Genomic DNA, 57,671 nt, shown 5'->3' on the forward strand with positions numbered 1-57,671 from the left:
CTCCATAAAAAGAAATTTGATTAGCTCAAATTGTTTTGCTGGCATCATGTTTGATGTCCAAAATTTTGTTTCGTTCACTAACTCAAGGTTAGCTAGTAAAAACTTTATTGATTACGTTTTGCTTGTTCAGTTTTCAAGGTTCATTAGTTCGTCACATTTAAGTGACTTACTATACTTTAACATAGTGTTGACTCTATGTCAATCATTTATGCTAGTAGTTTTTTTTAGTTGTTGTTGTTTCGTAACAACGTTTATAAATATATCACCTTAATATTAAGTTTGCAAGTGATTTTTTAAAGTAAAACTATTCCAAATAAATCAATTATACCTTAGCATAATTGCGTCCGACATAGATCGGAGGCTTTAGGCAAACATGATGTTGGTCGGTCTCTCAGTCTTTACAATAGGACGTGACAACGACTGACTTCCTCTACAACTGAATGGAGTTAAAGGGAGTTTCTTCTATAATATAGAATTCAACTACACATGAATGTTATACATTCTATATTTACATTTTAAACAGTAGATAGTTTTATAGTTTTCAATTCTTCAATAAGAAAAGCACCTACAATTGTTAGTCAACAATTGAGGTGCTGTTTATCTTTATATTTAGCGTACCCATATAAAGTATGCAAGGAAAACAAAGAACAATCCGTACATCATAGGATGAATTTCTTTTTTACGACCCGCTAAAAGCATTGTTATTGGATAAAAGACAAAGCCTATTGCAATACCGGTAGCGATTGAGTAACCAAGAGGCATCATGATTACTGTAAAGAAAGCAGGTACGGCAATTTCGAATTTATCCCAATCAATTAAACGTAATGAAGATACCATCAGAACACCTACAATAACTAGAGCTGGCGCTGTTACTGCTGGAGTTACTACAGCTAGTAATGGTGAGAAGAATAATGCTACTAGGAATAGTATTGCAGTTACTACAGCAGAGAAACCTGAACGAGCACCTGCTGCTACACCAGAAGTTGATTCTACATACGCAGTAGTTGTTGATGTACCAAATAAAGAACCAATTGTTGTTGCAAGAGCATCAGCCATCAATGCACGGCTTGCACGTGGTAATTTATTATCTTTTACTAATCCTGCCTGTGTCGCAACTGCCATTAAAGTACCTGCTGTATCAAAGAAATCTACAAACAAGAATGTTAAGACAACTACTAAAAATTTAACGTTTACTAATGAATCAAAGTCATTGAAAATTGGTTTTAAAGCTACCATAAACGTAGAATCTACACTTGGAATTGCTGAAACAACTGCTGTAGGAGGTACAATGACACCTGTAATCATACCAACAATTGCTGTTATAACCATCCCTAAGAAGATACCAATACTTCGTAGTTTAATAATAAGAATAATCGAAAGGACAATCCCGAATACAGCTAGTAAAGTTGCACCAGAGAATGTTCCTAAAGTAACCAATGTAGCCGGGCTATCTGTTATAATGCCCGCTCCTTGTAAGCCAACAAATGTTATAAATAAACCAATACCTGCTGAAACTGCATATTTAAGTTGTACTGGAATTGCATTAATGACTGTTTCACGAATACCTGTTAACGAAAGAATGATAAAGATAACACCTGAGAAGAAAACACCCGTTAAGCCAGTTTGCCATGGAATACCGTACGCTCCAACTACAGTGAAAGCAAAGAATGCGTTTAGGCCCATACCAGGAGCAAGTGAAATTGGGAATTTAGCGAAAATACCCATAATCAGAGAACCGACTGCAGCTGCTAATGCTGTAGCTACGAATACAGCCCCTTTATCCATTCCTGCATTTTCTAACATACCAGGGTTAACAGCTAAAATGTAAGCCATAGCAAGGAATGTTGTAATACCACCTATTATTTCGCGGCGATAATTAGTTCCTAATTGATCGAACATGAAATACTTTTTCATTTTAAAGAAATCCTCCGTATGGTCGTCTTCAATATCGAAAACAAAAAAGACACGCTGACTACTCTACTAGTCGCATGTCTACGATACATTTCACCATTACTAGCGTGAAATCAATTAGTGTCTATACATTGGTATATATAACTAAAATCGTAGTCAAGTTATTTACGGTAACTTGGTAGAAACTCACGGGCCTTATCCCCGACATTATACGACGACATATTTAATTTACAATCAATATATCATTTCACTTTTCAGATTTCAACCCTATTTCCGAACATTTATTATAAAATACACACGAAAGTTCGTGTAAAATCCTTATTTAATGTTCACGTTTTAAGAAATCGTTGCATAACTAGGTCAAGACTGAACGTTTTATCGAAAGTTATAAAATAAAAAAATCCCCTTTGAACTCATTCGAATTCTTGAGGATTTTAATGATAGAGCCCATGAGCAACATATGTTTAGTTCATCACTTTACTTTGCAAGAGCTGAATTCTTTTTTCTAATTTTTGTTTCCAATCTTCTGCTAATGCATCAACTACTTGTATACGTTTCATCGCAAGTGCGTCTTTGTTTTTAAAATACACTTCGTTGCAATGTAAAACTGAAATACCTTCAGGGTGCTTTTCCACTAATTCAATTTTTGAATCTGCACAGATTGTCCCTTCTTCCAGTACACGAGCAAGGAAGCCCGTATAACCTGTTTCAATTAAACGTTTAAGTAAAATGTTCGCCTCAGCATATTTATCAATCGTACTACAAGGTACACGTCCTTGGGTAACTTGAATGACAGCATTACCTATTTTATAAATATCACCAATACAAATATCCGCTTCCAACATATTCGTTACTGTTAAGTTTTCACCGAATGCTGCTGTCGGCAATGCTTTACCAAGTTCCTGTTCCCATTGTATGTAATGCTCCGCAGGATATAAACAAACGGCACGGTCGGGACCACCATGATGTTTTTTATCTGCTACATCGTCCCCCTCAAATCCACGAGCAGACAAATATACTTCTTGTACTTTTCGTTTTTCAATCCCTGTAATCATTGAGCGCCCATTACTATAATGCAATTCTTTCGGCATACCAATAGCAAGTGTGTGAATCATCGCTATATTTTTTTCCATTTCCGTCCCTCCTAAATTAAACAACGACATAGAATCCTTTTTATATTTATTAGTTTACTATACCTAATGTTTCGAAAGTATTATCCTTAAAATAAAGAATTTCAAAATTTGCGGCTTAACATCCTCTACTTTCTCAACTCCTTATTCCTTAAAAATATACAATCAGTTTAACTTCTTCATCTGCAGAATATGTATTTATCTTTACCAGCTATAGTGGCAGACTTCTGTATAGAAAAATGGATGGTGTAAAAACTGTAGCTTTAAATTTACTGAATCAACGTTGTAACAAAACCTATTTATTTTGCAACAAAACGAAAAATCGTCGTAAGTTCCGAGAAGTGTTGCTACGATTAAAACAGAAAGGAGATCCACATGAAATTCAACTACATATGGAAAAACAATCAATCATCTTCTGAAATTGAGATTATCAGTAATCCATCGAATAAAGAATTGCTATCGACAATTGAACAGCAATTTTTTCAATCTATAACTTTAAGCGCAACAGATCTCAAAACAAATCGCCAGGTTATGATTGAACTCAATAACATCGAGGCAATTGAAGCATCTGGTCATTTCACCAAAATCTTTTTAATAAATGGTACAGAACTATTGCTGAATAAGATTTTAAAAGAATTATCTTACTTGGAATCATTCGGATTGGTTAGAATCAATAATTCAATGATTTTGAATTTGCATCAAATACACTCATTTGCTTCGGGAAGTCACGCTAGATTGGAAGTTATTACAAAACAACAAAATAAGTATATTGTCAGTAGACATTATGCAAAATCTATTAAGGAGAAATTAATATGATAAAAGACTTAAAAAACAGCTTTTTATACGTTTCATTTTTGGGGTTGATTTGGATTGTTTTCTTAATTACTATTTTTAATCTTCACGAAGAAACAGTCAACTTTCTTTACATTTGGAATTTAATTGGTATTAGTGTTCTGATGGGGATTGTTTTTGGTATAACTTATCCATATTTATGGAACTACTCAACATTAAAAGTAACATCTAAAATTACTATTAGTACCTTTTCGAATTTTTTCTGTGGCATAGGAAGTGTATATCTTTTTTCACTGAAAGCATTTGCAATTATTAAACCTTATTTATTGCTAATTTTAGTGATAACGTTGATTGGTCATATCATCGGATTTTATTTTTTCTCAAAATATGAAAATAAAAAAATAGCGGATAGTTTGAATAGATCGCTTGAAAATTAAGGAGACTGAAATGAACCTCAATACTAGCTTACAAGTACTATTAAACGATATTGCTCAGAAACAAAAGAAGGGGCTTCCTTTTATAATGGCCTCAATATTTATTTGGGGAGTTATCACAGTAATTGCGTTGCTGCCTTTAGATTTAATGATAAAAAATATTGGTATTTTATCTTGTGGTGCATTGCTGTTTCCTGTGTCAATTCTTTGTGCCAAACTATTAAATGTTGATTTATTTTATAAAGAAAATCCATTAATTAATGGACTATTGATTGCAACAAACAATCAAATTTTATATTTAATTATTTGTATTCTTTTATTACTTAAAGCACCTATGTGGGTCTTACCTGTTTATGCAATTATTTACGGTGCACATTTGTTACCATATTCATTCTTTTATCAATCAAAAAATTATCGATATAGTTCAATATTTATTTGTATAGCTATTTTGATAAGCGTGATTTTCTTCCATTTAAATGTTATTTTTATCTCGTTAATCGTAGAAATTGGTGTACTTTTCTTATTTTTAATGCTGAAAAAAGAAATAAAAAGCTAGTCTGAAAAATCAGACTAGCTTTTTATTCAAAATCAAACGAGGGGATTATTCCCACTCAATCGTTGCAGGTGGCTTAGATGTAATATCATACAGCACGCGGTTAACGTGTTTTACTTCATTTACTAGGCGGACAGAGATTTTCTCTAGAACATCCCAAGGAATGCGTGCCCAGTCAGAAGTCATACCGTCGATAGATGTTACCGCACGGATACCGATTGCGTAGTCATACGTACGTGCATCGCCCATTACGCCAACTGAACGGATGTCAGGTAATACCGTGAAGTATTGCCAGATGTCGCGATCAAGACCAGCTTTTGCGATTTCCTCACGTAGGATGAAATCAGATTCGCGTACGATTTCTAGTTTTTCTTCTGTTACTTCACCAAGTACACGGATTCCTAGACCTGGACCTGGGAATGGTTGACGCCAAACAATTTTTTCGTCAAGGCCAAGCTCTAATCCTAGTGCGCGCACTTCGTCTTTAAATAATGTGTTAAGTGGCTCAATTAATTGGAATTGCATGTCTTCCGGAAGACCACCAACGTTATGGTGAGATTTAATAGTTTGTGCAGTTGATGTTCCAGATTCAATGATATCTGTGTAAAGCGTACCTTGTGCTAGGAAGTCCATTCCTTCAAGTTTAGCTGCTTCTTCATCGAATACGTAAATAAATTCGTTACCGATAATTTTACGTTTTTGTTCTGGATCAGAAACGCCCGCAAGTTTATCCATGAAACGTTGACGCGCATCAATTTTAATAACATTCATGTCGAAGTCTTCTGTGAATGTTTTCATAACTTGCTCAACTTCACCTTTACGGTTTAAGTTGTGGTCAACGAACATACAAGTTAGTTGGTCGCCAATTGCTTTATGAATTAGAACAGCAACAACTGAAGAGTCTACACCACCAGAAAGTGCACATAATACTTTTTTGTCGCCTACTATTTCGCGGATTTTTGCGATTTCAAGCTCAATGAAGTTTGCCATTGACCAATCGCCTTTTGCTCCACAAATGTCGAATACGAACTGACGTAATAAGTCGTTACCGTATACAGAGTGACGTACTTCTGGGTGGAATTGTACTGCATATAGTTTACGTTCTACATTTGCCATTGCAGAGATTGGGCAAGCAGCACTTGTTGCGATTACTTCAAAACCAGCAGGTACTTCTGTTACATGGTCACCATGGCTCATCCAAACGATTTGCTCAGTTGGTAAGTTACCGAATAACTTGTTTGAAGCTGTTACTTTAATTTCTGCTTTACCATATTCACGTGTTTCAGCACCTTCAACTTTACCACCTTGCGTATGTGCCATTAATTGCATACCATAGCAAATACCTAAGATTGGTAAGCCTAATTCGAAAATAGCTGGGTCTACATGGAAGGCATTTTCGTCATAAACTGAGTTTGGACCACCTGAAAAAATAATACCTGTTGCGTTCATACCTTTAATTTCTTCAGCTGTAATCGTATGAGGATGTAACTCACTGAAAACGCCAAATTCACGGATACGACGTGTAATCAATTGGTTAAATTGGCTACCGAAATCAAGAACGACGATTTTTTCTTGCTCTAATAAAGGGCTTGCTGACAATATATCCACCTCTTCTACTATTTTTAAAGGACTTTTCATATGTTCAAAGAAAAACGCGTATGGAAGTAAAAACTTCCTACGCGTTCATAAGCTCTAAATTTATAAAGGCGAATGCGTAGCAAAGAAAAGTGATTTACTAATTACTAACCTTCTCACCTAACCAAAACATTCACCTTCATAGAGAAATCATTTACGGTGATTTCGTAGAAACATCCGAACCTTATTATCGAACTTATATGAAAGCAATCCTCATCATATATAATTTTTTTCATTTTACTCTTTGTACCCATCAAAATCAACTGATAGTGCGATTGATTAAATTTTCCCAACTTTCTTTCAGTTCCATGAAATCAACCTCTTGTTTATCTTTACCATAAATATGCTGTTCATATACAGCAGTTAGTTTTTGCATCTCTTCTGTCTCAAGCGACTCATCTACTCTTATAGCAAATGCACGTAATGTTTCGCCATCTTTCCGGCGTAACCCAATACGAGATAATTGCTTCATTAAAACATGATAGGAAGCATCAAAATTTGTCCAGTCCGCTTCTTTTTTACGAAATGCTCGTACTTGCATTTTAGGTATCCACGTTTTACGTTGCATAAACAAAGCAATGCTAGCGATGACCATCAAAATGCCTAGAGCAATCCATACATAAGTAAGCTTTTTCATCCATGTCCAAACAGAATCAAAACTAAACGACGTTGAGCTAGATGTTTCTTTCTTCGGCTCTTGCTCTTGCTTCTTTGGTTGTTCTTGCTTTTTTTCTGGCTGCAGTACTTGCTCCTCCTGAGGAGTGTCTTGCTCCATATCATAATTGATATTCATATTTCTAGAAAATCCAATTGTCGGTTCAAACTCCATCCAGCCTGTTCCAGGTACATATGCTTCGACCCATGAGTGTGCATTATCATTTGTAACTTGATACTCCTGTAAACCATCTGTTATTCGACCAGGCTTACCCGGTGCGAAGCCTTTTACCCAACGTGCGGGTATCCCTGCCGAACGTAAGAGGACCACCATTGATGTTGAGAAATTATCACAGTAGCCAACTTTAGTATCAAATAAAAACTGATCAACATAATCTTGTCCCTCAGCCGGAATTGCTACTTCTTTTTTATCGTATCTAAAGCCGTGAGATGAAAAATAACTTTCAACTGCTTTTATTTGATCATATACGGAAGCCTTATCGTGTGTGATTTCTTTCGCTAAATTCACTACACGTGGCGGAAGTGTATTTGGCAATTGTAAAAAACGATTAAAGGAAGGATCTAATGTTGCTAACGTAGCTGTTTTAGACATTTGAAGCTGCTTCATGCTATATTCTGGCTCACTATAAGAAATCGTATAGTTAGACAATAATTTCGATTCACCATTCTGTTGTTCTATTGCTATTTTTTCAGTGTGTTCATCCTGAATAAACAGCGGTGAATCTTGGGCAGAAACAGATATCATACCATACGTTTGCAATAAAAATGGCATTGGAGTAGCAATGTCTATTTGAATTTGACGTTCTTTTTCTAGAGATCCAACTTGTAACGAAGTTTGGATAGGGGTATTTGTTTGGTAAACATTTTTGCCAAAGTTCCCCTTCGAAAGAATCCAGCCCTTCGAAGTATAAGTGTCCTTTGTATCTATACGCCAATAATGGCGATCACGAGAAGTTGCCGTAAAAATTAGTGTATTATCACCTTGAAACGGTCCTCCTAATCGGCTATCATCCTCGCTGTAACCAACTGTTTTTGCACTTGTTCCACCGTTCCCTTGCCCTGCAACACCTTTAATAAAAGGCACAGGATCAGCCCAGGTCGGTCCTGTCTTAGGTAAAAAGAATGCCACTGAACTAATGAGCATTACCGAAACGATCATCGGAATAACCAGTTTCCACTTTCCTATTACATTGCTCGGTGCATCTGTTTGAAGCCATAAGCTTTTAACAAACAGTAAACCAGTCATTATTAATCCAAGCACAAGTACTTTAACAATCGCTACCTTTCCATCATAGTCACTAAACGTATCTAGTGTGGCAATAAAGAATACAGTTAACGCGAAGAAATAGAATATATTTTTCCGCACAGTTATCCAATGATGAATTAGGTATATTAACATCCAAATAAGCGCAAGGAATAGCACCGTTCTAAATGAATCCGAAACTTGTCCAAAATCGCCCGAAAGAATGGTCGTCATATTCCATTTCCACTCATGTATTAAAAATGGTATTGTCTGTCCTGAAAAAAAGGGACTTTCACTATAAACAAACACTATAAACCAAGTAATATAACCTAATTTCACTAAGCCCGACAATATCGGATGTACTTGAAATAAGCTGAGTATCAATGCTAGACCGATAAACACTAAAAACAAATGAACCAAGCCTGTATTCGTCAGCTGCATGACAGGAATAAGCCATTCACGTAAAATTAGAAAAATTATTACGTATGCTATTGCTAATTCTATAAAATTTCCTAGTGATTTTTTCACGGCTTCATCACCTCCGTGAACAGATTGTAATAATCTGTTGGATTTACGTGTACAACATGAATTTGTCTATAACGCTTCGCCAATTCTGTTTGCATAGGTGGTTGCTCCGCTACTACAAAACAAATACAGCTTTTCACCATATTGGCTAGAGAATGAAGTAATTCATCCGATACTTCACTCGTAACATACAGTAATGTTGCAATATGCTTAAACACTTGCTGATCTCGTAATTGAAATTTGACCGTTTCAGCAGGTTTTATAGCAGCTAAATGATGCATTACTTGATCTAGCTGCTTATTACCTTGGATAATCGGAAATACCTTCGTGTTCGAACCAGCTGAAACAAATGATATATCTCCACGTTCTCCGACAATTGTTTGTAGCATCGAAGCTACAAGCTCAATTTTTTCTTCAAATAACGGAGATTTTCCAGCATGGAGTATTAACATTAACTCCTGCGATTGACGATCTTCAAATTCCTTAGATTGCAATGTTTGTGTTTTCGCAAATGATTTCCAGTGAATCCACGAAAAACGGTCACCTGGAACATACTCACGTAAGCCAACAGCCATGGATGTATCTTTAACAATTGAATAAGGTGACATCATTGTACCAACATCAAATTTTGTTTGAAGCGCGGCATATCTCATCTCGCGTACTCTCGGGTAAACTAAAATGACTTGTTCCTTTTCTGCCGTAACTCGCTTTTTTGCCCAGCCAAAAAAATCACAGAATACAATCGTAACACCTAAGTAACGATGCTCGCCACGGGACATATTTTCCAACACGTAATCCCAGCTAAATTTTTTCCTGAAGCCAACGAACTTAATGCTATTCGTTCCTTGCACCCTTGATTGAACAAGGGCTTCACTGTTCACAAGTTCCTCCATCATCATATAAGCAAACGGAAAGCGTGTTTTTCGTTCCACCGTAATTGTAACCTTAGCAGATTGTCCACTCTCTACATGGGAGGGCTCAATTTTGCGTTCCACTAGTAAAATATCTTCTTTCACCAGTAAGAAAATAAATGCATATAACAAAAACGGACTAACTGTAAAAAACACAAACCAGCTGACAAATCCACCTTGGAACATGGCATAACAAAACGTTATGATCATTAACAAAGATACTAATAAGAAATGTTTACTTTTCTCAATTAAAGCTTTCCATTTCTTCATTGCTCTGCAAACCTCTTTGTCGGCACAGGTGTTTTCGCAATAATTCGCTCAATAATTTCCTCTGCCGTAACGTTATCGTAACGAGCATCTGGTTTTAATACTAGACGATGGCTAAAAACAAATGGTACTAAATATTGAACATCATCAGGCGTAACATAGCTACGCCCTTTAATAAATGCATAAGCTTGTGAAGCTTTCATTAAAGCAATCGTTGCGCGAGGACTTACGCCTAAATATACATAGCTATTTTCCCTTGTTTGAGTCGCTAGCTCGACCATATAGTTTTTGACCGAATCTTCAACATACACACCCTGTACAAGCTCCTGCAATTCGTTTAATTGCGCAACTGTTAGCACTGCTTCAATTTTTTCAATTGGTTTACCATGTTCAGCACGACGGAGAATTTCCACTTCTTGTCCTCTTGAAGGATAGCCCATTTTTATTTTTAGTAAGAAACGATCTAGCTGTGCTTCTGGTAACGGATATGTTCCTTCATGCTCAATTGGATTTTGAGTGGCCATAACGAAAAATGGTTGATTGATTGTTAAGGTTTTACCATCAATCGTGACAGAGGCTTCCTCCATCCCCTCAAGTAAAGCAGATTGTGTTTTAGGAGACGTACGGTTAATTTCATCAGCTAAAATGACATCTCCCATAATCGGACCAGGTCGAAACTCAAATTCCAACGTTTTTGGATTATAAATAGAAACCCCTACAACATCAGACGGTAATAAATCAGGTGTAAATTGAATCCTTTTAAACTGTGCGTCAAAGGATTTTGCCAGCGCTCGCACCATCATCGTTTTACCAACACCTGGTACGTCCTCAAGCAAGACATGCCCTCTTGCCAGCAAAGCTACGATGCTGAGCTCTGCAACCTCTCTTTTGCCTATCATTACTTTTTCTATATTTTCTAATACATCTTGTATTTGTGAATTCATAAATCAAAAACCTCCTATATCATTTTCAGCAATTATTCGAATTGCATGACAACTCCTTTAAGAATAACGAAATATGTTTAGTAACACAATTAGTATGAAACACTCATCTATTACTTCATCCCTATAGCTCGAGCATGTAGCGAAAAAAAGAATATTACTTTAGCATGAAAAAGAAGGCTTGTCTGAATACAATTCAAACAAACCTATCTTTTAGTATAACGTTATTACCTATCAAAATGTTACAGATTTAATTTTTTTAACCATAAATTCTCTAACGAAGATGAATTTTCTTGTAAAAATATTTCCTTTAATTCGCCAGAAATAAGTATATTTCCTTCATGTAAAACTAACACATCGTCCGCTATTTCCTCCGCAAAAGCAAGCAAATGCGTAGAAAAAATTACAGTACAGCCCTTTGCTTTTTCCTCGAGCATCATTTTTTTCAGCTCCGCAATCCAAAAAGGATCAAGACCATTCGTAGGCTCATCTAAAATAAGCAAAGAACCGTCACCAAGTAAACTTTGAGCGAGATTAAGCCGTTGACGCATCCCCTTTGAGAAATGCTTCACTTTTTGCTTTCGAACATCCCATAAAGCTACGCGTCTCAGTACATCTTCCTGTTCCTTTTTGCCAATTTTCTTTAAAGAGGCAAGTAGTTGCAAAATTTCTGCAGCTGTTAACATAGACGGAAAGTCCACATCGTCAGGCATATATCGAATAGCCTGTGGTTTATGCCATATTATTTCTCCTGATTTTTGTTTTTCTTGCCCAGTTAGCAGGCGAATTAAAGTACTCTTTCCAGCACCATTTCCTCCTACAAGCGCTAAAATACGCCCCGCCTGTAAAGAAAAGGAGGCTTCATGAAGACCTCTATTATTATCATAAATATTCGATAACTTCTTTGTTTCTAAAAGCATCATCTTCTCTCCCCTTTCTATCAATTATGCCTCGACATAATTGCGTTTTGAAACGGCTTTGTGATTACGCCTGCAAAATGTTTTTTTGCGCGAAAGCAGCAACTAGTTTTGTCTGTGCCCAAAGCGAAGCCGACAGCAACAGCATGATGCAGGCCAGTTAGCAGTTATCGCATGGATACGGTGATTTTAGGCTAACATCCTTTAAGATACCTTTCCCGATTCTGTGTCATCCGCCGGAGACTTTACCTTCTTTCACTGAAAGAAGATAAAAGTAAGCTAGTGTATACTAATGGACATACTATCCAAAGCAATGTCACAGCTACGTATACTACGTAACCTAGTGGTGACGAATAAAACTGCGTTACTTGATAAAATGCCGGTCCAAGCACACTAGCCTGATCTGTAAATATAAAGTAACCAAAGCGCAGCCACTCCACAGGATTAATATGTATCGCTATAATCGTCAGTTTTTGCAGAATATGGCCCGCCACGATCGTTCCAATAGCCATTAAAGCGTAAGAAATTAGCAATAAAAAAACGGACCAAAATACAAGTGATAACGACAGTGCAAATAATCTTGTTTTTGCAAATGCCCCCACAACAATAGCCAATGACACAAAAATAAAGATACATAGCAAAGTTAGAATAATGAAAATAAATGGCAAACGCACTCCACCAAGAAATCCACCAAGCGCTAAAATTACGCCAAACGCCACGACAATGACTAATAAAAAGGCAAGCACAGAGGCAATATACTTTCCGGCAATATATTGCAGACGTGTCATCGGATATGTCTTTAATAACGAAAACCAGCCTGATTCCACATCACCAGCGATGCTCATACTACCGATCGTTAAAATAAACAGAGGCAATAAAAACAACAATACATTTAAAAACGAAGCAGTCTGTCTTGTAAAACCCTCTACATCCGGCAATGCCATTTGCTGTATGACAATGATAGCTGTAAAAACGAATGTGAAAAGTATGCCTACAAGTTGCATCCAACGACTTCTGAGCATTTGCTTTAATTCTAGTTTAATAAGCCTACTGTACATCACTTATGGATCCCCCATTTAAAATCGTGTAAATCCTTATAAGCAAGCAGCTGACCTTCTCCCTCTTTAGTCATCCACACCTGTGCTGCTTCCTTTGAATCGAGCGCAACTACCCCATAATTCATCGGAGTCCAATAATCCTTGTTGTATACATAAACAGCGTTAAAAACGTCAATCCATTCATTTTTTGCTGCATCTTTAATAAAGGCCGCTCCAATCTCACCTTCCCCATTCGCTTCTATATATTCCATTAGACAGCCAATGTCATCAAAAATTTCATAATCACCATTTTTCAATGCAATCTGACCAGCATATGCATTGTGAACGATACTCATATTGCAAATTTTACAAACATCGGTTTCACTAACTATTTCACGAGGCTCATATGTTTTTTCACTACAGCCCATCAAAACACCACAACATAGCATTACAATCATCATCCATTTTTTCATTCTGTTATTCCTCTTTTCCATAGCCATAAACTACTTAATGTCAAGAATAATCCTACTAACATTTGCACCATATTTATCTTAGTCTTCTCGTTCACATGCTTCGTCGCCAATTTGGGCGTATTATCCACAAGCATATTCTTTTCAGTTTTATTAATTTGCTGATCCAGCGATGTCAATAAAATGACGCTCGGAGATGCCACGAAATATTGGTAAACAGGCTGGCGTACCATCCATTGACCAAAGCTCGACACAGCCACATATGGAATATCACCGATACCATTGTCTTTTAAATCAATCCCTGAGTAATCATCATAATAATTACTTACTAGTTGAAAGCCTTGCTTATCAGAGCGAGCCGTTAAAATGTTACCTGTAAAGTTATTACTACTAGCCATTGTGTCGTCACTTACCTTTGTACCTTCAATGGCTGTTTGGTTCATCCGAAAATCATTTGTTTCAATTTGAATAGTTGAACTTTTCTGCATTGCTACACCAGTTCGGTTATTTTTAATCGTGTTATGTTTAATTTCAGCCTGTTGCACATCATACAGCAGCATACCGTAGCCATTAAAATCAAAATGATTAGCTACTATATTATTTTCCAGGAATATGTCTGTCGTCATCATAATCATAAGGCCAGTCACATTCTGAGCATATGTATTGAAAAGTGCTTCAGCATCAGTTGTATACATAAAGTGTGTACCGTAACGACTACTCGTTACCTTATTATGTTGAACAACAATATGCTTGACCTCTTCTACATATATTCCATCCTGCACTTGCTCAACAGTAGTGCCTTCGATAGTGATGTCCTCACTCTTAAAAACAGCCACCCCATTACCTTTTTTGGAATAATGACCTTCACTACCAGTCACATTGATATTTTGTATACGTATATTTTTGGAGCGTTGTATATGGATACCTGTATGAACATCTTTAATTTGTAACTTTCGTAGCTCCAGTCCATCTACAGCATTAGCTACGATCGCTTTATTTTTCCCTGATAACTTTATATTTTCCACAGTGACATTAGTAGTGTTTTCAATTCGGAGTGAGGGATTGTCTCTTTCACCGATAAGTTCCGTTCCCTCTTCACCTTGTAGCGTTATCGGTTTTGTCACAATAAAATTACCTTGGTAACGACCAGCAGGAATATGAACGACTTCCCCAGGCTTTGCTATATTAATGGCCTCCTGTACATTAAAGTCGGCGTGCACTGTCTGACTCATAAATAGAAAAAATAATAAGGCAAACCCTATTTTTTTCACCAATCCGTACCTCCCAGTTCAGCACGAAAAGACTAGAGGATTTCCCCCTAGTCCATTCGATTAATGACTTTGACCATCGTGATTCTTTTCTTCCATATGCATAGAATCAGATTCACCTTTTGCTTCTTTTTCAGCTTTTTCTTTCATTTTCTTGTTACGACGCTCTAACGCATCATCTTTAATTTTTTGTAATTCCTCTACATGTGCAGTTGGATTGTCAGCGATAAATTTGTCTGCATCCGCTTTATCTTTGAAATAAATATATCCCCAATTCATCGGAGATTTTAGGTCCGTTTTGACGATCGTTGCATCATCAACCTTTACCCAATCTTTCGTGATATAATCACGTACAAATTTTTCGTTCTTTTCATTATTTGCAACCTCGGCATTTACTAAACAGCCTATGTCATCATAAAAGGCGATTGTTCCATCCTCTTTTATTGCTTGAGTAGAGAATTCCCCCATATCTTCGTCCTTCAAATACACTTTCATATTACACATTTCACACATTGTACCTTCTTTTGGTTCTTGTAAACGTGGATCCACTAAAGAGGCGACTTGTGTAGTTTTATCCTTTGCTTCTGCTTGACTTGTTGTAGCGTCTTCTTGCTTAGACTCTTCTTTCTTAACTTGATCTTTTTCTGTACCACATGCAGTAAGTAAAAGTAATGTTGCAAGTGCAGGTAACCATATTTTTTTCACAATTGCTTCCCCCAATATTTCTTTTTTTCTGTTTCTATTACATACTTTACAGGTAAGTTGTGAAATAAGTTAAAAATTGCTGTGAAGTATTGGAAAAATTACCTTGAATATTCATTGAACATCTTGACTTCAAATAGTTTGAATAAAAAATATATACTTCCTATTTTTTTATAACACTTGTCGGCAAAGCAAGGGGTTGATTTCCGTTGACACCATTTGGGTTTTCAATATAAAAAACTCCCTACATCCTGAATGATGTAGAGAGTTTGAGTTTATGATGTTATATAGAAGAGCGGTAACTATTGAGAAGCTTCTTTTGCTTGCTGACAAGACTTAGCTTAACGGCAGTTTCATTTAATTCATTGCGTATTTGTAAATCGTAAGCATTGTCCACAAAACTAGCCGCTATTTTATTGGGACGTTGCTGCTGGATTTGTCTAGTGTTACTTAAATGCTTTTTATCTTTATTCTTTAGCAAACTGTTTTTAAACTGTTTCTTCGGATTTTGTCCGAAATTATGACTTAAATCCCCAGCATGTAAATACTGTTGTTCGTTACGAAATATACTACTAGTCGTCGAACTTACTCTAGAAGTCCTCATATATAATTACCCTCCTTTACTTTTTATCAACTTTGTAGGTATTTATATCGACATTATATGCTTGAACTTAATAATACAGAACCAAATTGCTTAAAAAAAGTGAAAAGAGCTATAAGAAAAAGTGTTAACACTTTTTCTTATAACTCTTTTCCCAAATAGTTATCGGCTCATCCAGGAAAGCCGCCCAGTCAGAAATGAAAAATCAACCCCACGCTATGTTGATAGCTATAAATTACTTCCAAAAATCATCAAATATAGTAATTGGCATATGGCGTTTGTGTTGTGAACGTAAATAATGCCCTTCCAATGTTTTACGAGCATCCTCAGAGATTTCCTTCCCCTCCAAATAATCATCAATTTGGTCATACGTTAAACCAAGAGCTACTTCATCTGGTAATGAAGGACGATCTTCCTCTAAATCCGCAGTTGGTACCTTTAAATATAAGTGCTGTGGGCAATCAAGCGCCGCTAGTAACTGCTTACCCTGACGCTTGTTGAGACGGAAGATTGGCATTAAATCCGCACCACCATCCCCAAATTTTGTGTAAAATCCTGTAATTGCCTCCGCAGCATGATCGGTACCTAATACAACAGCATTATTCATAGCAGCAATAGAATACTGCACCTTCATTCGCTCACGTGCCTTTTCGTTCCCTTTAGCGAAATCGCTTAGTTCAATACCCGCATTCGTTAATGTTCTAACACTTGCATCGACTGCATCTTTAATGTTGACCGTATAAGTCTTCGTAGGTTTAATATAGTCAAGCGCATCCTGACAATCCTTTTCATCCGCTTGCACACCATATGGTAAACGAACAGCCCAAAATGAGTACTTCGCTTCTCCCACCTCGGCATTTAATTCATCGACTGCAAGCTGCGTTAATTTTCCAGTTAACGTGGAATCTTGACCACCTGATATCCCAAGAACAAATCCCTTTACAAAGCTATAGCGACGCGCATAGTCCTTTAAAAAATTAATGGATTTGCGAATCTCTTCCTGCGCATCAATAGTAGGTAACACACGTAATTCCTTAATGATTTCTTGCTGTAATGTCATTTTGTCCTTCACTCCTTACACTTTACAATCGATTGACCATTTCACTTACTTCTTCAATATTACGCATTTTATTATTCCAGCATTTTTGGCTTAAATCGACTGGGTATTCCTCAGGATTCATGGCGCGTTTATATTCATCCCATAACAACTCTAAATTATTAGCTGCATAATCGCGCATCTCTTCCAAAGTAGGATTTTGATAATGTATTACACCATTTTTAATTACATGATGATGTAAATTCTTAGCTTCAAAGTTCGTTACAAATTTTGATACGAAAGTATGAACAGGGTGGAACATTTTAATTCTTTCCTCTGATTGAGGATTTTCATCTTGCATAGTGATGTAATCTCCCTCTGCCTTGCCATTCTTTCGATCAATAATGCGATATACGTGTTTAAGACCTGGCGTCGTTACCTTTTCAGCATTCGCAGAAATTTTAATCGTATCTTCTAATTGCCCATCGTTATTTTCAATAGCAACCATTTTATACACAGCCCCTAAAGCTGGTTGGTCATAGGCAGTAATGAGCTTTGTACCAATTCCCCACACATCAACTTTTGCACCTTGAGCCTTTAAGTTTAAGATCGTGTATTCATCTAAGTCATTTGATACGATAATTTTAGCATTTTGGAATCCTGCCTCATCTAACATACGACGTGCTTCTTTTGACAAGAATGCTATATCCCCACTGTCTAATCGAATGCCAATAAAATTAATTTTGTCTCCAAGTTCTTTAGCCACTTGGATCGCTGTTGGCACACCCGATTTTAACGTATTGTAAGTATCTACAAGGAATACGCAATCACGATGACGTTTTGCATAGGAATGAAATGCATCATAATCATTTTTATAGGCTTGTACAAGTGCATGTGCATGTGTACCCGATACTGGAATATTAAAGAGTTTACCTGCTCGCACATTACTAGTTGAAGCAAAACCACCAATAAACGCCGCACGCGTTCCCCAAATCGCTGCGTCCATCTCCTGAGCGCGTCGTGTACCGAACTCCATCGCTACTTCATTTTTTATAATTTGTTTAATACGGCTAGCCTTTGTTGCAATTAAGGTTTGGTAATTCACAATGTTAAGTAATGCAGTTTCAATTAGTTGCGCTTCCACTAAAGGTGCTTCAATGCGTATAATTGGTTCATTAGCGAAAACAGTTTCTCCTTCCACCATAGAATACATATCCCCTGTAAAGCGAATATTTTTTAAATACTCGATAAAATCCTCTTTATAACCAACCTCTTCACGCAAATACGTTATGTCCGAATCCGTGAAACGAAAATCACGTAAATATTCAAGAATTCTCTCTAATCCCGCAAAAATTGCATAACCATTGCCAAAAGGTAATTTTCTAAAATATAGTTCGAAAACCGCTTTTCTATTATGTATACCATCAGCCCAATACGATTCGGCCATATTGATTTGGTACAAGTCAGTGTGTAGCGCTAAGCTATCATCTGCATAGTTTGATCTCACAAGAAACCCCTTCTTCCGCTTTGATAATTAGTCCTAGTATACACTATATACCCAAATTCTTGCGTATTACATCCTCCAACTTTAATGTTAGGTTTCCTCACATTATTAATCAGAAAATTTAGAAATATTCACATTTTAGACACATTTTTTAATACCGCTTTCATTCCCCTTTTAAAAACATTCTCAGCAAACTATTACGAAAACCGAAATATCACATGTAACAAGATATAACATGAATATTCAAATAATTCTTGCGCCATTTTTCATAGCGTCTTAACATGTAAATTAACTTTACTCAAGGAGCTGATATTGATGAAAAAAATTGAAGCAATTATCCGTCCCGAAGTTTTCGGCGCGGTCAGGGACGAACTTGCACAGGAAGGAATTGCAGGGCTCAGTGTTTCAGAAATTGCTGGCTGCGGTCGTCAATTAGGGCGTACAGGATTATTTCGTGGAAATACTTACGAAATTGAGTTTTTGCCAAAGTTGAAATTAGAAATGATTGTTGATGATGAAAAAGTAGATCCCATTGTTGACGTTTTATTACGAAAGGCAGCAACCGGTAAGGTCGGGGATGGTAAAATCTTCATTTATCCAATAGAACAAGCAATTCGTATCCGTACAAAAGAAGTCGGATCAATTGCAGTAGAATAAGGGGGCGATATATATGGATGAAATAACATTATCTATAAATTTAGTTTGGATGATGCTCGGTACAATTTTAGTATTCTTTATGCATGCAGGATTTGCAATGGTTGAAGCGGGCTTTACACGCTCAAAAAACGCAGTCAATATTATTATGAAAAACTTCCTAACGATATCACTTGGTGGCATTGTCTATTTTCTCTGTGGTTACGCTATTATGTTTGGTGATTCAGTGGGTGGTATCTTCGGTACAAGTGGCTTTGCTTTAAATGGTGTAGATAATCTTTCCTTCTTTATTTTCCAAACGATGTTTGCGGCAACTGGAGCAACGATTTTATCTGGAGCAGTAGCAGAACGTACTAATATTTTTGCTTATATTGGTGTCATTATTCTCATGTCGTCACTTGTTTATCCTGTTGTTGGTCACTGGGTTTGGAGTGGTCATGGATGGTTAACAAATCTCGGTTTTATCGACTTCGCTGGATCTACCGTTGTCCATTTAACAGGTGCAGTGGCGGCATTTGTAGCTGCGGTAATGGTCGGTCCACGTCTCGGTAAATATGAAAATGGTCGTGTTAACATTATTACAGGACATAGTATCCCATTAGGAGCTTTAGGCGTATTTTTACTTTGGTTTGGTTGGTTTGGCTTCAATGGTGCCTCCACATTAGCTGCTGATCCTAAACTTGTTCCGAGCGTAATAGCAACTACATTTTTCGCTGCTGCTGCGGGGGTTGTGGTTACGGCCCTTTATACGAAATTTCGATATGGTCATATCGATGGCTCACTCACATTAAACGGTGCTTTAGCAGGACTTGTGAGTATTACCGCTGGTGCAGCTAATGTTAGTATTTTTGGTTCACTCATTATCGGATTAATTGCGGCTCCATTATTAGTCGAGAGCGTCCGCTTCATTGAATGGAAGTTAAAAGTCGATGATCCTGTTGGTGCCATCGCTGTCCATGGTATCTGTGGTATATGGGGTACTCTGGCAGTTGGCTTGTTTGATATTAGTGGTCAAGGATTATTTTATGGAGGAGGTTTCGGCCAATTAGGAGTGCAAGCCATTGGGATTTTTGCTACTCTCGCTTGGGTTAGCGTTTCAGTAGCAGCTGGTTTACTTATTATAAAAGCGTTTGTGCCATTACGAGTTTCTGCCGAAGAAGAAGTCACTGGCCTAGATGTCATTGAACACGGTGCTCCTGCTTATGAGTTTCAGGATATTTTCAAAGGCTCTGCAGTGCGGGGAGAAACATTTGCTCATCGTTTAACTCATTTCGGTAAAGCAAAAAACAATGTCCAAGAAGAACATGTATAGTATTTAATGAACTTCATCTTCTTAAATACAAAAAACAAGAATCTGCGATCTCTTCGGCCAACTGAAGATTATGCAGATTCTTGTTTTAGGCTCTCTCTAGCTCCAATAAAAATTCTTTCATAGCTAGTCCACTACGAAAACCTGTTAGCTTGCCATCTTTTCCAATGACACGATGACAAGGAATAATGGCTAATATCGGGTTGGCACCAATTGCACTGCCTACAGCTCTTACTGCTTTCGGATTTCCGATACGGTGTGCAATATCTGAGTACGTTGTCGTTGTACCATATGGTAGCTCCTTCAAAGCGTCCCAAACCGCTAGTTGAAATGGTGTCCCCTTGACATGTACTGGCACATCAAATTCAATGAGCTCTTTATTAAAATAAGCCGTTAATTGCTTAGCATATGGCTGTAACTTTTCTTTATTCTCTTCAAAGTGATAGCCTTTAAATGGTTTTTTTGCCCAAACTTCTACCTCTTCAAATGGTGCATTCGGAGTTCCTATATAGACAAGCCCTTCATCTGAAGCAACGATATACATATTACCTTGTGCATATGTTAATGTATCTACATACAATACATCCATTCTCTAACCCCCTTAACTTAATTAGTATCCACTACCTGTAAATAACTTTAGAATCCCTTTGTTTCATGCTACAGTTATTTTACCTATTAGTATAAAGGAGTTTTAACTTTATGAATACTTCATATGAGCCTGCCATTCACTTTCAACAGGTCACCTTTTCATCGAATGACAAGATGATAATAAAATCGATTACTGGTTCATTCCCAAAAGGAAAAATCACTACGTTAGTCGGCCCTTCAGGTGCTGGCAAAACAACTCTACTTAAATTGTGCAATGGACTATCATCTCCTACAGATGGTCAAATATTAATTGATAATCAAGCCATTTCTACTTACGAGCCAACTGCTTTAAGAAGGTATGTGAGTATGGCTCTTCAAGCAGCCCCAATGATAGAAGGAACTGTATTCGATAATCTTGCACTCCCTCGTTCGTTACAAGGAGAAAAGCTTACAGAGCAAGAAGCTATCCAATATTTACGAGACGTTGGACTCGATCAAAGCTTTTTACAACGCCCAACAAATAAATTATCAGGTGGACAACGACAAAAAGTCTCTATTGCAAGAACACTTATTAATCAGTCCTCCATTTTATTGCTAGATGAAATCACATCTGCACTAGACCGTCAATCCGTGCAAGAAATTGAGACACTTATTGCTACAATCCATAAAAAGTTTAATGTCACAATCATTTGGATCACTCATAATTTACAGCAAGCGTTGACAATCGGACACTATACTTGGGTCATGATGGATGGAGAACTAATTGAAACAGGAGAAAGTTCCTTACTTAACGCACCTAAAAATCCACGGGTCGCTGAATTTGTACAGGGGGTGAATGTATGACGTATACTTCGCTTTCCTTAACGTTAATTTTTGTTTTAATTCCTCTTCTACTGTCAAAAACCTTAAAGCTAGGACTTGAAAAAGATACACTTATCGCTACTATTCGTTCTATTGTTCAACTACTTGCCGTAGGTTACATTTTAAAATTTGTCTTTGATGCTCAAAGCTATATTTATATTTTCCTTATGGTTACTTTAATGGTTATAGTAGCAACACTAAATGCTCGTAAAAAAGGGAAAGGTATTACAGGTATTACATGGAAAATAGCACTAACTCTTATTGTAGTAGAATTTGTTACGCAAGGAGTATTGCTAGGTTTTGATATTGTACCTGCAACAGCGCAGTATATTATTCCAATTAGCGGCATGATGATTGGTAATTCAATGGTATTATCGGTTCTATTTTTAAATCGTTTTACATCGGAAATTGCTAGTCATCAGAACGAAATTGAGTTAATTTTGTCGTTAGGCGGCACACCAAAACAGGCAATTCATCGACAGCTAATGAATGCGATAAAGGCCAGTATGATTCCTACAATTGAAAGCCAAAAAACAATTGGTCTAGTTCAATTACCAGGTATGATGAGTGGCCAAATAATTGGCGGAGCAGACCCTATTCAAGCGGTGCAATTCCAACTATTAATCATTTTCGCCCTACTAACAGCAGCGACATTATCAAGCATAATGATAGGTTTTTTAAGCTATCCTGCACTTTTTAATGAGCGCATGCAACTACTTGAAGTAAAATAATTGTTATAGTAAAAACAATATTTATTTTCTAAATTGTGCTATAATATAGAAAAAAAAGAAATGCAGTGAGGAGAATGACCATGTTATTACGCGATTTTTTCATCCATTTATCTGAAAACCAACTATTAAATAGTGCTGCAAAAAAATACGGACTAAAATTAGGAGCACAAAGTGTAGTAGCTGGTACAAATATTGAAGAAACGATTGCGAGCATCAAAGAGCTTAACGCACATAAAATCTCTTGCACAGTAGATAATTTAGGGGAATTTGTTTCAACTGAAGAAGAAGCAACAAAAGCTAAAGAACAAATCCTTGCTGTAATTGAGGCTATTCATGAAAATGGCGTTGATGCACATATTTCGTTAAAGCCATCTCAATTAGGTTTAGATATTGATGTTGATTTTTGCTACGATAATTTATATGAAATTGTAGAAAAAGCAGCAGCATATGATATATTCGTTAACTTTGACATGGAAGACTACGGTCGTTTACAAACATCCTTTGATATGGTCGAAGAGCTATCCAAAACGTTTAATAATGTAGGTACTGTTATCCAATCTTACTTTTACCGCGCTAAGGACGATATCGAAAAATTCAATGACTATCGCCTTCGTATCGTAAAAGGTGCTTATAAAGAGCCTGCAGAAGTTGCTTTCCAAGATAAATTAGATATTGATTTAAATTTCATCGAGTTAATCGAATATCATTTACTACACGGTAAATTTACGTCTATCGCAACACATGACCATAATGTTATTGCACACGTAAAACGTTTTGTAGCTGACAATAATATCCCACTTGATAAATTCGAATTCCAAATGCTTTACGGCTTCCGTACAGATATGCAAAAAGAGCTTGCTAAAGAAGGCTATAACTTCTGTGTATATGTACCATTCGGCGAAGATTGGTACGGCTACTTTATGCGCCGTTTAGCGGAGCGTCCTCAAAATCTTAATCTTGTTACTAAACAAGTATTTACGAAAAAAACGAATACAGTGCTTGCTGTAGCAGCAGGTGCATTCGTTCTTGGACGTTTAACAAAACGTAAAAAATAAGGTCCCACATAAAGAAGCCAGAAGCATAATTGAATAAGCTTCTGGCTTTAGTCTTTCAAGAACGTACTTCCCACAGACCAACACTAAACCGCTTTTCCCTCACTCAATTTTAAAAACGTGTAATAAAAATAATCAGTGAGGGTGAAAAAGCCCCACTGATTAAAGTTTTATATTATTCAACATGTAAAGCAATGGTTGAAACAATGGCTTCTGCTGCATACTCCCATTTACCATCAATAAAACTACCTAATTTTTGCCCAAGCTCTTGGATCATTTCTAGTGTAATCGGGATATCATTTTTTTGCGCTAATGTAGCAATAAATGGAGCAGATAAACTTGTCCATCCGCCTCGATCAATTTTGATCTCCACTTGTTTTACTTCTCCATTTTCTTTTTCAATGCGGTAGTATAACTGATCATCTGGACGCCAGCTTAAATGATGAGAGATTTGCCCATTTACAACTGTTAAATGATCCTTTTTCGAAATAGAAACAGGTTTTATATTAAATTCATGACCTAGTACATCTAGTTTTTTGATTTCAGGTCCAACTAATGCTGCCTGAACCGCTTTATCCATACTACTTTCTAATGGAATAGATGACTCTGTCTCAACTATATCGTTGCTTGCAGCAAAAACGGCTGAAGGGTTTGCGCTTGTCACGACAAATGTTGTTGCTAAAAAAGCTATTGAAGTAATTTTTGTAATTTTTTTCATAATCATTTCCATCCTTCCCATTAAAACGTTTTACATTTACTAAATATTATCATTAGTAGTCAAAATATACAATACCGATTATTCTTTTATAATGACAAAAGGCACTGAATTTAAATTTATTCAATGCCTTTTGTCTATTTTTTTAATTTTATCTTAGGTCTAAGTGTATTCTTACTTATTCCACCCTTTTTCCTTAAAACGGGCAATAGCTTCTATACGATTCCCAACATTTAATTTTTCTAAAATAGTGGAAATGTAGTTACGGACAGTCCCTGCCGATAAAAATAATTCTGCAGCAATTTCTTTTGTCGTCTTTCCCTCTGCAACAAGTGTCAGTACTTGGCTCTCTCGGTCAGTTAAAGGATTTTCACTATCATCCTCATAGACAAAATCAACGAGTTCTGGCGCATATATTCTTTTGCCGTCTATAATTGTACGAATGGCACTGACCAATTCTTCTATCGGGCTATCCTTTAGTAAATAGCCACGAACGCTGGATTTTCTTGCACGTTCAAAATAACCTGGCCTTGCAAATGTCGTTAATATAATCACTTTACAATCAGAACCTGTGCTATGCAGTTCCTCTGCAGCATCCAATCCCGTTTTCACGGGCATTTCAATATCCATAATACAAATATCAGGCCGATGCTCTTCAACAAGCGCCAGTGCTTCTTCACCATTTTTTGCTAATCCAACGACCTCCATATCATCCTCCATACTAAGTAATGAACGCAGTGCGCCTAATAGCATACCCTGATCTTCAGCAATTACAATTCGTATCATGTCGCAATCCTCTTTTCTATATGTTCTTCAGATTTTCTTTGACCTTCTGATGCGTAATCGCCACTGGAATCGACACGGTTAATGTAGTGCCTTCTTCACTTTCGATTTTAAAAGAACCGTTTATAAACTCTAACCGTTCTCGCATTCCCTTTAAACCGTTACCCGTTTTCCAAGCTTGCTTTTTAGTGATTCCTTGCCCGTTATCACGAACAACTAAATATACTTCCTTAAAATTTTGATGGAAGGCAATTTCACATTTTGTAGCACCACTATGCTTAACGACATTATTCACTGCCTCTTTTAAGCACATGGATAATACATTTTCTACAAGTGGTTGAACTTGTAAATTATCTTTATCACCTTCAAATACAAATTCCATTTCAGCAGCCTTTAATATTTGAGAAATACGCATAAGCTCATCCTCAAACCTTGCTGTTCGCATATCCGATACTAATTCACGTACCTCTTTTAATGCGATACTTGCCGTTTGACGAATATCCTTAATCTCTATTAAAGCTTGCTGTGGATCACGTTCAATTAATCTTGAAGCTAAGTCACTTTTTAAGCCTATCATCGATAACTTTTGGCCGAGCGTATCATGTAAATCCCGTGCAATACGTTGGCGTTCCTCAAAAACAATTAACTCAGCTATTCGTTCATTAGCAGTCTCAAGCTGCCCCTCTAAATTTTCGCGTTTATTTTTTGCATAAATCGTTAGTGGAAGTAGCACAACCGCTAGAATCGTTAAAACAACAAATGGTAGTTGTGATAAAAATAAGTGCAGCTCAACGAAAAAGCCAACACCTGTAGAGATAACCGTAAAGCCAATATGTAGTCCATACATAATATAGAAGCCAACAGGTTTACGAATATTCCCAATAAAAAATGCTGTGAAAATCGATAAATACACATAGCCATATAATATAGTCATAACGATATTAATGACCATTTCAAAGCTAATCCACATATAAACAAGACCGTTTTTCGAATTCATGGAAAATCGATAGAAAATAAAATATAGCATTAAAAATGTAATACCTACTGATATTTCTATATAAGATGATTTCCTAAAAATGAAGAAAAACGGTAGGAAACAGAAAATAATCCATAAATATACACTGAGCATTGGACTATTCGGAATAATACTGGGCCATTTCCTCATTATAATCTCACGCTCTTTCCTACTTTTCCCTTATTATAACAAGAAAATTAATTTTATGCCTGTACATGGTTATTAATGCATTATCCATATAATAACATTCCCCTAGTAATGGGCTATTTTCATAACGTAGTGTTGATTTCCGTTCCGTCTAGGCGCTTTATAGCTGATGCTTCAGGCGTCCGATGATCCGCTTGGGGCAACACGATGTTTTTGTGCGAAAGTGTAGTGTAACGTAGCGGTCACGAAGGCATTATCACAAGATCTGAAGGTTTAGCCTTCGTTCATCTATATCGCAGATCCCCAAGGAGTCGCCCAGTCGAAACGAAGATTAACTTATATACAAGCTATGTCTTAAAAATGTCATCCTCAACTTTTGGTGATGAGGACAGTAATTGCTTTATCTGCACTATGCAACCCGTTTACGTAAAACAGCCATCCCTTAGAAGAGATGGCTGAAAAAATTCTACTAAGCAGCAATACTGCCCCTTGCTTTTCGTTTAATTATTTCATTAACTTCTTTAAAGCTTATAAACTTACCTTGGTCTTCATCGTATAGTTTATAGCGTAATGATTCTAAACTTGTACGTAATGTTATTGTTGTCGCCGTGTGTAATGGCGGTGTTTCATTATGCGCTTTTTCAAGATTATAGTTTGGAACACGAGGGGCTAAATGATGTACATGGTGGAAGCCAATATTGCCTGTAACCCATTGTAACAGCTTTGGTAATTTATAATACGAGCTACCTTCGACAGCAGCCTTTACATAATCCCATTCTTTATCATGCTCAAAATAAGAATCCTCGTACGTATGTTGGATATAGAATAACCAAATACCAAGAGAACCAGCTACAAATAGTGTTATCCCTTGTACTAATAAAAATGCTTGCCAGCCCATAAAGTAAATTAATGCTATACAAATTCCAGCAATAACGACATTTGTTAAATGTGTGTTAAAGCGTTCCTTCTGTTTAGCGTCTTTACGATTAAAGCGATTTAATATTAACACCATAAATAGTGGACCTAAGCCGAACATAACGAATGGATTACGGTAAAAACGATACCATAAACGTTGTCCTTTAGATGCTTGTAAAAACTCTTCCACTGTCATCATATCTATATCACCGATACCACGTTTGTCTAAGTTCGAGCTAGTTGCGTGGTGAATTGTATGTTCACGCTTCCATTTTTCATATGGGAATGAAGTTAACACTCCAGTTACAAAACCAACCCAGTCGTTTGCTTTTTTACTTTTGAAAAATGAACCGTGTGTACAATCATGGAAAATAATAAATGTTCGTACGACAAAGCCAGCAGAAATTACACTTAATCCAACTGTTAGCCATGGTGAAATATCCATTAACATATAACCAGCTACCCATAGAGCGATTAAAGGTACAATTGTATTTACCATTTGAAAAATACTTTTAGCTGTATCAGACTTCGCAAATGGTGCTACATCCTGACGCAGTTTTTTTGTTTTTTCTCGATCTGTTGCCATCGTTTTTACTCCCTCATTTCCTTTTTTCCTTATGACCTCATCATAAAACAAGAGTATAATCATACAACAGAAGCAAACATCATAAAAAGGGTATGACATTTGTCATACCCTTTTTCATGTGTACAATAGAATAAAAATAAATTAATATGGCTTCTCACCATAAAGTGGAGTTGATTTCCGTTCCAGCTGGGTGCATTGTAGCTGACGCTTCGCTTTCGCACAGAAAACATTTGTTGCTGACGCTTCGCTGCATGGTCTCGGGCCACACGAGGTTGGTCACGAAGGCGTTATCAGAGGATTTGATGGTTTTAGCCTTCGTTCCTCTATCGCTGATCCCCAAGGAGTCGCCCAGCCGCAAAGATCAACCTATTATACAAATGCATATTTCATCTCCAACTTTTGGTGATAAGCTTTTAAATATAGCATTAGTATGAGTAGGCAAGCTGAACAAAAAAGTATAGCTAGGATTCACATATTATAAAGAAAGAATATGAATGTCATACCCTTTCTATCCTTTTGGTCCAGTTAACTGTAGCTGATAAAATACAAGATCTAGCCACTGTCCAAATTTATAGCCTGCATTTTTAATTGTACCTGCATATTCAAAACCTAGTTTTTCATGTACTTTAATACTTCCGATGTTTTCACCATCAATGCCCGCTACAAGTGTCTTTACACCTTGCTCTTTAGCAGTTCGAATTAGCTCTTGCATTAATTGTGACGCTATTCCTTTTTGGTAATGATCCTTATGCACATATACAGAGTGCTCCATTGTGTGCTTGTAACCAGGATATGGACGGAACTGACTATATGTTGCAAAGCCGGCTACTGTGCCATTCTCGTCAAAAACTAGCAATGGATTATCGAGCGTTTGCTGCTCCTTGAACCATTGCTTTTTTTCTTCTAACGATTGTGTTTCATATCGATAAACAGCTTTGCTCGTTAAAATAATGTCATTGTAAATATCTAAAATCTCGGGTAAATCTTTCTTTTCCATGAATCGAATCATCATGCTCACGTCCTAACCATCAATTATGCCTGGCATAATTACTTCTATTACATAAGATTTCACTACTTTTTCTAGCATCACACATTAAAATATCGAGCATCTGGATGTGCAAAGACCATTGCTGAAACAGACGCTTCTGGCTCCATCATAAAGCCTTCCGTTAAATGTACACCAATGTCCTCCGGTTTTAATAAGCCAAACAATTTCTCTTGATCCTCTAGGTTCGGACATGCTGGATAACCGAATGAGAAGCGCTGTCCTTGATATTTTGCTGCGAAACGATCACGCATTGTAAAATCTGTCGCATCTGGGAAGCCCCACTGATCGCGAATTTCTTGGTGCATACGTTCCGCGAAACCTTCCGCAAGCTCAAGGGCAGTAGATTGTAATGCATGACTTTCGAGGAATTTCCCTTCCTCTTTTAGTTGACGAGCCTGCGCCATAACTCCTCGTCCTGCTGTTACCACCATTAAGGCAATATAGTCCATTTCACCGCTTTCTACCGTTTTAAGGAAGTCTGCAAGACATAAAAACGGTTCAACTTGCTGACGAGGGAAGGTAAATCGTTCAATTTCTGTTTGGCTATCTGTTGGATCATAAACGACTACATCATCCCCATCGGCTTGAGCAGGGAAAAACTGATACACACCCGACGGCTTCAATAGGTCACTTTGTAAATAGTCGTCGACTAAATCTTTTAACGCTGTTGCTCTTTCATCACCCGCATCAAGCAACTGCTGTACTTGACCTTTTAAACCTAGGTGATGTCCAAGTAAAGTCCGCATATTAACATATGGATACAAATGCGAAACAGCGTATTCTCTCTTTACATGGCGTCGTAAATCAGCTGGAAGAAAGACAGACGCTTCCTTTACTGTACGTACAGGCTTTATCATTATTTCTTTAGCAGGGCGAGCCGCTCTTTTTTCGTCTGCCTCTAAGCGTTTTTCACGAGATTCCTTAATTTCAGCTAAGAAATCGGCACGTGTATCTGTCCCCATTAATCGATTTGCCTGCTCTAAGCCTTGCATCGCATCCTTGGAATAAATGACAGGTCCATTATATTCGCCGGCAATTTTTGTTTCAGTAAAGCGACGAGATAATGCCGCTCCTCCTACTAAAATAGGTACGTCAATACCCGCTTCTTTGAAATCCTGAGCAGTAATAACCATTTGCTGTGCTGATTTTACAAGTAAGCCTGAAAGCCCGATGAAATCCGGCTTCTCCTTGCGAATCGCTTCTATTAACTGAGTAGGTGTTACTTTAATACCCAAATCAATGACCTTATAGCCATTATTACTTAAAATAATATCGACAAGATTTTTCCCAATATCATGCACATCGCCCTTTACAGTAGCAAGTACCATTTTCCCCTTACCAGCATTCTCTTCATTTTTCTCCATAAATTGCTCTAAATGCGCTACTGCGGCCTTCATAACCCCTGCTGATTGTAATACTTCTGCTACGATCAGCTGATTATCGTTAAATAAACGGCCAACCTCTGCCATTCCATCCATTAAAGGCCCATTAATAATCTCAAGCGGTGTTTCGAAAATTTCACGAGCCGCATCTAAATCTTCAATAAGCCCTTCCTTTGTACCCTCTAATATATAGTAGGCTAAGCGACCTTCTACTGTTTTCGGAATATCCGCCTCTGTTTTTTCTTTCTTTTTATCACGATAGAAATCTGTAAAGACAGCTAAAGTTTCATCATTTGTATTAAAGAGTAAATCATTTGCTAGCTTAATTTCCTCCTCAGGAATGGATGCATAACGTTCTAGCTTCTCCGTATTCACAATTGCATAATCTAAACCAGCCTGTGTACAGTGATATAAATATACGGCATTCAGTACTTCACGACCTACTGGTGGCAATCCGAACGAAATATTACTTACACCAAGCACCGTTAATGTCCGTGGCATTTTCTCCTTAATAAGGCGAATACCTTCTACCGTTTCAAGTGCCGAGCCAATATATTGCTCATCTCCTGTACCTACTGGGAACATTAATGGGTCAAAAATAATATCTTCAGGAGCAATACCCCATTTTTCTGTTAACAATTTATATGAACGTTCAGCAATTTCTAGCTTGCGATGTCGATCAACCGCCATGCCTTGCTCATCAATTGTACCTACAACTAAAGAAGCTCCATATTTTTTCACAAGCGGTAAAACAGCGTCAAAACGCTCCTCGCCATCCTCTAAGTTAATAGAATTAATGATAGCTTTCCCTTGAGAAAACTTAAGTGCTTCCTCAATTACTTTTTCATCTGTCGAGTCAATCACAAGAGGTACTTTTACTTTTTTTACAACCTCCTGCATAAAGCCACGCATATCCGCTAGTTCATCGCGGTCAGGATTTGCTAAACAAATATCGATCACATGTGCTCCATTTTTCACCTGAGCACGGGCGATTTCTGCTGCTTCCTCAAACTTCCCATCAATAATTAAATTTTTAAACTTACGAGAACCAATGACATTTGTCCGTTCTCCAATAAATAATGGACGCATAGAGTCGTCATACACCAATGGCTCTATCCCTGATACTACATGACCATGCGTCACATCTTGTAATTGACGAGGCTTTTCGTCCTTTAGCACCTCTCTGATAGCCGCAATATGTGCTGGCGTTGTACCGCAGCAACCTCCGACAATATTTAGCCAGCCCTTTTCCGCAAAGCCTTTTAGCTTTTGTGACAATGATTCAGGTGACTCATGATAGCAGCCTTCCTCATCCGGTAAGCCCGCATTCGGGTAACAGCTAATATAGCCTGTTGAAAGCTCTGCTAGTGAACGAATATGATCAGTCATAAACTCTGGTCCAGTCGCACAGTTTAAGCCAACTGACAATGGCTTAATATGCTCGATGGAAATGTAAAAAGCATCAATTGTTTGGCCGGCAAGTGTCGTTCCCATCGGTTCAATTGTTCCAGATATCATCACAGGTAGCTCTTTTTCAGTAGCCTTAAAAGCACGAGATATCCCCAATGTTCCCGCCTTAACATTCAACATATCCTGACTAGTTTCTAACAACAAAACGTCCGCCCCGGCATCGATTAATGACTTTGCTTGAACATAAAAGTTTTCCTCTAGCTCATCAAATGTAATTCCACCTGTAACAGATAGGGTTTTTGTAGTTGGTCCCATCGCTCCCGCTACAAAACGTGGCCAATCGGATGTTGAAAACTGATCTACTACTTTGCGTGCAATTTCAACAGCACGTTTGTTAATTTCTTCTGCCTTCGCACCTAGATCATATTCATTTAATACAAGTGGTGTACCCCCAAATGTATTTGTACAAATAATATCTGCTCCAGCCTCTAAATATTTTCTATGAACCTTTTCAAGCACATCTGGTCTAGTTAGCACAAGATTTTCATTACAGCCATCATATTCCTCGCCGCCAAAATCCTCTGCCGATAAATTTTCATTTTGTAGCATTGTTCCCATTGCGCCATCAAGAATTAATATTCGTTTCTCTAGTTGCTCTTCAATCATGTGCTTAGCCATTTATACTTACCCCTTTTTTCTGTTCATCCAATTGCTCAATAACTTTCATTAATTCTAGCGTCATATCATAGCGTAAAAATGGTGTGATGAGGTAAATACCATTGAAATATTCCGCTGCTACTTCTACTAATTCTTTAGCAATTGCAATGCCTTCTATTGTTGCGCGTTCCTTATCATCACCACAAGCCTTCATACGTGCTAACGCATCATCAGATAGCTTGATGCCTGGTACTTCATGATGTAAGAACTCCGCACTTTTATAGCTCGTTACTGGCATAATACCTATATAAATTGGCGTTTCTAAATGCTTTGTCGCCTCGTGAATTTCCACGATTTTTTCCTTTGTATAAACAGGCTGTGAAATAAAATAATCTGCCCCATGTTCAATTTTCTTTTCTAATCGAGAGACAGCGCGATCTAGTACACGGACATTAGGATTAAATGCAGCCGCTACAGAGAAATTTGCCTTTTTACGAAGCGGTTTCCCTGAGAACGAAACACCTTCATTTAACTGTTTTATTAATTGGATTAGCTCCATTGATGATACGTCATAAACGCTAGTTGCTCCCGGGAAATCGCCTACCTTTGTCGGATCTCCAGTAACCGCTAAAACATCATGAATTCCTAGTGCATTTAATCCCATTAAATGTGATTGAAGACCAATTAAATTTCGATCTCGGCATGTTATATGGGTTAACGGGCGTACCCCGTGCGTTTCTTTCAGTAAGGCACCCATTGCGACATTACTAATCCTTGGAGAAGCAAGTGAATTATCTGCCATCATGACTACATCCGCGCCCGCCTCATATATTTTCTTTGCCCCTTTAATAAAGCCTTCTATTTCTAAATGTCTTGGTGTATCTAACTCCACAATAACCGAGCGTTCACGTTTTACTTTTTCATGTAATGGCTCATAATTTGCTGGCTCTGCCTCACGAACAATCTCTATTTTTTCTGGCTTTGTATACTTTTCTTCAACCGGGGATAACTCCTCTAAGTACTTTTTCGCTGCAGCAATATGCTTTGGTGTCGTACCACAACAGCCACCAATTAAACGCACCCCTTGATCACGAAGCTCTACAGCTGCTCGACCAAAATAATCAGCCTCCGACTCATAAACGACACGCCCATCCTCTAAATCAAGAAGAGAGGCGTTCGGATACGCTGACATAAATGCCTGCTCAGGAAGCTCTACCCCTTCAAATGCTTGGATAGTATGGTGAGGACCTAAACGACAGTTAACACCTACGATATCAGCACCTAACGCTTCAAGTTCATGTAAGGCGTGATTTAAGCTCATTCCATTTTGTAATACTCCGGGTTCGTGCATAGAAACTTGAGCGATAATCGGTAATGTGGTTTTAGCTCGTAGCATTGATAAAGTCGCTGTTAGCTCTTCAAAATCATAATAGGTTTCAAGTAAAAGGCCATCTGGATTTCCTGCAAGTAAAACCGTTGCCTGCTCATCTATAGTTGCTAAGATTTCCTCTAACGTTGCATCACTTTTTCGAATACCACGGATTCCCCCAATAGTACCCAACACAAATTGCCCACCATCCGCTGCTGCACGTTTTGCAATCGTTATAGCAGCTTCATTATATTGCTGTACACGAGATTCTAATCCATAGCGGGCTAATTTTATGGCATTAGCTCCGTAAGTGTTCGTCTGAATAATATCGGCACCAGCAGCTATATATTCTCTATGAATCTTTTCAATTAATTCCGGTCTCTGTACATTCATTTCCTCATGACAGTACTCCAAGCCATAGCCGTATAAAACTGTACCAATTGCACCATCTGCTGTAAGAACATGCGTTTTTAACCTTTCAAGCAATCCCATAAAACTAACCTCTCTTTCTTTTTCTATCAATTATGCCTCGGCATAATTCGTTCTGAATCGGCTTTGTGCTTAGGCCTGCACGCTGCAGGTTAGTTAGCGTACTATCCGCTAAGAACTCCTTGCCGATTCCGTGACATCCGCCGAAGGCTTTAGGTCAACACGAAGTTGGTCACTCAGTCGTTGCCACAGGACGTGGCGTTCTTAGACTGAGTTCCTCTATTTCGACTGATGTTTGGACATCAGCCGAAAAAAAGTTAAAATAAAAAAGCCTTCTTTCACAAAAAAAGAAGGCTTTTACGTTTCGTAATTGTTTTCCTTCTCATCTTCGACACACGGTCTTCTGGATTTAGCACCTGACAATAAGTTGGTTGCTGAAGCTTCATAGGGCCAGTCCCTCTGCTTCTCTTGATAAGAATTTAGTATGAATTTTTTAAATAATTAAAAGAATCATATCGTTTACGAACGATTGAGTCAAGACTATTTCACTGAACAAAGGATAATTTTTACGAAATTCATAAAATTTTGATTTATATTAAACAATTACGATAGTTTTTCTACAAGTTCCTCACCAATTTTTTTACCATTTTGAATACACGCACCTATGCCTACTCCAAAATAAGAGCATCCTGCTATTGATAAATTTGGATAGTTTTTCTCGAGCTCTTGTAAGAGACCTTGCAACGCTTCACGATGTGCCAAGTCGTACTTCGGCATCTGGTCGATCCATTTCGTCACGTTAATAACAGTTGGTTTTTCTTCAATTCCTAAGCTTTTTCTTACGTCCTCTAGAGCTACAACCGCTAATTCTTCATCTGACATCATACGCAATTTCTCATACTCGGGGTTAATGCTCTTATAAAAAAGTCGTACAAGTAATTTTCCTTCTGCTGAAGTGTGTTTCCACTTGCGGCTTGTCCACGTTGCTGCATTACAGATAACATCCGAATTATGTGACACAATATAGCCTGTTCCATCTGCAGGTAATCTATTATCGGGAACATCAAATCCTAAATAAATCGTAATGGCGGATGCAGTATTAAATTGTTCAAAATAGCCGTTCAAAGAGTCATCCTGTAATAAGCTTTGTACCGCTTCATTAGGCAGTGCCAATACAACATGATTTGCTTCAATCATTTTACCGTTTGCTAACGTAACTGCGTATAGATTCTCCTGCTTTTTAACACTAGTAGTAGCAATCCCTTTTATAATTTCTACATCCGTTAATGTTTCTTCAAGTCGATCAATTAGTGACGATAAACCATTTTTAAATGAAATAAATTTTTTATTGGCGGCTTTCACAAATTGTTCCCTGTTTGCATCGAAACCTTTAATAATACTACCGTAATCGTTTTTGTAATCGATTAAATACGGTAAAGTAGAAGCAATTGAAAGTTGATTTAAATCTCCAGAATATACACCTGCAAGTACCGGTGCTATTTGGTTTTGAACAAGCTCTTCACCTAAATAATACGTTAAAAATTCCCCAATCGAGCTTTCCTTTGTAAACCTTTCATTCGGCATTGTTAAATCCTTTAACGCTTCTTTTTTACCTTCCTCTGATACAAGCGTGCTTTCCTCGAGAGATTGTAAGCTCATAGGGATACCGAATGTTGAGTCTGTTGGAATGGCATGTAGCTCATTATTTGTGTAAATATACGAAATACCTGTTTCGTTATAGACTAGATTTTGTGCAAAATTCAGTTCCTCTACTAACTCCATGACACCTTTATGACGCGCTACAATAGAATCTGCTCCAGTTTCCATGATGAATCCTTGTTCATATGAAGAGTGCAGCTTGCCACCAAGGTATGTATTTTTTTCAACAAGCACAAGTTTTACATCTAAGTTTTTCTCCTGAACTTGGCGTTGTAAATAATGCATCGTACACAATCCCGTAATTCCGCCACCTAATACAACAACTGTTTTCATATTAACCGCCCCTATTTTTTGTTCTTTATTTAGTATAAACTTTTTTTATCGAAAATTACGTTAAACCCTTTACAAATTTAGCAAAAATGGAGCTATCCAGCACATTGGACAGCTCCATTTTTTCATCATATATTCGCTAGAGGCTTTTACCTTCATTACGGAAATTATCTATTAACCGTTAATATAGTGTTATTTGTGCCCTAATGTATGTATCAACAATTTTCTCTTCATTCATTTAAATTTTGTGCAAAGCTAGCTAATTTTCCAGCTGAATTTTCCACTTCGTTAAAGGCAATACCTAATTCACTTAGTACTTCTGCTATTGCCTGTACTTCTTTTTCCATCCGACCATTTTGGTCTTTCGCCTCGGTCATAGCTTCTAATATGTTAGTAAATTGGCCTTCCGTTTGAACCATATTTTCCTCACCAGAGGCTACCTCTTCTTGAATATTACTAAGCGAATGAACAAGTTTATCTGTCCGTTCATTCGTTTTATGTAGTAACGTTGCTACCGATGTGACAGATTCCTTTGTTTGAATCGATAGTTTTCTCACTTCATCTGCAACAACACTAAAGCCTTTACCCGCTTCTCCAGCACGAGCAGCTTCTATTGCGGCATTTAAAGCTAACAAGTTCGTTTGATTAGCAATATTTGTCACAACATTCATAATCGATTCCATTTCCTTTGACATATCTGTCAACTGTGCAATATTTTCCGCTATATCATCAAGTGAGCAAATAATAGTATTCATATTTTGCGATTGACTCTTTAAACGTTCACGCCCTTCTAATGCCTGACTCTCAGCCATAGTCGACACTTGAAGTGATTTTTTCGCTAGTTGTTTAATTTCCTCTGATTGTCCACTTAAGCGATGAAATGAATTGTTCGTTTCTTGAGATATTGTGGCAAGACATTCCGAAGACTTTACGATTTCTTGCTCTATCGCTTCTTTTCTACGTTCTATTTTTTCATGAAGTTGCTCAATTGTGTGCTCAAACGCCTCTAAAACCAATTGTTGCTCAAAATTGGAAATTTTCGAGATAGCTCGAATTGTATTAAGCTGATCTATTGGATGAACAACATGTTCTTCAACCAAGTCAATAAATGACGCAGTTAAATCTTGAAACGCACAAATATACCATTGTGTTTTAAGGCCAATATGGACATGCACTTTAGCAATTTTTATGCGTCTTTGATAAAATTCATTATCAATCTTACCATTAAACATTTCAATAATATGACGTCGTAATGTAATTTTCAGCTTCTCCACAGAACTATGTCTATTAATAATATCTACTAAACTATGTTCAGTTCCAATCATTTCATAAAATCGATGAACAATATTATCAATATTGGCTTCTACAAAAGGTTGAAAGGCTTTTAAATATTGTAAATCCTTCTTTGTCAATTTAAGCAAATCAATTTGCCTTTTTATTGATTGGCAATTCACTATATCCATTTTCACCGTGTAGTGCTTTAAATCTAACGCCGTTGTCTTTCTCTCTTTTTGAAAAATCACACATTTACCCTCTTTCATGCCGTGTACTTTTGAAAAGCTGAGAAAAATCTAATTTCGTCTACCAAAAATATAAAAGATCAGGAAGATTCATCCCCAACTTTTGGTGATAAGCCATCACATTACTTATGACGCTGATTTCTGCTACGGGCTACCATCAGCTAAAAATAGCAATCTTATGACTAGCTATTACTACTAACTACTCTTTCAGAATCACTCATATACATTATACATTTTATAAATAGCTGTCAATTTTCGGATATACATTTTTTCCCTTAAATTATATAAAAAGTCCCTGTTATCTAAAGCAATAAAAAAGCTACCACAATACTTTTGGGTAGCCAATTTACATCATCTCTATTTTTTTATCCTTATTTTTTCCTCGTTTTAGTTTGAAGTAATTACCTCTTTGTTATATTAATATTTTTACAATCATTCGTTCATAGTGATATAAACCTATAAAATACCCATAAATAAGAACTTAAGACCTATACAGAAAACGTTCATAATAAATTCTAAATACCTATTATTTTTTAATGAAAAATACTTATTTTCCTTTCAACTCTTGCAGTAAAATTGCAGCCTCCTCACTTCCTGCTTCTGCTGCAAGTCCATACCACTTAATAGCCTCTTTAATATTTCTAGCTATTCCTTCACCTTTATTGTAAATGTGCCCTAATTGTAATTTAGCTTCCAGATCTCCTTGAAGAGCGGCCTGTTTAAACCAATGAATACCCTTTTCAATATTACGTATACCTGTTAACCCTTGGCTCCAAATAAAGCCCAAATCATAAAAGGCATCGACGTGATATTGCTCTGCAGCTTTTTCATACCAAAATAATCCACGGTTCACATCTTTAGGTTGCCCTAACCGTCCCTCTAAATAGATTCCTCCAAGCCTGTATTGCGCTTCGACATAGCCTGCTTCAGCAGATCTTCTATAGTAGCTACATGCTTGCTCCTCATTTTTGTCGATTCCTAATCCCTGCTCGTAAATAATTCCGAGGGTAAACATAGCCTCTGCCACACCTTGTTGTGCAGCGAAGTCGAACCACTTCTTCGCAAGTACCAAGTTTTCTGGTACTCCCTCACCGTTAAAATACATATCTGCTAAATTATTCGCAGCATCTGGATGCCCTTGCTTTGCTGCAGCCTCATACAATATAAACGCTCTATTATAGTTCTCTTGAACACCTAGACCTTCAAAATAAAAATTACCAAGTGCATATTGTGCATCGGCATTTCCTTGTGACGCTGCTAACTCAAACCACTTTATTGATTTTTCTGGTCGGAAATATTCGCCGTCAATTGCGCTATAATATTCGCCAAGCTGAAATTGTGCATCTGTATCCTGTTCCTCAATGGCATCTTTGTATAAGTCAATAATTTCCTCATGATCTAGATCTTCTTCATCAAACGCCTCAACCTGTTCATTTTGGTGAATAAAATACCATTCCAATATATCAAGTACATCATCAACAACTTCATTGCAATTGGATAACCTCTCCAGAGAAGAAATTTGCCAAATAAATATATAGATAGGGAGTGGAATTGCATCACGCAGTAAATCATCATATTCAGCTAAAAGCGTTAGCACATTCTCCTGTACTGACTTTGTCTGTTCTGGATGTATAATTTGTAAGTGTCGTTGTTGATTCTTTTTCAACAGTCCTTGCACAACTTGATTTAGTATTTTGTGCAAGGTTGCTAATTGTACTTGTTCGACTGTTATTAAATTAATGTTTTGCGCAAACCATGTATCTTCTGTTTGCGTGAGCTTTTGCAGAGAAACAATTCGCTCTTTATTTTTTTTTGCTAAAAATTGCCCATACATTCATTTCCCCCCTTGCACTCTATCTTGCCACTATTATATGGAAAACAGTTCTAAATTGGTTACACATATGCTCTCAAGATTAATCCAATAAACAATGTAATAAACAAAAAGACAGTGACATTCATCCATTTATACATTTCTAATAATCCGATAAATTCACGAGTAAATGCATTAGGTACATAGTAAAAGGCAGTCTTCGAACCAACTCCTTGTGCATCAAGCTTCGCCTTTTTTGCATAAATACTTGCACGAAAAACATGAAAATTATTCGTTACGAATATGGATCGATATTTCTTTCCTTGAGCATGCTTATCCATAATTTTTTTAGAGAATGCCATATTTTGTTCTGTATTTGTCGATTGATCTTCCATTAATACTTTTTGAGCTGGTATTTGATGTTCGTCAACTATATATTTTTTCATGGCATATGCTTCTGATACTTTTTCATCATGCCCCTGTCCACCTGAGACGATAATGTAAGGTCGCTCACCATATTTTTTAAATTGCTTTACTGCCTCATCTAAACGGCTAGCTAAAAGTGGTGGCACCTTATCTCCAATTAGTCCTGATCCTAATGCAATAATATAGTTTGGCTCATACAGGATCGGCGTAAAATGATAGAGAGTCGCATAGGTCATTATGCTTGCGTATAAAAACATTGTATAGCCAAAAACCAAAAACGCATAGAAGAAAAGAATGTGCCAAATTTCATGTTCGATATTCATAAAAATTACATATACATACCAAATCATCATAATAAAAAAGCACAAGCCAAAAATAGCTAACAATAGATTACGGACTTTACGGCCTTCTTTTTCAAGTAAAACTTTACTATTAAAAAACGTAGCTATCGATAAAATAAACATCATACTCGGGAAACTTCCTAGTATAATGACTATACCCATCTTCGACACAATCCCCTGCTCATTTGGCAGAATTACAGGATGACTAATTATTATTGTGCTTAAAATAAATAACCCTAAAAGGCCAAGAACTACTGCATTGAGAAGACGTCTTTTTTCCGTTATATATAACAGTAAAAAGATTGAAATTAATAGTAATAATGTTGAAATCATCGTCTCACTCCTTTCTTTTTATTTACAATTTTTAAGGTTCTCTCCTTCTAAAGCTGGATTGTATTCCGTTCCGACTGAGCGTTGCGTCCAACCTCAACTGTCTACATTATAAGTAGTGCATGGGTGATAATACAGACACTTCTTGGTCAAATTTGATGCTATCTCTAAATTGATCGAAGCGTTTATTTTATTTTCCGAGAAGATTCATGTAAAATTACTATTAAGAACTAGTTTAGACAAAACTAAAAATTATATTGGAGGAATACAAGAAATGAAAAAAATCCTTGCTGCTATTTTTGCAGCGACACTTATGTTTGCGTCTGTTGGAGCAACATTATTCATCTCGGATACACCAACTGCAGAAGCTAAATCGTATAAGTCAGGTAAAAAAGGTTTCTCAAACAACAATAATAACAACAACTCAAATTTCCAAAAATCTCAGGATAAAACTAAAGACCAAAATAATGCAACAACAAATAAAAATAATACAACTTCTACAAACAAAACGGATTCAACAGCTAAGAAAGGTGGATTCTTCTCAGGCGGCCTTATGAAAGGCCTAATGCTTGGTGGCTTAGCTGGTTTATTATTCGGCAGTCTTTTCAGTGGTATGGGTATGCTTGGTAATATTTTAGGCTTATTAATTAACGTTGCAGCCATCATGATTATCGTAACGCTAGTTATAAAAATTGTTAATATGTTTAAAGATAAAAAGCGTAAAGAGGAAGCACAATGGCACAAATAATTAATGAGCAAGATATTATAAATGCAATTTGTTTATCACAGTCCTACTATAAAAACATTCGTCCTGAGGATGTACTTGTAGAACTAACATACGACGATGACACAGGGTTTGGTGCAGAAATTGAAGTTAATGGTCAAATTGAAATGTTCAATACAGCTGCAATGATCGGCGCGCTACGTGTATGGATTAAAGATGTCCTACATGGTGATCCTTTTTCAACAGGCATCGAACTCGTTCTAGACGATGAAGAAGGTATTATTGCTAAACTATCATAAATAAGTAAAAAATAGCAGTTCAATAAATCTTAAAGATTTATTGAACTGCTTTGTTATTTTTCAAGATGTTTTTTTGCTTGTTCTTCAACTTATCTACAAACAATTGTCACCCCGCTAGATATTTATCACAATAAAAATAACAAAAGGTAAAGGTTTCTTTTCACAACCTTTACCTTAAATTATTTTACTTTTTTAATAGACTGTTAAAATTCACAAATATTTTCGCAGCATGGCTACGTTTTGTAGGAGCTTCAGGTAAAAATTCCCCTTCGTTCCCTCTAACCATATCAAGCTCATACAACATCGTTATTGCTTGTTTTGTTTCTTCATTATAGAAAGCAATATCAGTGAATGGTGCTTTTCCTTTTACAGCATAATGTTGCTTTTGTTTAGATTCATAGGCTCTATTTATCATTAATGCTAATTGAGCGCGAGTAACCGGCTGTCCTGGGTTAAACTTCCCATTCGTTCCCTTAATTAACCCATACGCATAAGCTGCTGCAATTTCTGACTGAGTACCAACGTCATAGTTTGCGATGTCTTTAAATGGTGCTTGTTCCTTCGTCGTTAAACCTAGGCTTCTAACAAGCATCGTAGCAGCCTGTGCTCGAGTAACATTTTGCTCAGGTCTAAACGTACCATCTGCGTAACCTTTCATAATACCTTCTTTAGCGGCCTTTAGAATATACTCCTTTGCCCAATGTTTTTCTATATCGGTAAAGGTTAAATTTCTCCCTGTAGTAAAAGTAACTGATGGACTTTGAACACTTTCATTACCAGCTGCATCAACTGCTTTAACAGCTATCGTGTATGCTGTATTCTCTGTTAAATTATCTAAAGTTATCGTCGTTGTCTCGGCATTTTGCGTAAATGTTAGCTTACTATTTACATATACGTTGTAACTAGTGACCCCTACATTATCTTTCGCTTCCTGCCAGCTTATTTTGACAGTTGTACTATCTTTCATACTTGCTTGAATAAATTTTGATACATCCCATAAAGAACTTGCTTTAATCGCTGGTAGAAATGCCTCGTTCGCTACTGCTTTATAGCCTGCTTCACTTAAATGAATATTTTCAGGATTTGGTAAATAGCTCGGAATATCTTTTGCTACAATATCGTATGTCGGTACAAAAACGGCACCCGATTTTTCAGCAGTTGTTTTTATCGTCGCATTCATAACCTTTAATAGCATTTTAAATTGTGTCTGTAAATCCTCGCTATAGTACGGAAAAGAATTATAATAGCCCATGACATAAACTTGAGCATTCGGATTAAGCTTCTTCACTTCTTCTAAAATAGCAGCAATATTTTTTATGGCCTCTTGGGAAGCTTTTAACATCATTGCTGCATTAATGCCCGTTATCTGGGACTCTTTTAAAATGGGTATTATATCATTGGCGCCAGCGGTTAGCGTAATAATCTCCGCTTCTTTAATAGATGTACGAAGCTTTACCTTCTCACTTTGATAACCGAATCCTACCACTGGCTTTTCCACATTATTTTGTATATCTTCTAATATGTTTTTCGTTGTGTAGCCCGAATAGGCAAATCCTTTATTATAAGAAGTAATGAAACCATCTTGCTGTAAAGCTTGTGCAACAAAATCTGTGTAACCTAACCCGATGATATCACCGTCATTCATACCGTGTGCTAAAGAATCGCCCAGTGCTACATAATCAGCTTGAACTACCCAACTTGGCGCTATGTTGTCTCTTTGTTCCTTTGCATTCACACCTATTGGTAGTACTACTAATTGACATACCAAAACACCGGCCGCTAAAAAACGAAATTTCTTTGATAATTGCATACACCCACTCCTCCAATTTTTACTAATTACTATTTTAATATAAATAGGGTAAAAATGGGTTAAACAAGAGGGGATATTTCACGATAACGTGTGGTTGATTTCCGTTCCGACTGATCGCTTTCCTCGTAGCGTCCAGTCTTTAACTTATATAAACTACATACGTTGTAACAAATGTCATCTACGAGCTAAAAATCATTTTTTACTCCAATTGAACCTTTCCATAAATACCGCCACCACCAACCTCAATGGCCAATTGCCCTGTTCTTGCTAAATCAATCATCTTGGCAATTTTGTACGGCACGATTTGTTCGAGTTGTTCTAGCGTAACCCGATGCAAGATGTTCATCTCTGTACCAAATGCTTGTACTAATCGTTCCATCATTTTTGGCCCCACTCCTGGAATAAAGTCTAGTGGTACTTGGTGAATATATGGCGGTCGTGCACGTTTATGTGTAACTTGCTCTGAAAGCTCCTTAATCCGTGTTGCAACACCTTTTATAATGTGCGTGCTTTCACAGTTTGTACAGATTGTTGCACAATTGCTAAGCTGCTCACCACATTTCGCACAGACAGTCTCATGGTATTTACCAAGCAAAGGATTTAAGCCATAATTGGCTGTTACTGCCCGACCTTGATGTTCATGAAGCGCCATCTTTAATTCTGTAAAATTTGCATTAGATAGTCTTAATTTTTGATACTCACGTGCAATTTTTCCAAGTGAATGAGCATCAGAGTTGCTGACAAATGTATATGCTTGCAGTTCTTTAATGTTACTCACCATTTCGGTATCGGAGCTCAAACCAAGCTCTATTGCATCTATAAGTTGAGGGTCGAATACTTCTGTTAAACTACGATGTACGCCTTTACCGAACAAACTTTTAAATGGTGTAAAAACATGAGCAGGAATAAAAAGCCCGCCTAATTCATGAACTTTTTGTTGTAATGTTCGACCATCACAATAAATGCGCTGAGAGCTTAAATGAATATTTTTCATATGATTAGACATCCATTTTGAAAATTCCCTCATATGCAGAAGTGTAGGAAAATAGGCAAGTACATGGATTGGTCCAAGGCAATGATGATCATAAATCTCTATTTCAGTACCTGGAATAAGAGTTGTTTCTTGAAAACGAAGCCCTCCTTGTTCTAGCTCCTTCAGTTCTCCTCGTTCGATCATCGCTGACATTTCATCCATTACTTCTGGTGAATGGCAATCAATAATCCCAATAATATCTAGTCCCTTTCTTGCACTTGAAGACTCTAAAATTCTTGCTAACGTTAACGTTTTACTGCCAGTAATTTTAACTGCACGACCACTTGAAGTACGCCCAATATGAATATGTAAATCTGCATAAAAATCTTGCATCATTGTCTCCCTCCTCCTACTTTTAGATGACATAAAAAAGCCTCACATTGCTGCAAGGCATGTTAATCTTAATTATGATGGATGATTGCTGTTAGTACTATTGTTTGATTCGAAAGCACCCGAGCCCTGCGATGATATTGACGAAGAATCATAGGCCACCAATGTCACTCCAATGTTCTTTTCTAGCTCATTAATTTTTTCAAGCTGTTGTTGATCTAATTGTGCAATCTTAATCTCTTCCATTTTCATCAAATCCTTTCATGAATAAAGTTCCCCAAATAAAAAACATATATACTAAAAAAATAATGACTGATTGTCAGTCATTATTCTTTGACTTTATTTCAGCTATTTTGTAACATAGTAAATAAGCAGGACAAAAGCGAGGGATTTCATGTCAAAAGAAGAGAAAATTATTCAAGCCGCAATTGAAGTTTTCCGTGAAAAAGGAATTGAAAAAACAAAGGTTTCAGATATCGTAAAAGCTGCAGGTATCGCGCAAGGGACATTTTATCTTTATTTCCCATCACGTCTTTCAGTTATGCCAGCCATTGCAAATGTTATGGTGGAAAAAATTATTGCTGCTATTAACGATGGGATTTCAAAACAGGAGCCATTCGCAAAGCAGCTAGAAAAAGTAGTAGATATTGTTTTTTCTCTAACAGAGGAATATCGAGATGTATTTGCACTTATCTATGCCGGTATTACACAAACTGAGCATATGAAAGAATGGGAAAATATATATGCCCCCTATTACGAATGGATGAATCATTTCTTGACTGAAGCTCAACAACAAGGAACGATACGCGCTTCTCTAAATACTACTCGTTCTTCTAAACTTATAATCGGTCTAGTAGAGTCTGCCGCTGAACAAATTTATTTGTATGATGATAGTGAAGAAGAAACAATTAGACTTCAAAAGCTTGAGCTCCTCGACTTTTTACATCATGCACTCGATTTACGTCACGCATAAGTGACGTTCTCTTTTATACTAAAAATGACTGAATGTCAGTCATAATAATAGGAAGGAATTTAACTATGCAAAAAGATTGGATTTATGTTGGATTAACTAGTTTATTTGAATTGTTTTGGATATTTGGTTTTAATGTTGCCGATTCTTGGTGGCATTGGGCTATTATTGTGGCCCTAATTGCATTGGATTTTCACTTCTTATCGAAGGCTTGTGAAAACCTACCTACTGGAACAGTTTACGCGACTTTTGCTGGGGTCGGTACAATTGGTACTACATTAATGGACATTTTTATTTTTGAAGGTGAGTTTAATGCTATTAAAGGAATTTTCATGTTTATTTTAGTACTGGGTGTTATTGGTCTTAATTTAGCTGATAACCCTTCAAAAGATCATGTTAAAGAGAAAGGAGCTAATGCATAATGGGTTGGATACTTGTTTTATTAGCGGCAATTTCGGAAATTGTCGGTGTTGTAGGTTTACGCTTTTATAGTCAGGAAAAAAATATACGAAATTTATTAATCTATCTAGGCGGCTTTGGGATGTCCTTTATGCTATTATATGCATCCTTTAACTATTTACAGTTAAGCATTGCCTATGTAGTTTGGGTTGGCATTGGTACAGTTGGTGCTGTTCTTGTGAATATTATATTCTTCGGAGAATCTAAAAACCTGACTCGAATTATTAGTATCATCGCTATCATCATTGGTGTGGCAGGATTAAAAGCAGTATCTTAATTTATGCTATTTTAATTCAAAGTATTGTGAGTGAGTGCTAAAGCCTAGTATGGCCTTTTGGCAAAGTGAAAGGTTGATCCCCGTTCCGACTAGACAGCAGTTCGTTTTTAATTATGATTTCCATCATATACTTTAAACGTTAGTCTATAACTAACAATTAAGCAAAATAAACATTTTGTGTTAACTATTTAATTTTATTAAGTTGACACAAAGTGTTTATTTTTTTACACTACTACTATTAGCATTACTTTTAGGGGTGAAATAATGACAACAGTTGCGGAACATACACATCACAAATTAAGAACTGTCGATCTTGCATACATTGGACTATTTTCAACATTAATGATGATAGGAGCTAATATCACGTCTATTGTACCTTTCATGATGATTGGTGGCGTACCTATCACAATGCAAACGTTTTTTGCTATTTTAGCAGGACTTATTCTTGGTAGTAGAAAAGGGGCACTCGCTTGTACCGTTTATATGTGCATAGGGTTAGCGGGTGCACCTGTATTTGCTCGTTTCAACGGAGGGTTTGGTCAAATTATTAGCCCTACTTTTGGTTTCATTGTTTCTTTCATATTAGCTGCATTTGTCGCGGGGCTTATTGTAGAACGTAGTGGAACGAAAAAAAGCTATGTGGTTGCTGCATTAGTGGCAACAGCCATTAATTACTTACTAGGAACAAATTGGATGTACTTTGCCTACAAGCTATGGGCTAGTGCTCCTGATGCTTTCACTTATAAAGTGGCATGGCTTTGGATGATGCCTCCTTTGCCAAAGGATATTATTTTAGCTATATTTGCAGGCATTTTTGCATACCGCCTTCAAAAAGTATTAAAAATAATTCCGATTAGATAAAGGCTTATCACCATAATGAGGGGTTGATTTCCGTTCCGGCTGGGCGCTTTGTAGCTGTCGCTTCGCTTTCGCTACAGAAAACATTTGTTGCTGCCGCTTCGCTTTCGCACAGAAAAAACATTTGTAGCTGCCGCTTCGCTTTCGCTACAGAAAATATTTGTTGCTGCCGCTTCGCTTTCGCACAGAAAAAACATTTGTTGCTGACGCTTCGCTTTCCCACAGAGCAAAGCTTCCTCGATGACTCCGATAAGTCGCTTGGCTCTTCTATCCGCCGCTCTATTTTAAATCCAACAAACAAAAAAATGTCCCATAAGTTTATCGCATACTTATGGGACATTTTTTTATTTTTAAACGTATTTTTTCATCCAGTTTAAGAAGTTATCAATAACTACATCTAGGAATTTAATTGTACCTTCATCTGTTAAATTGCCTTCTGTATCAAATTTAGTGTGTACTGCTCCAATATAAACGTCATTACCACTAAGTAATGGTGAATTTACTCCAGGTGAAAATAAAATATCTCGTAAATGTAATTGTGCTTTAACAGTACCTAAGTTACCCATTGATGCCCCCATCATGAATGATGGCTTGCCAATCATTACTTTATCAACGCGAGATAACCAATCGATGGCGTTAACCATAACACCTGGCACTGTACCATTATATTCTGGTGTCAACCAAAGAACTGCATCTGCAGATTTTACTTGTGCTTTAAAATCAAGTACAGGCTGTGGTGCCTCATTTTCGATATCTTGATTATACATTGGTAAATCGTTCAAACTTAATATTTCAAGATCAAATTTCTCTGTATAACGCTTTTGGATAAATTTTGCTAATTGCATATTATAAGATTCTTTACGGATACTACCTACGATTGCTACTACTTTCACAATATTCCTCCTAAATGTGCATTAATTTTATTATTTGTAGACAGTTTTATTTTATACCGCCCTAATAATAGGTTGCAAATTCCTCAACCGGTTTACGGTAACCACGCAAACGGCGACTACTTTCTTTTTCTTTACCTATAGTAATCATTAGTGCAATCTCATGTGTTTCTGGAATATTAAAAAGAGCTCTCATTTGTTGCTGATCAAAGCCGATCATTGGACATGTATCCCATCCACGATTTTTGGCCGCCAGCATAAATAACATAGCTGAAAGTGAAGCGTTACGAATTGCTTCCTCCTTCATAAATTCCTGGCCTCGTTCTTCATAAAATTTAGCGTTTTCATTGACGATATTTTCTAATTCACAAGCATTAATAATGCCTAAGTCTACCATCCCTTGATTAAGGTTAGCCGTATTTTTATAGGCTTCTTTATCTCCTAATACAAGGATAACCGCTGAGGCTGAATGTACTTTATATTGCCCGTATGCTGCTTCTCGTACTTTTTCTTTTTTTTCTTCATCTAATACAACGATATAGTTAGTATGTTGTAAATTAAAGGCGGAAGGAGCAAGCTTAACATCTTCCAAAATGGGACGTATATCTTCTTCGCTCATCTTGATATCCTCTATAAAGTTATTCGCAGAGCGACGCTTATCTATTAGCTTTGAAAATTCCATCTAACTGACCTCCACTCATATGTAATTTTCATTCAGCAGAGGCTTGAGTTACTCTGCTGAATGGGATAAAAAGTTTTACTCATATTCTTTATCGAACGTAATCGTACTTCTTACAGTGTCAATTGGACGGACAAGTTCTTCAATTTGTGCACGCTTTGGCTCTAAAAATGGTGGCAACGACAATTTTTCACCTAAAGTTTCATAAGGCTCATCACTCATAAACCCTGGGCCATCAGTAGCTAACTCAAATAAAATTTGGGGTGCTACCCGTGCATAAAGTGATTCAAAGAAGTGACGATTTACGTAACCTGAAGTATGGAAGCCAAAGCTTTCAAATCGTTCAGTCCATTCATTTAGTACAGTTCGATCCTCTACGCGGAATGCAGCATGATGTACTGTACCAAAGCCTTGACGAGCTACCGGTAGAACTGTGTTAAGCTCTACAACAATTTGTGCACCGTTTCCACCTTCACCAACCTCAAACAGATGGAAATCCCCTTCTTCATCGATTTCTGTAAAGAGCATCACTTTTTCTAGCATCTCTTTAAAATATTTAAAATTAGCAACTCTTACAAAAACCGGACCTAAGCCTGTAATTGCATATTCAAGAGGAATCGGTCCATCTTGCCATGGAGTGCCTGATGAAACACCTGTATTGTTTTCATCAGAAATAAGTTGATATTGCTGATCGTCAAAATCGACGAATGATAAAGTTTTCTTGCCAAATTGCTCTTTAATACCTGCATGTTTAACATTTAATCGATCGAAACGTTTTACCCAATAGTCCAATGCCGCATCTGTTGGCACGCGGAATGAAGTTTTAGAAATTTCATTTGTTCCATGCACACCTTTTGGAATGTTTGGAAAATCAAAAAATGTCATATCCGTGCCTGCGCTACCTTTATCATCTGCAAAAAATAAATGATATGTTTGGATATCATCCTGATTAACCGTTTTTTTCACTAATCGCATCCCTAATACATAAGTAAAAAATTTATAATTCTCTTCCGCACTACTTGTAATAGCGGTAACGTGGTGAATTCCTTTTAAATGATTCATTTTATGTCCCTCCTATTTATCTCGATTTCGAGATATTACATAAAGTTTTTTATTTATTAACTGCGTTCAAACCAACCTTTTTCAAAGACAGGGTCATTGTGTCCATCTCCTGTTGATCTAATACATCAAAAATCTCGTTAATTTTTTGTTCATGCTTCGGAAATATTTCTTCCATCAACGCTTGTCCTTCGCATGTTAATAAAACATATGTGACACGACGATCCCTTGGACAAGCACGTCGATAGACAAAATCTTTTTGTTCGAGCTTATCAATAACATACGTAATACTACTACTTGCAATTAAAATTTTCTTGCCAATTACTTGGATTGGTTGCTCACCGTGATGATATAAAAACTCAAGTACCGAAAATTCAGTTTGATTTAAATCGTATTGAAGTAAATCTCTCTTAGTTGCATCTTGAATCGTTTGATATGCTCGGAACAAGACCGTAAAAGCTTTTAAATTACGATTGTCTTCCTTCATACGACTCCCTCTTTCTATTTACTTCGAATTCAATTATCTTTAATTCGAGATAATAATAACATATAAGATGCTAATCAGCAATCCTTTTTACTGTAATCACAAAAAAGCATCCCCCTAAAATTAGGGGATGCCCTTTCATGTATAAATTATCGATTATTAATAGAAATGACGACCGCTGCCGTTTTGTTCAAAGGCAGCCTTTGCTAGACGAACTGTAGATACCGCCAAATCTGCATACGTCACTTTCTCAGTAGCATTGAATTTATTTTGCTGTCCATCAATTAGTCCCATTGCACTCGCTAAAGCAACATAACCTGCGTACGCTGGGTCAATTGAGCTTGCATCCGTAAAGTTTAATTTGTAAATGTCACTATGCTTAGCAGCACTCTCTAAATTTAGTACACGAACTAACCATTCGGCAAGCTCTTGACGAGTCAATGCTGTATCTACTGCAAATTGATCCGCCGGTTGTAAAATGCCCATTCTTACAGCTTGTTCAACGATTCCGTATAATGGGTGCTTTTTGTCAATGTTTTTGAAGGATTGCTTAACGTTGTCTTCTACATACGGATTGAAATCATATCCGTATGATAATGATTTAACTAAAATTTTCAAAGCTTCTCCTCTTGTTACGGCTGTATCAGCATTAAAGTTTGCTGGGTCTTTAACCTCTAACACATTTTGGTGTAATAAATAAGTTAATTCTCCTCCAGCTGTTGGATGCGAAATGGCAGGTTTTTCTTTCGTATCACCAACTTTTTGAAGCCATTCACCCGTTGTTGCATCAATACTATTGAACAAAATTCCATTATAAACCGGAGCGTATACTAAATCATAGTGGTGATTATCCTCGCCATCCTGTTTTGCATACTGTAGCTCCAATTTCAGCCCCTCATTAAATGTTGCTTTTGCTTTATCAGCAGGAATAGCTTTGTTTACAGACGGCCAATTATCAATCTTGCGATAATTAACATTTAAAGAACTTAATTTCCCATCAGCACTGATACCTACGGAAATTTCATCCCCTGCTACGGCAATGCCATTGACAATACGTGGGAAAGAGAAGTAATACTGTTTGTTGTCTTTATCATATATTGCATCTTCTAGTGGTTTTGAATAATTATGAATATATGACGGAGACCACTCTTTTAAGTAGTCTATCGCTTTTGCTAACGCAGCCTCTTTTGAAATTGGTTCTACTTTATCATCTGTCTGCATGAATTCTCTACTTGTATTCCAGTAGTTTATAATTTCACCTGTTGCTTTGTTCACTTCAAGTGAACTACCTGTGCCGTAATTACCGAGATCATACATATAATTCACATAATAGATTGTTTCGCCATTTTCATTTTCTCTTTCATTAACCGAATGAATTTGTAGCTTGGCTTTGTCTGTATCAACTTTTAAAATAGACTTAGCTAACTCTTCAACTTCTGCTAATGTAATACCATTTTTCTTAGGTGCAAGTGGTTGCGCTGCAAGTTTTTCTACACCTTTTGTCTTCGGTACTTGAGAAGTGAAACCATTCATTGTTTGCCACTGCCCATTTATTGCATGTACACCATTAAAGCTTGTTGGTGGCATATACACAAGCTTAGCAATCGCTTCGCCTGTTTGATAGTTATAGTCAACTATATAACGTAAGTCAACTGACAGTTTTTCACGAACCTGTGCAAGGATTTCTGACTCATTCTTTTTCTGATCTAAGTTATCAAAAGTAGCCTTGCTAGTTGGCCCAGCATTACGATACATACTTGTAACTTCACCATTTGCTAAAACTGTAATATGGATAAACTCATTACTAAGTAATACACCATTGTGTGTAGGCGAGTACATAAATGAATACGAAATTGGTTCAGATAGAGGTCTACTAAAACCAAAATCATCATATCTATGGTCTTCACGAAGCTTGTAATTCGCAGTGCTCGGCAATTTCTTTAGGAAGTCTTGGGCAACTTTCTTTGCTTCACCCTCTGAATATTTCACCGGGTACAATGCTTCCGCTATATTGACAGGCTGATAGGAGAAATTTTCCAATTCCAAATCTTCGCCTTTAAAAGTAAAATCACCATAAACGTCTTTGCCATTGATTGTTTTATTAAAGTTCAATTCATAGCGTATCGTTTTGTCATCATTAAAGTAATGCGCTTCCCCCATTGAAAAATCTTTCTCTGTTACAAAATTGAATTTGTCTGGGAATATTGTATTCAATTGCTTAATAAGCATACTTTTTGTTACTTTTGTTTCTGTTGAAGAAACTTGAATTGCAACTCTCTCTTGTGGTTCTTTTACATTTGCTGAAGCTTGTGCCATTGGCGAAAGTACACTAACAGAAAATGCAGTAGACGTTAATATGATACCTAACTTTTTAATTTTACCCAAAATATCCCTCCTAGATTATCATTTACCATAATTATAGTATAGATTACCATAAATGGATATGACATTTTCAGATTATTTAATTTTATTGGAAAATAGAATAGACATAGAGCTATTTTATCTTCATTCAGCAATGTTTTCTGTGCGAAAGCAAAGCGACAGCTACAATTACGCCAAGGCAAAATTGCTTGGTTGCTCCCTAAAAATCCTCATTTCTTGACTACATCAAAATTGGACCCAATTAATAACCAATTTTGAGGGAATGGTAGACCTAACTTCCAATAGCCTACCCCTCGGAGTCTGTACCGTTTGATTAAATCGAACTTCGCTTGAATGGATCTGGCATCTTCAAACCATACCACATGTGCTTTACCTTGCTCATCGTAGTATTCAAAGAACGGTGCTTGAGATCTCAAATCAAACTGAATAGCAGCATTATATTTCTTAGCAATCTCGATTGCTCTTTGCGGACTAACTGCTTCTGCATTAGGTCCCCCCTGCACAAAAGGCAATGTCCAGTTATACCCATATAAATTCTGTCCAAGTATAATTTTGTTCCGAGGTATCTCACTTACTGCATATTTAACAACCGCTTCTACCTCTGGAAGTGGCGATACTGCCATAGGGGGCCCTGCAGAATAGCCCCATTCATATGTCATTAACATAACAAAATCCACTATTTCTCCATGTGCTTTATAATCATGCCCCTCCGTCCACGGACCCCGCTCACTAGCACTTGTTTTCGGAGCTAGCGCTGTCGATACGGTATATCCCTGTGGATGGAATCGACTCACTGCTCTCCTTAAAAAATTGTTATACGCCTGTCGTTGATCGCCCGGCAAATTCTCAAAATCAAAATGAATATCTTTAACAGTTCCTAAACGCTTTGCCTCTTCAAGAATATTATTAAAGAGCAAATCCTGTACGGCTGTACTTTGAAAAATATCTCTCGCTAAATCGCCGCTAAAACTAAAATTCTCCAAATTCGAGATAACCATTGCTAGAGAAGCACCTGTATCATTTGCAATTTGTGCCACACCTTGACTCGGTGGCACCTTAAGCGTTCCATCTCGTCTTGCCTCATAGCTAAATAAAGCTAGATAAGTTAAAAATGGACCCGCTTCTCTTGCTTGACTTAGTAATGCCTCACTAACGAATGTCCCTCTCGGCTCTAAATATGCCAATGTTTCAGCTCTTGTTTTTGGTTGAGGTGGAATATAAAGTCGCATACCAATCGATAACGGTTGATTCGGATTAATATTGTTCACCTGAGCAAGTGTTAAATAATTAATGCCAAAGCGTTGGCCGATCGAATATAGACTATCTCCTGCCTGCACATAATAGAAATTTCCGACAATCGGTATTACAAGAGCTTGCCCTATAACTAATCGATTTGGTTCAGGAATTTGATTGGCATCTACAATATTTTGAACTGTTGTCCCATATGCCTGCGCAATACCCCATAAGGACTCCCCTGCCCGTACAACATGTATTTGAATATCAATGCCTCCTTCTTGCTTGATAAAATCACACCTGTAAAGCTTATGAATTAGGAAATGAAAAGATGTCATTACTCAGTAAGAATAGATTCCCTAAAACGAAAAAAGATCCATCGCTTATTCTAACGAAAGGACCTTTTTTAGTGAGCAAGCGTCTAACCGCTTCCTCTATATTTGTCGTTGCTGATGCTTCATTTTTCACTACTGATCAACTCTCACTTTATTGTATATCCGATTTAATCATTTCAAATAATAACGGTACATTTGTTCCGCGTTGTAACGAATTACAGCCCTCCATTAAAAATGACCAACTCATTTTCATTTTATCTTTATACGGTAGCTCTGGGTTAACTGGGAGATATTCTTTTAAAAACTCTTCTATGGAGCTCGATAAACTTTCCATAAATTCATCGGCCTTTTGCACCTTTTCCGTCGCTATTTCATTACGCTCATTCCATAGTACATGCTCTAAGTTTGTAGAAAAATAGAATAGCTGATACGGTATTCTTAATCGATGAATGCTAAAATGATCATTTGCCATTAGGATTTTAGCATTATTCGCCTTCATTTCATTTCGTTGTTCGATTTGTTCCTTACGCTTCTCTGATTTCACTAATATTGCATCTTCTGTATAGAATAAATTTTGCTCAATATCTCCCTTCACCCTGACAAATTCAGGGGCTATGAAACAACCGTCTGCATCAGTAATATGAACGACAGCGGTTAAATCCTTCGCTAAAAACTTATACTTCTCCAAATAGTTCTGAATCACTCGTGTCACACTATTTTTAATATTAGGTATCCGTTTATTAGCATCCCATTTCGTTAAAATATCTTCCCGTTGTACATCGAAGCGAATCGTTGAATTTGCAAAATGTTCATCTAGAAAATCCTCTAAAATAATTTGCTCCGTTTGCCCTTCCACAATAATTAAAAGAACTTTTTTAGTCACGCTGGACACCCGCTTTTCTAAAGGCACGCTTAATTTTAAATGTCTTTGTTTCTTTATAAACATCTTCATCCTGTCCGCCCAACTGAATCGCACGTAAATAAACATCTCGAGCATTATTTACCTCTTTAATACCCTTTAGCTGTATATAACGACGATCCTCATTCGTTGTCGTAAACCATAAGTTTTTAATAGCTAGCACCTCTAACACACGTAAATTATGAGATGTAAAAATAAGTTGACCTTTTCCGCCCTCATCAATCACTGTTAACAACTCGCCTAACAAATATTCAAAAACACCAGAATCTAATTCATCTATTACGACACAAGCATTTGGGTTATTATAAACCCCAATGAGCACACTGAGTACAGATATAATTTTCAAAATCCCTTCTGACTCTGTCCTTAACGGTAATTCGCGCTCCCCTCGTTGCGATAAAAATTCAAAACGTATTCCTTTTTCCCCATTATCCATAGTTTGTTTTGTAAGTACATTAATCTTTATAGAGAGACCTGGAATAATCGCTGATAATACTTGATTACTTTGCTCTATTACTTCACATAACACGTAAAATGCGTCCTCTGGCAATAATGCTGGCCCCTTCAAATTGTAAGGGATAGAACCACGAGTTTTTTCGAGATGGATGCTAAAAGGCATACTGCGCTCTTCAAATAATGGTGCGATATTTTGATTGTTAACAACATGTAAATCACGATTAAAATCTATTGCTAAATTATGAAGCAATTGCATTTCTAACTCCGACAACCTATCCTCTAATAACGGCTTTAAATCTTTGTGAAAGACAAAGGACATATATTGTTTTTTAGACAATTGATGAATGACTAGTAATTGGATACGCATTTTTTCATTCATATCAGACAGATATACTTTACGTAGTTGTATGTCTTTCTCTGTAACATTAATTAAAATCTTTGAACGCTTCCCTTTCTCGTTTTCTCTGTAAGCTACACGTTCAAGCGTTGTGTACAGTCTGTTTCCATCTTCTTGTAACTCTACATAATAATTGAGAAAAAATGTGCCGAATTGATTTTCTACTAGAAACTCGAACTCAATACTTGCCGTATCCTCCCCTGCCATAATTAATTTCTTTTCCTGAGATGGTAATTTAATTTCAGCCATCCAACCGGAGATAAGTGCCTTTAACAAGCCGAATGCATCAACAATAGTTGTTTTTCCAGAACCGTTCTGTCCGTATAAACCTACAACATTTGGCTTAAGGAATGTCTCGAAATTTACCGCTAATATAATTTCACCATGACGTACATTTCGTAAATTTTGTACTTTTATTTTCTTGATTTTTATAATAGGCATTTATATAAACATCCTTTAATACTATTTTCTTCTATTATAATTAAATTTGATATATTTTATAACATTTTCTATTTTAACAACTATACTATATCGATCATTCTTCTAGTTTAATGCCTATGACAATCCTAATAGTAGGCATATGTTAGAAAAAAACGAAGAAAGGTGTGTTTCATTGATCAATCCTGGATTTAATCCCGAAGATCTTGATGTTAACATTCCGTTTCACCCTACTATGCCTTCTGGTAGCCCATATCCATCTTTAAACCCATCACCGTATCCGACACAACCTCCGCAGCCACGTCCACCACAACCATATCCACCACGTCCTCCGCAACCACGCCCACCACAACCATATCCACCACGTCCTCCGCAACCACGCCCACCACAACCATATCCACCACGTCCTCCGCAGCCATATCCGCCACAACCATACCCACCACGTCCTCCGCAGCCATATCCACCACAACCATACCCACCACGTCCTCCGCAGCCATATCCACCACAACCATACCCACCACGTCCGATGCCATATCCGCCACAACCATATCCACCACGTCCGATGCCATTCCCAGGCGGACAATATCCTGGCTTACCAGGTTTACCAGGCTTTAACCTACCAGGCATGTAGATTTGCATATTGGAAGTCCAAGAGAATGACTGTAGCAAAAAAGGCTATCCAGAAGTTCAAATACGAACAAATGGATTGCCTTTTTATTGTTTAATAGGGCAGGAAGTGAAAACATGACTATAAAATTTTCAGCCATCCTACATATTCGCTCATTTAATGAGCAAAGTATAGGAGAGGTGCAACTATGTTTAACGTAAAAAAAATAACTTTATGTATGATTAGCCTAATATTAATTAATTTGAGCATTGTAGCTTCTTTCGATGCAAAAGAATCGAGTAGATCAAATGGACTTAAAGCCCAAATAAAAGGTCTAGAAAATCGTTTAAAAAGCCTTGAGCCGATAAAACCCCAAACAATTGCTGATCCTCCTTTTCCAGAATTATCTCCCC

The 57,671-nt window shown here is 37.0% G+C and carries 53 protein-coding genes and 3 riboswitches (1 of these 56 running past the window's edge); of the genes, 15 read left to right on the top strand and 38 right to left on the bottom strand.

Features of this window, described 5'->3' with window-relative positions:
- Positions 1–609 precede the first annotated feature (609 nt).
- Entirely contained in the window at positions 610–1,914 is a 1,305-nt protein-coding gene (locus tag ACIQ7N_RS17070; protein WP_402934244.1) for an NCS2 family permease, read from the bottom strand.
- Between the two features lie 130 nt (positions 1,915–2,044).
- Positions 2,045–2,146, bottom strand: a riboswitch (purine riboswitch).
- 229 nt (positions 2,147–2,375) lie between these two features.
- Positions 2,376–3,044 (bottom strand): MOSC domain-containing protein, encoded by a 669-nt coding sequence (locus ACIQ7N_RS17075; RefSeq protein WP_402934246.1) that lies wholly within the window; start codon positions 3,042–3,044, stop codon positions 2,376–2,378.
- Between the two features lie 372 nt (positions 3,045–3,416).
- Between ACIQ7N_RS17075 and ACIQ7N_RS17080 the strand changes: the two genes are divergently transcribed.
- Genes ACIQ7N_RS17080 through ACIQ7N_RS17090 form a run of 3 tightly spaced genes read left to right on the top strand, consistent with a single transcriptional unit; the run spans position 3,417 to position 4,823 of the window.
- Positions 3,417–3,857 carry a LytTR family DNA-binding domain-containing protein gene (locus ACIQ7N_RS17080; RefSeq protein ID WP_248717229.1) on the top strand — a complete coding sequence of 147 codons (441 nt, stop codon included), beginning with the start codon at positions 3,417–3,419 and terminating at the stop codon, positions 3,855–3,857.
- Positions 3,854–4,270: a hypothetical protein gene (locus tag ACIQ7N_RS17085; RefSeq protein ID WP_402934248.1), complete on the top strand. Its 417-nt coding sequence runs from the start codon at positions 3,854–3,856 to the stop codon at positions 4,268–4,270. The genes ACIQ7N_RS17080 and ACIQ7N_RS17085 overlap by 4 nt, the downstream gene beginning before the upstream one ends.
- Before the next feature lie 10 nt (positions 4,271–4,280).
- On the top strand, positions 4,281–4,823 hold the full coding sequence (locus ACIQ7N_RS17090) for a DUF7010 family protein (RefSeq protein ID WP_132364137.1): 543 nt from the start codon (positions 4,281–4,283) through the stop codon (positions 4,821–4,823).
- 45 nt (positions 4,824–4,868) lie between these two features.
- Here the strand turns inward: ACIQ7N_RS17090 and guaA are convergent, their stop codons facing one another.
- The 12 genes from guaA to ACIQ7N_RS17150 all read right to left on the bottom strand — a co-directional run bounded on the left by guaA (position 4,869) and on the right by ACIQ7N_RS17150 (position 18,555).
- Entirely contained in the window at positions 4,869–6,419 is a 1,551-nt protein-coding gene (gene guaA / locus ACIQ7N_RS17095) for a glutamine-hydrolyzing GMP synthase (RefSeq protein ID WP_274067949.1), read from the bottom strand.
- Positions 6,420–6,577: 158 nt separating this feature from the next.
- Positions 6,578–6,679: riboswitch (purine riboswitch) on the bottom strand.
- A gap of 35 nt (positions 6,680–6,714) precedes the next feature.
- Complete coding sequence (locus ACIQ7N_RS17100; protein ID WP_402934251.1) at positions 6,715–8,901, bottom strand: transglutaminase TgpA family protein; 2,187 nt, start codon at positions 8,899–8,901, stop codon at positions 6,715–6,717.
- The gene (locus ACIQ7N_RS17105; protein WP_402934254.1) at positions 8,898–10,079 is read right to left on the bottom strand and encodes a DUF58 domain-containing protein; all 1,182 of its coding nucleotides are present in this window, start codon (positions 10,077–10,079) and stop codon (positions 8,898–8,900) included. Before ACIQ7N_RS17105 ends, ACIQ7N_RS17100 begins: the two co-directional genes overlap by 4 nt.
- Complete coding sequence (locus tag ACIQ7N_RS17110; RefSeq protein WP_132364145.1) at positions 10,076–11,020, bottom strand: AAA family ATPase; 945 nt, start codon at positions 11,018–11,020, stop codon at positions 10,076–10,078. The genes ACIQ7N_RS17105 and ACIQ7N_RS17110 overlap by 4 nt, the downstream gene beginning before the upstream one ends.
- A 239-nt stretch (positions 11,021–11,259) precedes the next feature.
- Entirely contained in the window at positions 11,260–11,940 is a 681-nt protein-coding gene (locus tag ACIQ7N_RS17115) for an ABC transporter ATP-binding protein (protein ID WP_274067952.1), read from the bottom strand.
- A 239-nt stretch (positions 11,941–12,179) separates the two neighbouring features.
- The gene (locus ACIQ7N_RS17120) at positions 12,180–12,992 is read right to left on the bottom strand and encodes an ABC transporter permease (protein WP_402934317.1); all 813 of its coding nucleotides are present in this window, start codon (positions 12,990–12,992) and stop codon (positions 12,180–12,182) included.
- A complete protein-coding gene (locus ACIQ7N_RS17125) occupies positions 12,992–13,444 on the bottom strand; it encodes a nitrous oxide reductase accessory protein NosL (RefSeq protein WP_402934257.1) in 453 nt (150 codons plus the stop codon). Before ACIQ7N_RS17125 ends, ACIQ7N_RS17120 begins: the two co-directional genes overlap by 1 nt.
- On the bottom strand, positions 13,441–14,712 hold the full coding sequence (locus ACIQ7N_RS17130) for a right-handed parallel beta-helix repeat-containing protein (protein WP_402934320.1): 1,272 nt from the start codon (positions 14,710–14,712) through the stop codon (positions 13,441–13,443). The genes ACIQ7N_RS17125 and ACIQ7N_RS17130 overlap by 4 nt, the downstream gene beginning before the upstream one ends.
- A 60-nt stretch (positions 14,713–14,772) precedes the next feature.
- A complete protein-coding gene (locus tag ACIQ7N_RS17135; RefSeq protein ID WP_402934259.1) occupies positions 14,773–15,414 on the bottom strand; it encodes a nitrous oxide reductase accessory protein NosL in 642 nt (213 codons plus the stop codon).
- A gap of 280 nt (positions 15,415–15,694) precedes the next feature.
- Positions 15,695–16,015, bottom strand: coding sequence for an NAD synthetase (locus tag ACIQ7N_RS17140; RefSeq protein WP_402934261.1), 321 nt, complete (start codon positions 16,013–16,015; stop codon positions 15,695–15,697).
- A 232-nt stretch (positions 16,016–16,247) separates the two neighbouring features.
- On the bottom strand, positions 16,248–17,072 hold the full coding sequence (gene nadE / locus ACIQ7N_RS17145; protein WP_402934263.1) for an ammonia-dependent NAD(+) synthetase: 825 nt from the start codon (positions 17,070–17,072) through the stop codon (positions 16,248–16,250).
- Positions 17,073–17,094: 22 nt separating this feature from the next.
- The gene (locus ACIQ7N_RS17150; RefSeq protein ID WP_402934266.1) at positions 17,095–18,555 is read right to left on the bottom strand and encodes a nicotinate phosphoribosyltransferase; all 1,461 of its coding nucleotides are present in this window, start codon (positions 18,553–18,555) and stop codon (positions 17,095–17,097) included.
- 312 nt (positions 18,556–18,867) lie between these two features.
- Between ACIQ7N_RS17150 and ACIQ7N_RS17155 the strand changes: the two genes are divergently transcribed.
- Positions 18,868–19,209 carry a P-II family nitrogen regulator gene (locus ACIQ7N_RS17155; protein WP_132364165.1) on the top strand — a complete coding sequence of 114 codons (342 nt, stop codon included), beginning with the start codon at positions 18,868–18,870 and terminating at the stop codon, positions 19,207–19,209.
- 13 nt (positions 19,210–19,222) lie between these two features.
- On the top strand, positions 19,223–20,518 hold the full coding sequence (locus ACIQ7N_RS17160; RefSeq protein WP_402934268.1) for an ammonium transporter: 1,296 nt from the start codon (positions 19,223–19,225) through the stop codon (positions 20,516–20,518).
- Between the two features lie 85 nt (positions 20,519–20,603).
- Here the strand turns inward: ACIQ7N_RS17160 and ACIQ7N_RS17165 are convergent, their stop codons facing one another.
- Positions 20,604–21,104, bottom strand: a complete 501-nt coding sequence (locus ACIQ7N_RS17165) for a methylated-DNA--[protein]-cysteine S-methyltransferase (RefSeq protein WP_402934270.1) — start codon at positions 21,102–21,104, stop codon at positions 20,604–20,606.
- 110 nt (positions 21,105–21,214) lie between these two features.
- Here ACIQ7N_RS17165 and ACIQ7N_RS17170 point away from each other — a divergent pair, with 110 nt between their 5' ends.
- The 3 genes from ACIQ7N_RS17170 (at position 21,215) to ACIQ7N_RS17180 (ending at position 23,750) form a co-directional block, all read left to right on the top strand.
- Positions 21,215–21,946, top strand: coding sequence for an ABC transporter ATP-binding protein (locus ACIQ7N_RS17170; RefSeq protein ID WP_402934273.1), 732 nt, complete (start codon positions 21,215–21,217; stop codon positions 21,944–21,946).
- A complete protein-coding gene (locus ACIQ7N_RS17175; protein WP_402934274.1) occupies positions 21,943–22,695 on the top strand; it encodes an ABC transporter permease in 753 nt (250 codons plus the stop codon). The genes ACIQ7N_RS17170 and ACIQ7N_RS17175 overlap by 4 nt, the downstream gene beginning before the upstream one ends.
- Positions 22,696–22,775: 80 nt before the next feature.
- Positions 22,776–23,750, top strand: coding sequence for a proline dehydrogenase family protein (locus ACIQ7N_RS17180; RefSeq protein ID WP_248717246.1), 975 nt, complete (start codon positions 22,776–22,778; stop codon positions 23,748–23,750).
- A 172-nt stretch (positions 23,751–23,922) separates the two neighbouring features.
- Here the strand turns inward: ACIQ7N_RS17180 and ACIQ7N_RS17185 are convergent, their stop codons facing one another.
- From ACIQ7N_RS17185 to ACIQ7N_RS17235, 11 genes are all read right to left on the bottom strand, one after another.
- On the bottom strand, positions 23,923–24,465 hold the full coding sequence (locus ACIQ7N_RS17185; protein ID WP_402934276.1) for a methyltransferase: 543 nt from the start codon (positions 24,463–24,465) through the stop codon (positions 23,923–23,925).
- Positions 24,466–24,636: 171 nt separating this feature from the next.
- A complete protein-coding gene (locus ACIQ7N_RS17190) occupies positions 24,637–25,248 on the bottom strand; it encodes a response regulator (RefSeq protein ID WP_402934278.1) in 612 nt (203 codons plus the stop codon).
- A 16-nt stretch (positions 25,249–25,264) separates the two neighbouring features.
- Complete coding sequence (locus tag ACIQ7N_RS17195; RefSeq protein WP_483869818.1) at positions 25,265–26,410, bottom strand: sensor histidine kinase; 1,146 nt, start codon at positions 26,408–26,410, stop codon at positions 25,265–25,267.
- 466 nt (positions 26,411–26,876) lie between these two features.
- Positions 26,877–27,908: a Delta(5) desaturase DesA gene (desA, locus tag ACIQ7N_RS17200; RefSeq protein ID WP_248717248.1), complete on the bottom strand. Its 1,032-nt coding sequence runs from the start codon at positions 27,906–27,908 to the stop codon at positions 26,877–26,879.
- A 508-nt stretch (positions 27,909–28,416) separates the two neighbouring features.
- Positions 28,417–28,917, bottom strand: coding sequence for a GNAT family N-acetyltransferase (locus ACIQ7N_RS17205; protein WP_402934324.1), 501 nt, complete (start codon positions 28,915–28,917; stop codon positions 28,417–28,419).
- A gap of 77 nt (positions 28,918–28,994) precedes the next feature.
- Entirely contained in the window at positions 28,995–32,426 is a 3,432-nt protein-coding gene (gene metH, locus ACIQ7N_RS17210) for a methionine synthase (protein ID WP_402934280.1), read from the bottom strand.
- Positions 32,419–34,266 carry a bifunctional homocysteine S-methyltransferase/methylenetetrahydrofolate reductase gene (locus ACIQ7N_RS17215; RefSeq protein ID WP_402934282.1) on the bottom strand — a complete coding sequence of 616 codons (1,848 nt, stop codon included), beginning with the start codon at positions 34,264–34,266 and terminating at the stop codon, positions 32,419–32,421. The genes metH and ACIQ7N_RS17215 overlap by 8 nt, the downstream gene beginning before the upstream one ends.
- Positions 34,267–34,582: 316 nt before the next feature.
- A riboswitch (SAM riboswitch) is annotated at positions 34,583–34,681 on the bottom strand.
- A gap of 125 nt (positions 34,682–34,806) precedes the next feature.
- Positions 34,807–36,195, bottom strand: a complete 1,389-nt coding sequence (locus ACIQ7N_RS17220; protein WP_402934283.1) for a protoporphyrinogen oxidase — start codon at positions 36,193–36,195, stop codon at positions 34,807–34,809.
- A gap of 227 nt (positions 36,196–36,422) precedes the next feature.
- Positions 36,423–37,715: a protoglobin domain-containing protein gene (locus ACIQ7N_RS17225; protein ID WP_402934284.1), complete on the bottom strand. Its 1,293-nt coding sequence runs from the start codon at positions 37,713–37,715 to the stop codon at positions 36,423–36,425.
- A gap of 544 nt (positions 37,716–38,259) precedes the next feature.
- Positions 38,260–39,546 (bottom strand): tetratricopeptide repeat protein, encoded by a 1,287-nt coding sequence (locus ACIQ7N_RS17230; RefSeq protein ID WP_402934285.1) that lies wholly within the window; start codon positions 39,544–39,546, stop codon positions 38,260–38,262.
- A 59-nt stretch (positions 39,547–39,605) separates the two neighbouring features.
- A complete protein-coding gene (locus tag ACIQ7N_RS17235; RefSeq protein ID WP_402934286.1) occupies positions 39,606–40,622 on the bottom strand; it encodes a YdcF family protein in 1,017 nt (338 codons plus the stop codon).
- 271 nt (positions 40,623–40,893) lie between these two features.
- Between ACIQ7N_RS17235 and ACIQ7N_RS17240 the strand changes: the two genes are divergently transcribed.
- Positions 40,894–41,367 carry a hypothetical protein gene (locus ACIQ7N_RS17240; protein ID WP_248717255.1) on the top strand — a complete coding sequence of 158 codons (474 nt, stop codon included), beginning with the start codon at positions 40,894–40,896 and terminating at the stop codon, positions 41,365–41,367.
- The gene (locus ACIQ7N_RS17245) at positions 41,355–41,642 is read left to right on the top strand and encodes a DUF2653 family protein (RefSeq protein WP_323656918.1); all 288 of its coding nucleotides are present in this window, start codon (positions 41,355–41,357) and stop codon (positions 41,640–41,642) included. The genes ACIQ7N_RS17240 and ACIQ7N_RS17245 overlap by 13 nt, the downstream gene beginning before the upstream one ends.
- Before the next feature lie 184 nt (positions 41,643–41,826).
- On the opposite strand, the gene ACIQ7N_RS17250 is transcribed toward ACIQ7N_RS17245, so the two are convergent.
- From ACIQ7N_RS17250 to ACIQ7N_RS17260, 3 genes are all read right to left on the bottom strand, one after another.
- Entirely contained in the window at positions 41,827–43,452 is a 1,626-nt protein-coding gene (locus ACIQ7N_RS17250; RefSeq protein ID WP_402934287.1) for an S-layer homology domain-containing protein, read from the bottom strand.
- A gap of 199 nt (positions 43,453–43,651) precedes the next feature.
- Positions 43,652–44,818 carry an endonuclease Q family protein gene (locus ACIQ7N_RS17255; protein WP_402934326.1) on the bottom strand — a complete coding sequence of 389 codons (1,167 nt, stop codon included), beginning with the start codon at positions 44,816–44,818 and terminating at the stop codon, positions 43,652–43,654.
- A 72-nt stretch (positions 44,819–44,890) separates the two neighbouring features.
- On the bottom strand, positions 44,891–45,061 hold the full coding sequence (locus ACIQ7N_RS17260; RefSeq protein ID WP_402934288.1) for a hypothetical protein: 171 nt from the start codon (positions 45,059–45,061) through the stop codon (positions 44,891–44,893).
- A 148-nt stretch (positions 45,062–45,209) separates the two neighbouring features.
- Here ACIQ7N_RS17260 and ACIQ7N_RS17265 point away from each other — a divergent pair, with 148 nt between their 5' ends.
- The 4 genes from ACIQ7N_RS17265 (at position 45,210) to ACIQ7N_RS17280 (ending at position 47,382) form a co-directional block, all read left to right on the top strand.
- Positions 45,210–45,788 (top strand): TetR/AcrR family transcriptional regulator, encoded by a 579-nt coding sequence (locus ACIQ7N_RS17265; protein WP_248717258.1) that lies wholly within the window; start codon positions 45,210–45,212, stop codon positions 45,786–45,788.
- A 65-nt stretch (positions 45,789–45,853) separates the two neighbouring features.
- Positions 45,854–46,207 carry a DMT family transporter gene (locus ACIQ7N_RS17270; RefSeq protein ID WP_248717259.1) on the top strand — a complete coding sequence of 118 codons (354 nt, stop codon included), beginning with the start codon at positions 45,854–45,856 and terminating at the stop codon, positions 46,205–46,207.
- A complete protein-coding gene (locus tag ACIQ7N_RS17275; RefSeq protein WP_142510311.1) occupies positions 46,207–46,521 on the top strand; it encodes a DMT family transporter in 315 nt (104 codons plus the stop codon). The genes ACIQ7N_RS17270 and ACIQ7N_RS17275 overlap by 1 nt, the downstream gene beginning before the upstream one ends.
- 264 nt (positions 46,522–46,785) lie before the next feature.
- The gene (locus ACIQ7N_RS17280; RefSeq protein WP_402934292.1) at positions 46,786–47,382 is read left to right on the top strand and encodes a biotin transporter BioY; all 597 of its coding nucleotides are present in this window, start codon (positions 46,786–46,788) and stop codon (positions 47,380–47,382) included.
- Between the two features lie 347 nt (positions 47,383–47,729).
- Here ACIQ7N_RS17280 and ACIQ7N_RS17285 read toward each other — a convergent pair whose 3' ends face one another.
- The 9 genes from ACIQ7N_RS17285 to ACIQ7N_RS17325 form a co-directional block, all read right to left on the bottom strand.
- Positions 47,730–48,272 carry an NADPH-dependent FMN reductase gene (locus ACIQ7N_RS17285; RefSeq protein WP_402934294.1) on the bottom strand — a complete coding sequence of 181 codons (543 nt, stop codon included), beginning with the start codon at positions 48,270–48,272 and terminating at the stop codon, positions 47,730–47,732.
- Positions 48,273–48,333: 61 nt separating this feature from the next.
- Positions 48,334–48,951 carry a nitroreductase family protein gene (locus ACIQ7N_RS17290; protein WP_248717263.1) on the bottom strand — a complete coding sequence of 206 codons (618 nt, stop codon included), beginning with the start codon at positions 48,949–48,951 and terminating at the stop codon, positions 48,334–48,336.
- A 75-nt stretch (positions 48,952–49,026) separates the two neighbouring features.
- Complete coding sequence (locus ACIQ7N_RS17295; protein WP_402934296.1) at positions 49,027–50,010, bottom strand: ring-cleaving dioxygenase; 984 nt, start codon at positions 50,008–50,010, stop codon at positions 49,027–49,029.
- 49 nt (positions 50,011–50,059) lie between these two features.
- Complete coding sequence (locus ACIQ7N_RS17300; protein WP_402934297.1) at positions 50,060–50,494, bottom strand: MarR family winged helix-turn-helix transcriptional regulator; 435 nt, start codon at positions 50,492–50,494, stop codon at positions 50,060–50,062.
- A 156-nt stretch (positions 50,495–50,650) separates the two neighbouring features.
- The gene (locus ACIQ7N_RS17305) at positions 50,651–52,876 is read right to left on the bottom strand and encodes an S-layer homology domain-containing protein (protein ID WP_402934299.1); all 2,226 of its coding nucleotides are present in this window, start codon (positions 52,874–52,876) and stop codon (positions 50,651–50,653) included.
- 206 nt (positions 52,877–53,082) lie between these two features.
- On the bottom strand, positions 53,083–54,255 hold the full coding sequence (locus ACIQ7N_RS17310; protein ID WP_419150319.1) for a glycosyl hydrolase family 18 protein: 1,173 nt from the start codon (positions 54,253–54,255) through the stop codon (positions 53,083–53,085).
- Positions 54,256–54,592: 337 nt separating this feature from the next.
- Positions 54,593–55,324: a hypothetical protein gene (locus ACIQ7N_RS17315; protein WP_402934301.1), complete on the bottom strand. Its 732-nt coding sequence runs from the start codon at positions 55,322–55,324 to the stop codon at positions 54,593–54,595.
- Entirely contained in the window at positions 55,317–56,654 is a 1,338-nt protein-coding gene (locus ACIQ7N_RS17320; RefSeq protein ID WP_402934304.1) for an AAA family ATPase, read from the bottom strand. The genes ACIQ7N_RS17315 and ACIQ7N_RS17320 overlap by 8 nt, the downstream gene beginning before the upstream one ends.
- A gap of 222 nt (positions 56,655–56,876) precedes the next feature.
- On the bottom strand, positions 56,877–57,290 hold the full coding sequence (locus ACIQ7N_RS17325) for a hypothetical protein (RefSeq protein WP_402934305.1): 414 nt from the start codon (positions 57,288–57,290) through the stop codon (positions 56,877–56,879).
- A 176-nt stretch (positions 57,291–57,466) separates the two neighbouring features.
- On the opposite strand from ACIQ7N_RS17325, the gene ACIQ7N_RS17330 reads away from it, so the two are divergent.
- Positions 57,467–57,671, top strand: the beginning of a protein-coding gene (locus ACIQ7N_RS17330; protein WP_402934307.1) for a hypothetical protein. The gene runs 512 nt beyond the window's last position; only the first 205 of its 717 coding nucleotides appear in the window; it begins with the start codon at positions 57,467–57,469; its stop codon lies beyond the right edge, outside the window.

The organism is Lysinibacillus sp. NPDC095746 (assembly GCF_044763535.1).
Classification (GTDB): Bacteria; Bacillota; Bacilli; order Bacillales_A; family Planococcaceae; genus Lysinibacillus.

What these genes read in the sequence shown, in the direction of transcription:
- ACIQ7N_RS17120 (WP_402934317.1), bottom strand. Translation starts at nt 12,992, where the DNA reads ATGTACAGTAGGCTTATTAAACTAGAATTAAAGCAAATGCTCAGAAGT.
- ACIQ7N_RS17235 (WP_402934286.1), bottom strand. Translation starts at nt 40,622, where the DNA reads ATGATTTCAACATTATTACTATTAATTTCAATCTTTTTACTGTTATAT.
- ACIQ7N_RS17255 (WP_402934326.1), bottom strand. Translation starts at nt 44,818, where the DNA reads ATGCAAGATTTTTATGCAGATTTACATATTCATATTGGGCGTACTTCA.
- ACIQ7N_RS17215 (WP_402934282.1), bottom strand. Translation starts at nt 34,266, where the DNA reads ATGGGATTGCTTGAAAGGTTAAAAACGCATGTTCTTACAGCAGATGGT.
- ACIQ7N_RS17125 (WP_402934257.1), bottom strand. Translation starts at nt 13,444, where the DNA reads ATGAAAAAATGGATGATGATTGTAATGCTATGTTGTGGTGTTTTGATG.
- ACIQ7N_RS17195 (WP_483869818.1), bottom strand. Translation starts at nt 26,410, where the DNA reads ATGAGGAAATGGCCCAGTATTATTCCGAATAGTCCAATGCTCAGTGTA.
- ACIQ7N_RS17325 (WP_402934305.1), bottom strand. Translation starts at nt 57,290, where the DNA reads ATGCAAATCTACATGCCTGGTAGGTTAAAGCCTGGTAAACCTGGTAAG.
- ACIQ7N_RS17280 (WP_402934292.1), top strand. Translation starts at nt 46,786, where the DNA reads ATGACAACAGTTGCGGAACATACACATCACAAATTAAGAACTGTCGAT.
- ACIQ7N_RS17295 (WP_402934296.1), bottom strand. Translation starts at nt 50,010, where the DNA reads ATGAATCATTTAAAAGGAATTCACCACGTTACCGCTATTACAAGTAGT.
- ACIQ7N_RS17075 (WP_402934246.1), bottom strand. Translation starts at nt 3,044, where the DNA reads ATGGAAAAAAATATAGCGATGATTCACACACTTGCTATTGGTATGCCG.
- ACIQ7N_RS17250 (WP_402934287.1), bottom strand. Translation starts at nt 43,452, where the DNA reads ATGCAATTATCAAAGAAATTTCGTTTTTTAGCGGCCGGTGTTTTGGTA.
- metH (WP_402934280.1), bottom strand. Translation starts at nt 32,426, where the DNA reads ATGGCTAAGCACATGATTGAAGAGCAACTAGAGAAACGAATATTAATT.
- ACIQ7N_RS17140 (WP_402934261.1), bottom strand. Translation starts at nt 16,015, where the DNA reads ATGAGGACTTCTAGAGTAAGTTCGACGACTAGTAGTATATTTCGTAAC.
- ACIQ7N_RS17160 (WP_402934268.1), top strand. Translation starts at nt 19,223, where the DNA reads ATGGATGAAATAACATTATCTATAAATTTAGTTTGGATGATGCTCGGT.
- ACIQ7N_RS17260 (WP_402934288.1), bottom strand. Translation starts at nt 45,061, where the DNA reads ATGGAAGAGATTAAGATTGCACAATTAGATCAACAACAGCTTGAAAAA.
- ACIQ7N_RS17165 (WP_402934270.1), bottom strand. Translation starts at nt 21,104, where the DNA reads ATGGATGTATTGTATGTAGATACATTAACATATGCACAAGGTAATATG.
- ACIQ7N_RS17185 (WP_402934276.1), bottom strand. Translation starts at nt 24,465, where the DNA reads ATGAAAAAAATTACAAAAATTACTTCAATAGCTTTTTTAGCAACAACA.
- ACIQ7N_RS17290 (WP_248717263.1), bottom strand. Translation starts at nt 48,951, where the DNA reads ATGGAATTTTCAAAGCTAATAGATAAGCGTCGCTCTGCGAATAACTTT.
- ACIQ7N_RS17220 (WP_402934283.1), bottom strand. Translation starts at nt 36,195, where the DNA reads ATGAAAACAGTTGTTGTATTAGGTGGCGGAATTACGGGATTGTGTACG.
- ACIQ7N_RS17085 (WP_402934248.1), top strand. Translation starts at nt 3,854, where the DNA reads ATGATAAAAGACTTAAAAAACAGCTTTTTATACGTTTCATTTTTGGGG.
- ACIQ7N_RS17245 (WP_323656918.1), top strand. Translation starts at nt 41,355, where the DNA reads ATGGCACAAATAATTAATGAGCAAGATATTATAAATGCAATTTGTTTA.
- ACIQ7N_RS17170 (WP_402934273.1), top strand. Translation starts at nt 21,215, where the DNA reads ATGAATACTTCATATGAGCCTGCCATTCACTTTCAACAGGTCACCTTT.
- ACIQ7N_RS17105 (WP_402934254.1), bottom strand. Translation starts at nt 10,079, where the DNA reads ATGAAGAAATGGAAAGCTTTAATTGAGAAAAGTAAACATTTCTTATTA.
- ACIQ7N_RS17205 (WP_402934324.1), bottom strand. Translation starts at nt 28,917, where the DNA reads ATGATTCGATTCATGGAAAAGAAAGATTTACCCGAGATTTTAGATATT.
- desA (WP_248717248.1), bottom strand. Translation starts at nt 27,908, where the DNA reads ATGGCAACAGATCGAGAAAAAACAAAAAAACTGCGTCAGGATGTAGCA.
- ACIQ7N_RS17115 (WP_274067952.1), bottom strand. Translation starts at nt 11,940, where the DNA reads ATGATGCTTTTAGAAACAAAGAAGTTATCGAATATTTATGATAATAAT.
- ACIQ7N_RS17070 (WP_402934244.1), bottom strand. Translation starts at nt 1,914, where the DNA reads ATGAAAAAGTATTTCATGTTCGATCAATTAGGAACTAATTATCGCCGC.
- ACIQ7N_RS17080 (WP_248717229.1), top strand. Translation starts at nt 3,417, where the DNA reads ATGAAATTCAACTACATATGGAAAAACAATCAATCATCTTCTGAAATT.
- nadE (WP_402934263.1), bottom strand. Translation starts at nt 17,072, where the DNA reads ATGACATTACAGCAAGAAATCATTAAGGAATTACGTGTGTTACCTACT.
- ACIQ7N_RS17175 (WP_402934274.1), top strand. Translation starts at nt 21,943, where the DNA reads ATGACGTATACTTCGCTTTCCTTAACGTTAATTTTTGTTTTAATTCCT.
- ACIQ7N_RS17230 (WP_402934285.1), bottom strand. Translation starts at nt 39,546, where the DNA reads ATGTATGGGCAATTTTTAGCAAAAAAAAATAAAGAGCGAATTGTTTCT.
- ACIQ7N_RS17320 (WP_402934304.1), bottom strand. Translation starts at nt 56,654, where the DNA reads ATGCCTATTATAAAAATCAAGAAAATAAAAGTACAAAATTTACGAAAT.
- ACIQ7N_RS17270 (WP_248717259.1), top strand. Translation starts at nt 45,854, where the DNA reads ATGCAAAAAGATTGGATTTATGTTGGATTAACTAGTTTATTTGAATTG.
- ACIQ7N_RS17090 (WP_132364137.1), top strand. Translation starts at nt 4,281, where the DNA reads ATGAACCTCAATACTAGCTTACAAGTACTATTAAACGATATTGCTCAG.
- ACIQ7N_RS17155 (WP_132364165.1), top strand. Translation starts at nt 18,868, where the DNA reads ATGAAAAAAATTGAAGCAATTATCCGTCCCGAAGTTTTCGGCGCGGTC.
- ACIQ7N_RS17110 (WP_132364145.1), bottom strand. Translation starts at nt 11,020, where the DNA reads ATGAATTCACAAATACAAGATGTATTAGAAAATATAGAAAAAGTAATG.
- ACIQ7N_RS17240 (WP_248717255.1), top strand. Translation starts at nt 40,894, where the DNA reads ATGAAAAAAATCCTTGCTGCTATTTTTGCAGCGACACTTATGTTTGCG.
- ACIQ7N_RS17275 (WP_142510311.1), top strand. Translation starts at nt 46,207, where the DNA reads ATGGGTTGGATACTTGTTTTATTAGCGGCAATTTCGGAAATTGTCGGT.
- ACIQ7N_RS17265 (WP_248717258.1), top strand. Translation starts at nt 45,210, where the DNA reads ATGTCAAAAGAAGAGAAAATTATTCAAGCCGCAATTGAAGTTTTCCGT.
- ACIQ7N_RS17180 (WP_248717246.1), top strand. Translation starts at nt 22,776, where the DNA reads ATGTTATTACGCGATTTTTTCATCCATTTATCTGAAAACCAACTATTA.
- ACIQ7N_RS17190 (WP_402934278.1), bottom strand. Translation starts at nt 25,248, where the DNA reads ATGATACGAATTGTAATTGCTGAAGATCAGGGTATGCTATTAGGCGCA.
- ACIQ7N_RS17300 (WP_402934297.1), bottom strand. Translation starts at nt 50,494, where the DNA reads ATGAAGGAAGACAATCGTAATTTAAAAGCTTTTACGGTCTTGTTCCGA.